A 46,247-nucleotide genomic window follows, 5' to 3' on the forward strand; every position below is an offset into this window, starting at 1 on the left:
CCCACGGTGCCGGCCAGCAGCACCGGGGTGCGCTGGGCCCGGCCCAGGAGGGGGCGGGCCCGCAGCAGCGAGAGCAGGGCCAGCACCAGGCACAGCAGCACCGCTGGCAGGCGGCCGTCCAGGGCCAGCACGATCTGGGCGCCGAGCACCAGGAGCGAGACGGTCCACAGCAGGCCGGTCAGGAACTGGTCGGCGCGCTCGCTCTGCTGGAGCACCTGCCGACCGTCCACCGACTCACTGTCGGTCTTCAGGTCCTCGGGACCGGTCGGGATCGACGGCACCGGCAGCCGGGCCAGCCGGTAGGCCATCATCGGCAGTGCCGGCACCACGCCGAACGCGACCGCCGCGACCACCGCGGCGGAGGCCGCCGCGTCCAGACCGAACACCAGGCAGAGCACCGCGCCCAGGCCGGTCGCGGCCGCGACCCCGATCGCCGCGAAGAAGAGCGGGTATCGGTCGCCGACCGCCAGCACGGCCACCGCGCCGGCCACCACCGCGGCGGTCGCCGCGAGCAGGACATGCGGACTGGCCAGCTCGGTCAGCGATCGATCGCCGGCGAGCAGCAACAGGCCGCCGGTGGCCGCGTGCACCAGACCGACCAGGGCCAGCACCGCGCCGATGCCGCTGTCACCGGCGGCCCTGGAGAGCACCGCGGCGCCCACCAGCAGCGCCACCGCGACCAGCAGCGCGGCCAACGCGCCGGGTAGATGCGGCGGGCCGGCGAAGAGCGCGGCAAGCGCGCCGGCACCGAGCGCCGCTGCCGCGAAGACCACCGCGAAGGATCGGGTCGCCCCGGTCTGCCAGGCGCCGGGGCGCTGGTTGGTGGCGGTGGCGACCGCGTCCACCACGTCGTCGAAGACGATCTCCGGGGCCGCGTCGGACCGAGGATTGAAGTAGAGCACCTCGCCGTCGCGGACGCTGAGCTGCGCGGCGGTACGACCACCGTCGAGGGGTGCACCGCCCAACCGGGACAGTGCCCAGCCGCCGTGGCGCGCGCCCTCGTCGGCCATGTCCTCGCCGGCGTAGCGCAGCAGGGTGGGGAGCAGGTCGGCCATCGGCACGTCCGACGGCAGCGCCAGGTCCATTCGGGTACGCGGGGCCACGATGGTGATCCGGCTCAGCCCACCGGTCGCCGTCTTCGTCGCCACAGTGGCCTCCAGGTGTGCGTCTGTGATCGGCTGGCTGTGATGCTGCGGTCCGGGTCCACCGCGCACACGGCAGATTACCTACGATGACGGGCACGTACGATGCCCACCCGCGGGCGGTGTGCCGCGGCCGCACGTCATCAGGGCCGCTTCTGGGGAGGAGACAGCCGTGAGCACGGTGGTGTTCCGCCGGCTCCCGCGTCAGCCGGGGCCGGCCTTACCGCGCGGCGAGGTGCTGCTGGAATCGCCTCCCGAGCTGCCCGAGCCGACACCGCGTGGGATGGGGCAGCTGCTCATGATCCTGCCGATGTTCTGCGGGGTCGGAGCCATGGCGTTCCTCTACGCCGGCAAGGGCGGCGGCATGATGACGTACGTCGCCGGTGGGTTGTTCGGTGTCTCGATGCTCGGGATGGCGATCGGCTCGCTGGCCAACAACGGTGGCAAGGACAAGGCCGAGCTGAACGCCGATCGCCGCGACTACATGCGCTACCTGGCGCAGATGCGCAAGCGCACCCGGCGCGCCGCGGAGCAGCAGCGCGCCGCGATGGCGTGGCGGCACCCGGAGCCCGACGCGCTCTGGTCGATCGCCGCCTCCCGACGACTCTGGGAACGGCGGATCACCGAGGACGACTTCGGCGAGACCCGGATCGCCCTCGGCCCGCAGCGGCTCGCCGTGGAGATCGTTCCACCGGAGACGAAGCCGGTGGAGGACCTGGAGCCGATGAGCGCCATCGCGCTGCGCCGCTTCGTCCGTGCACACTCCACGGTGCCGGAGCTGCCGACGGCGCTGTCGGTGCGCGCGTTCAGCCGGGTGGTGCTGCGCGGGGACCGCGAGCCCGTGCTGGACCTGACCCGGGCGGCACTCGGCCAGCTGGCGACCTTCCACGCCCCGGACGACCTGGTGATCGCGGTGGTCGCCGCACCGGACCGGCAGTCGTCCTGGGGCTGGGTGAAGTGGCTGCCACACGCCCACCACAGCGGTCGTACCGACGCGGCCGGCGCGCGTCGGCTGGTCTTCGCCAGCCTGGCCGAGGCCGAGGCGGCGCTCAACGCCGAGCTGGCCGGGCGGCCCCGGTTCGCGCCGGAGGCAAAGCCGCTGACCACGGCCCCGCACCTGGTCGTGGTGATCGACGGCGGCGAGATCTCACCGACCTGCCAACTGGTGGGGCCGGGGTTGCTCGGTGCCACCGTGATCGACCTGTCCGGGACGGTGCCGCGCGACGCCGGCCGCTGGCTGCTCTGCCTCGACGTGGGCGACGGCAACGAGCTGGATCTGGTCCGCGGCAGCTCGTCGTCGACGCTGGGGCGGCCCGACCGGCTCAGCGCCGAGGCCGCCGAGGGGTTGGCCCGACAGATCGCCCCGTTCCGGCTCTCCCAGCAGCAGACCGGCGGCGACGAGCCGCTGGCCCGCAGCACCGAGCTTCCGGACCTGCTCGGTGTCGGTGACGCGGCGGCGGTGGACGTGCAGAACACCTGGCGTCCGCGCGGTCACCGCGACCGGCTGCGCATCCCGCTCGGCGTCGGTCCGGACGGCAACGTGGTCGAGCTCGACTTCAAGGAGTCGGCGCACGAGGGCATGGGCCCGCACGGTCTGGTGATCGGCGCGACCGGGTCCGGCAAGAGCGAGCTGCTGCGTACGGTGGTGGCCGCGTTGGCGGTGACCCACTCGTCCGAGGAGCTCAACTTCGTCCTGGTGGACTTCAAGGGCGGCGCGACCTTCGCCTCGCTGGAGGCGCTGCCGCACACCAGCGCGGTGATCACCAACCTGGCCGACGAGCTGCCGCTCGTCGACCGGATGCGCGACGCGCTCGCCGGCGAGATGGTGCGCCGGCAGGAGCTGCTGCGGGCGGCGGGCAACTACGTCTCCCGCTTCGAGTACGAGAAGGCGCGTTCGGCCGGTGAGCCGCTGGCGCCGATGCCCAGCCTGTTGATCATCTGTGACGAGTTCAGCGAGCTGCTCGCCGCCAAACCGGACTTCATCGACCTGTTCGTCATGATCGGCCGGCTGGGTCGGTCCCTCGGCGTGCACCTGCTGCTGGCCAGCCAGCGCCTGGAGGAGGGCAAGCTGCGGGGCCTCGACACGCACCTGTCGTACCGGATCGGTCTGCGCACGTTCTCCGCGGTGGAGAGCCGGATCGTGCTCGGTGTGCCGGACGCGTACGAGCTGCCGAACGCGCCGGGTCACGGCTATCTGAAGACGGACACCAGCACCATGCTGCGGTTCCGGGCCGCGTACGTGTCGGGGGCGTACCGGGCACCGGGGCAGCAGGCTTCCGCCTCGCAGGCGCTGGTGCAGCGGCGGATCGTGCCGTACGGCCTCGACTTCGTTCCGGTGCAGGTCCCGCAGGTGCCGGTGGACACCGCTCCGGAGCCGGAGCAGCCGGCCGACGGCAAGGCCGTGGCGATGCTCGACGTGCTCATCGACCAGCTCAAGGGTCGAGGCCGTCCGGCCCACCAGGTCTGGCTGCCGCCGCTTGCCGACCCGCCGGGCCTGGGGGAGTTGCTCGGCCCGCTGGCCGTCGACCCGACCTACGGGCTGTGCACCGCGTCCTGGCCCGGGCGTGGCCGGCTGACCGTGCCGGTCGGCGTGGTGGACCGCCCGTACGAGCAGCGCCGCGACCCGATGATGGTCGAGCTGGCCGGCGCCGGCGGCAACGTGGTAATCGTTGGTCGGTCGCTGAGTGGCAAGAGCACGATGCTGCGGACGCTGCTCGCCTCGCTGGCGCTCACGCACACGCCGCGGGAGGTGCAGTTCTTCTGCCTGGACTTCGGCGGGGGCGCGCTGCGCAGCATGGAGCGGTTGCCGCACCTGGCCGGGGTGGCCGGCCGACGCGACGTCGAGGCGGTCCGCCGGACGGTCGCCGAGGTGGTCGCGGTGCTTGACGACCGGGAGAGTCGCTTCGCCCAGCACGGCATCGACTCGGTGGCGAGTTACCGCCGTCGCCGGGCCGCCGGCGAGTTCGCGGACGACCCGTTCGGCGACGTGTTCCTGGTGGTGGACGGGTGGAACACGCTGCGCCAGGAGTACGAGGAGTTGGAGCAGACGATCACCACGTTGGCCAACCGGGGCCTCGGCTTCGGCGTACACGTGGTGCTCACCGCCGTGCGGTGGGCGGAGATCCGGATCAACATGCGGGACCTGCTCGGCACCAAGTTGGAGCTGCGCCTCGGCGACGCGTCGGAGTCCGAGATCGACCGCCGGGCGGCGAACAACGTGCCGGACAAGTCGCCGGGTCGGGGTTTGACCCGGGACAAGCTGCACTTCCTCACCGCCATCTCGCGGATCGACGGTCGGCGCGACATCGAGGATCTGAGCGAGGCCTCGCTGTCCCTGGCCGGGCACGTGGCGGCGAACTGGCCTGGTCGCCCGGCACCGAAGGTGCGCTTGTTGCCGCGCCGTTTGCCGGTGGCCGAGCTGGCCCGGATCATCGACAGGTCGGCACCCGGTCTGCCGATCGGTGTCAACGAGTCGGCACTCGCGCCGGTCTACCTGGATCTGGCCAACGAGCCGCACCTGACGGTCTTCGGTGACGCGGAGTGCGGCAAGACCAACCTGCTGCGCCTGATCGCCCGGGGGATCACCGAGCGGTACACGCCGGCGCAGGCCCGGCTGGTGATCGCCGACTACCGGCGTGGCCTGCTGGGGGCGGTGGAGGGTGACCACCTGCTCGACTACGCCCCGTCGAACCAGGCGTTCGCCCAGGGGCTGGGGTCGATCCGTACCGCGCTGTCCAACCGGCTGCCCGGCCCGGACGTGACCACCGCCCAGCTGCGTGATCGGAGCTGGTGGAAGGGTCCGGACCTGTACATCCTGGTGGACGACTACGACCTGGTGGCCTCCGGCGGCAGCAACCCGCTCAGCGCCCTCCAGGAGTTGTTGCCGCAGGCCCGCGACATCGGTCTGCACCTGGTCATCACGCGCCGCGTCGGTGGCGTGTCCAGGGCGCTGTACGAGCCGGTGTTGCAACGGCTGCGCGAGTTGGACTCGCCGGGCCTGCTGATGTCCGGTAACCGGGAGGAGGGCACGGTCTTCGGCACGTTGCGACCGAGCCCGCAGCCGCCCGGTCGGGGCACCCTGGTCCGCCGGCGCGACGGCCAGCAGTTGATTCAGACCGCTTGGTCCGAGCCGGCCTGAGCGCGGTCGGCCGTTCGGTAGGGGGTGGTGGGGCCGTCTCGGCCCGATTCACCACCATCCATCGAACGTCACCGGTCAGGGCTGCGGGGCCTGGACAGGTTCCGCTACGGTCTTCACAGGAGTGTCCGTCGGTGGGGTGTTGCTGCCTTGCCGCGGGGGAGGGGTGCGGCGAAGCCGCCACCACATTAGACGGAAGGGTGTGAAGCATGGCGTTCGAGGTCGAAGCTGCGACTCTGCATACCGCCGCGAGTGACGTGCGGTCCACGCGCAGCGAGGTCGACGGCGAGCTGAAGAAGCTGTGGAACGTGGTCGACGACCTGGCCATCGCGTGGAAGGGTCAGGCGTCCACGGGTTTCCAGTCGCTGATGACGCGTTGGAGCGAAGACACGAGCAAGCTGCTGACGGCGATGGACAACATCGCTGACCTGCTTGACAAGTCGGGTACGACGCACGAGGTCAACGACCAGGATCAGCAGCAGATGCTGGACAAGTTCCACGCTGCTCTCAACCCGTGATCTGCAGCCGGCAGAGGAGGAAATCGTGACGATCAAAGTTGACTATGCGGTCCTCGAGAGCAGCAACCAGCAGATGCAGGCCATCTCGAAGACACTCGAGGAGAAGCTCGACACGCTGCGGTCGATGCTGACCAAGCTGCACTGGGACGGCGAGGACCGGGTCGCCTACGAGCAGCACCAGGCGAAGTGGGATGCGGCGGTCCAGGACATCAACCGGATCCTGAACGAGATCGGCGGTGCCGTCGGCATCGCCCGCGAAAACTACCTCACCACGGAGATGAGCAACTCCAAGGTGTGGAGCTGAGGCTTTCGCCCGTGCGGCTCCGGTCCGGTTCGTCCGGCCCGGAGCCGCTCTGCGTTGGCGCAGGCGAAGGCACCGCGCAGGGCGTGAGCACCGCGTAGGGCGGTGCGGCGGCGCTCAGCCGGCAGTCGGTGCGTCCGTGCGTCGACCCGGGCGCCAGGCGCGTCGGCGACCCAGGGCCATGATCGGTCGCGCTACCAGCAGCAGCACGGCGAGCAGCCCTCCGATCACCGCCGCCCAGATCGCGGCGGGGCGCTGCCAGCTCAGCGGGTCGTCGGCGACGGCGGGTGCCGGGAGGGCGCTGGCGGGTGCGTTGGCCCGGGTGCCGAGCAGGCTCGACACGGCCCGGTACGGGTTGACCATCCCGTGGCCGATGTCGGCGTTCTGACCCTCGGGTGGGTTGTCCGCGGTGCGCTTGAGCCGATCCGCGACCTGCTGCGGACTGAGGTTGGGGTAGGCGGCCCGGACCAGCGCGGCCACGCCCGACACGTACGCTGCCGCGTAGCTGGTGCCGCCCTCCGGCACGGTGCGGTAGCCGGTGTTTCCGGGCGCCGGCCCGACGATGTTCATGCCCGGTGCGGCGATGTCGACGTAGTCGCCGCTGATCGAGGTGCCGACGTGGCTCCCCTGCTCGTCCACCCCACCGACCGCGATCACCCCCGGGTACGCGGCCGGGTAACCCGGCAGGCTCTGCGAGTCTTCCTTCCGGTTGCCGGCGGCGGCGACGAGCACCACCCCGTTGGCGAGTGCGCGCTCGACGGCTGCGGTCAGCTCGGGGCGGGGGATCGTGGTCAGGGACAGGTTGATCACGTCGGCGCCCTGGTCGACGGCCCAGTCGATGGCCGCGGCGACCTGCCCGGGGAGCTGCGGGTTGTTGACCTCGCCGAGCTGCGGCAGGACCCGGATCGGCAGGATGCGGGCGGCCGGGGCGATGCCGCTGAAGGGGACGACGGTGCCTTCCCGGCCCGCGATGATGCCGGCGATCAGGGTGCCGTGCCCGGCCTCGTCGCACTGGCCCTTGCGGGCCGTCAGGCCGTTGAAGTCGCGGCCGTCGAGCACCTGCCCCTTGAGGAGCGGGTGGGCGGCGGAGACTCCGGAGTCGATCACGGCCACCGTGACCCCGGCGCCCCGCGACAGCGGCCACGCCGAGGAGGGCTCGAGCCGGCGTAGCGCCCACGGTGTCTGGGTCAGGCTGTCGGGGCCCGTCGGGCCGCAGAGGGGTGGTGCGGCGGTCGCGGGTGCGGGTGCCACCAGGCCGGCGCCGAGCAGGGTCGCCAGCGCTCCACTGAGGACACCGCGAAGGGCACGTCGGGACGGGGTCGCGCTCAACGGCGGGCATTCGCGCACAAGCAAAGGTTACCGCCGGGACGGTCGGTCAGCCGCCCCCGGTGACGGGGGGTCAGGCCCGTGGGTCCGTCTTCGCGGTGGGGGTGTCGGCGAAGAGCGCGAGCAGGTCGCCGACCTGCCGGTCGGCTTCGGCGGGGTGCCGGAACCGGCCGGCCGGGTTCAGGGTGTATTCGTTCCGTCGCCCGACCCGGGTGCGGTGCAGGTAGCCGCCGGCCTCCAGGTCGGCCACGATGGCCTGCGCGGCCCGTTCGGTCACGCCGACCTCGGCCGCGACGTCGCGCAGCCGGGCGGTCGGGTCGCGGGCGATGGCCAGCAGGACGTGCCCGTGGTTGGTGAGGAACGTCCAGTTCCGCCCGTTGGTGTCGCCCGTCACCGTGTTCGCCATCGTGTCGACCGCCTTCCGGATGTCCGCCTGCCCTCGCGGAAGTGTGGTCCGCCCCGCCCCGGCACGGTCGGCCAGGGGGCGGCCGGAGTCAACGTATGAAATCTAAATCACGCATACCTTGACGCATCTTACGGTGCGTGTGACGGTGGAGCACGAGCCAGCGCCCGCCGCCCGGCCGACGGAAAGCCGGTTTGAGCAGGTCAAATGCGTGGAGACGAGGTGCGGGATGAGTCAAACTGGAAGCTCCGGCGGTCAGCCGGGTTCGCAGCGGACCACCGACCGGGAGTCCGCGCCAGGCGAGCCGACGCGGGCGTACGCCGAGTTGGTCGCCGGCAACCGGCGCTTCGTCGACGGCGCCCCCCGCCACCCCAACCAGGATGCCGGTCACCGGGCAGCCGTGGCCGACGGGCAACACCCGTTCGCGGTGATCGTCGGCTGCTCCGACTCCCGGTTGGCCGCCGAGATCATCTTTGACCGTGGGCTTGGCGACCTGTTCGTGGTGCGCACCGCCGGGCACACCGCCGGCCCCGAGGTGCTCGGCAGCGTCGAGTACGCGGTGACCGTGCTCGGCACTCCGCTGGTGGTCGTGCTGGGCCACGACTCGTGCGGCGCGGTGCAGGCCGCCCGGGAGTCCGCGGCGACCGGTACCGCACCGAGTGGCCACCTGCGCGCGGTGGTCGACGCCGTGCTGCCCAGCCTGCGCCGGGCCGAGGCCCAGGGCGTGACCGACATCGACGGGATCGTCGACGTCCACATCGCACAGACCGTCGAGACGCTCATCGAGCAGTCCCCGGTGCTTGCCGACCAGGTGGCGCGAGGGCGGTGCGCAGTGGTGGGAATGTCCTACCGGCTGGCCGCCGGAGCGGTGCGACCGGTGGCCGCCGTGCCGGCCGGCTTCGCGAGCGTGGACGCCCCGGGCGGATCGCCGGAGTCGACCGACCCGGCCGCTGCTGCCGCCGTCTGACGCGTCGAGGGCCGCTCCGCATCGTGCGGAACGGCCCTCGGACGGGGTTCGTGCGGATCAGAGCAGCGACATGTGTACGTGGTCGGTGTGGTTCGACGGCCCGCTGTACGAACTCCAACCGGTGGCCGGGAACCAGATCTGTCGGTTCCAGATCACGTAGTAGATGCCGAGCCGGTCGGCGTTACGGATGAGGAACGCGGCGACGTTGTTGCCGTACGTCCGGGTGTCGTTGTTGTGCCACGGGGAGAATCCGCTCTTCTGGAGCGACCAGTCGCAGGCGCGGCCCTTCGGGTGCTCCCATGGCCCGCCGGGCCGGTAGCAGCCGACGAACCGCTTGAAGCCGGCGGCCCTGACCTCCTTGTACGCGTGCAACGTGCGCGGCGTGATGCAGCCGGAGGTGGTCGGGTCCTTCTCGCTGCACGACTGTGGCTTCCAGTCGCCGTCGGCGGTGCGACCCGGGCCGATCTTCGCGATCTTGGAGGTGGCGTCCACCAGACCGCCGGTGAAGCCCTTCCCGCCGACGAGGGCGAGCGCCTTGTCGGCCTCGCTCTTTCGCTTCGCCATCAGGGCGGTCTGCTTCTGCTGCTCGCGGACCTCGGTGTCGAGGGCCAGCTTGGCCTGCTCGGCGCGGGCCTTCACCTCGTTGACCTCGGAGAGCTTCTTCTCGTTGACCATGTTCATCTCGTCGAGCATCCCGGCGCGCCGGACGAACGAGTCGGGCGCTTCGCTCTCCAGCAGCATCGCGACCGCGCCGATCCGGCCGGTCCGGTACGCCTGAGCGGCGATCTGCCCGACCTGCGGGGCCAGCGCGTCCAGGTCGGCCCTGGCCCGGTTGACCTCGGCGGCCAACTCACCCTGCCGCTTCTTGGACTTGTCCAGCTTGGACTTGGCGGCGGAGTAGTCGCGGTTGGCCTGCTCGATGACGTCGTTGAGCAGCTTGGGCTCGCTGTCCTCCTCGTGCCCGGACGGCGTGGGGTTCGCCGGGGCGGCGTGCGCCGGGAACGGCCCGGCGAACACGGTGAGTGCGGCGATCACGGCCACCACGGGTGTCATCCAGCGGCGTAGGGGTGCCGTCACAATGTTCCCTTCCGTCGACCGCCGACCGGGTTAGCTGACGGGTTCGGGGCGGAAGTGGCCCCTACCGCTGGCGCGGATTCACCCCAGGTGCCTGGGTCCCCGGCTCGCCGGTTGGCGATTGGGCGGTGGCACCGCAGGCGCCGCTTCGCGCCTTCATCGGTAACCGGCAGCGAGGTTACCCGAGAGTCGACCGGGTGAGCTACGCCTGGATGCCGACCAAAAGCGTCATTTCGCCATAGCGTTGAGTGACCAGTGACGCGGTTCTCAGGGTGGATGCCCGATCTGGTCACGCTGAGGAGTGTCACCATGCCGTATCCGTGCTCCTGTTCGACTCCGGCCACCTGTCGGTGGCCTGGGATGGGGGTGCGGTCCGCAGTTGGTCCGGCTCCTCGGAGCCGGCCGTTCGCGGTGAGCTGAGTGCGGCAAGTGCCTCGGTGCGGTCCCGCTGGGGTCGCGAGGCGGCAGCGTCGGTGGACGGCGTGGCGTCGGTGGACGGCGTGGCGTCGGCGCGTCCGGCGGCGGTCACCACTGCGGCCAGCCCGGTGGTCAGCGGCACGGCGGCGATCAGACCGAGGGTGGCGACCGCGCTGCGGACGATCTCCTGTGCCAGGAACTCACTGGTGAGGATCTGCCCGATCGGCCGCGAGTCGGCGGTGAGCAGGAGCAGCAGGGGCAGCGACGCGCCCGCGTACGCCAGCACGATGGTGTTGACGGTGGAGGCGATGTGGGCTCGACCGACCCGGGTGGCCGCCCGGTAGAGCTGCAGTCGGGACAGCCCGGGATTCGCGTTCGCCAGCTCGGTGACGGTGGCGGCCTGGGTGACCGTCACGTCGTCGAGCACACCGAGCGACCCGATGATGATCCCGGCGAGCAGCAGACCGTGCAGGTCCACGTCGCCCTGGAACATCGACAGGGTGGTGGCGTCCTCGCTGCCGAAGCCGGTGAGGTGGGTCGCGGCCGTGGCGATGGTGGCGAGGACGCCGGTCAGCACCAGACTGCCCAGCGTGCCGAGCACCGCGACCGACGTCTGTGCGGAGACCCCGTGCGTCAGGTAGAGCACCACGAACATGATCAGGGCCGCGCCGACCACCGCCACCAGCAGTGGTGATCTGCCGGCGCCGATGCCCGGCAGCACGAAGGTGAGCAGGATGGCGAAGCTGGCGGCCAGCCCGGCGAGCGCGGCGAGACCTCGCCACCGACCGAACGCGACGATCGCGGCCGCGAAGACCACCGCCAGCCACACCATCGGGGTACCGCGTTGGTGCTCGGCGATGTTCCAGTTGCTCGTGGTGGGGTCGACCGGGTCGGCCAGCTCGACCAGGATGACCTCGTCGCCGACCTCGACCCGGGGTGCTCCCGGCCCGTCGGGCACCGGCGTCCGCACCTGTTGCCCGGCGGCCGGCCCGTCGTCCACCCGGACGTCGACCGTGCCGCACCGCCCCTCGCCGACCCGCGGGGTGCCCTCGGGCACCGACGGCGCCGGCGGGCACGGCTCGCTCACCACCCGGGTGACCGTGCCGGGGTAGCGCGGCACGTCCGCGTCACCACCGCTCCGCGGTGACTCACCGCGCGGCCAGAGCAGCGCCGCGGCGAGCACGGTGGCGACGAAGAGAGGCACCACGGTCACGACGAGGATCCGTCGCACCCTCGGTGGGGCGGACGGAGCGGAGTGTGTGTGGTTGGCGGCCAAGGTGGGACTCCCAACGATCCGGTGCGGGGTACGGGTCAGCGGGCCGGGCGGTTCACCGTTTCGGTGGAAACGCGGCGGACGGCGGGGCGGATCGCTGCCTGACGACCGCGTGATCACGGACGGTCAGAGCTTGGCCGGGTCGGCCGGGGGCGACGCCACGGCGGAGCGGCGCTGGTGCCCGGCTGCGCAGCGGCATACGGAGGGCCATCGGGGGAGATGCTAGCCAGCCCGGCTGGGGGCCGCAGGTCGTGGAGTGTCGGGTGGCCGATCCGGCCGCGTGGCGGTCGCCGGACCGGCATGTTGGAGCCATGCCCGCTCCGTCACCGCCGGACCCCGGCCACCCGCAACCCACCGGACCCGTGCCACACGACAGGCACGCCGGGCACGACGAGCACGGGCACGACAAGCACGCCGGGCACGATCCGGCGATGTTCCGCCGCCGGTTCTGGGTGTGCCTGGTGTTGACCGTGCCGGTGGTGCTGACCAGTCACCTCGTGGCGGACCGGCTGAACCTGCCCGGGGGCGGCGTCGCCGGTCGGTCCTGGGTGGGCCCGGTGCTCGGCTCGGTGGTGTTCTGGTGGGGCGGTTGGCCGTTCCTGGTCGGTGCGGTCCGGGAGGTGCGGGACCGGGCACCCGGGATGATGCTGCTGGTCGCGATGGCGATCACCGTCGCCTACACCGCGTCCCTGGCGACCAGCGTCGGCGCCTTCGACCTGGACTTCTGGTGGGAGTTGGCCGCGCTCGTCACCATCATGCTGCTCGGGCACTGGCAGGAGATGAAGGCCATCGGGCAGGCCCGGGGGGCCTTGTCGGCGCTTGCCGCGCTGCTGCCGGACGAGGCCGAGCGGGTGACGGCGAACGGGCGGGTCGAGGCGGTGCCGGTGACCGGTCTGCGGGTCGGTGACGTGGTGCTGGTCCGGCCGGGAGGTCGGGTGCCGGCCGACGGTCGGGTCGTCGACGGCGACGCCGAACTGGACGAGTCGATGATCACCGGCGAGTCGCGACCGGTGGCCCGGACGGCGGGCGACCGGGTGGTGGCCGGCACCGTCGCCACCGACTCGGCGATCCGGGTACGCATCGAGGCGCTGGGTGAGCAGACCGCCCTCGCCGGCATCCAGCGGATGGTCGCGCAGGCCCAGGGTTCCGGTGGACGGGCCCAACTGTTGGCCGACCGGTTCGCTGCCGCGCTCTTCTACCTGGCCACCGGCACCGCCGTGCTGACCGTGCTGGTCTGGACCGCGCTCGGTCGGCCGGACGAGGCGGTGGTCCGTGCGGTCACCGTCCTGGTGGTCGCCTGTCCGCACGCGCTGGGTCTCGCCATTCCGCTTGTCGTCGCGCTCTCCACCGCTCTCGCCGCGCGCTCCGGGATCCTGGTCAAGGACCGGTTGGCCCTGGAGCGGATGCGGACCGTCGGCGCGGTGCTCTTCGACAAGACCGGCACGCTGACCCGGGGCGAGCACGGGGTGACCGATGTGGTGACGGAGCCCGGCGTCGAGCGGGGCGAGGTGCTGCGGATCGCGGCGGGCGTCGAGTCGGAGAGCGAGCACCCGTTGGCCCGGGCGATCGTGGCGGCGGCCGGGCCCGCCGGCCCGACTCGGGCCGTCGGCTTCCGGTCGCTGCCGGGTCGGGGAGTGCGGGCGTCCATCGACGGAACGGAGTACGCGGTGGGCGGGCCGGCGCTGCTGCGGGAGTTGGGCCTTCCGCTCCCGGCGCAGGTGCGGGAAGCGACCGGGCGATGGTCGACGCGAGGTGCCGCGGTGCTGTATCTGGTGCGGCTGCCGGAGACCGTGCTCGGCGCGTTCGCGTTGACCGACGAGGTGCGACCGGAGGCCCGGCGTGCCGTTGACGAGCTGCGTGCCGAGGGGGTCCGCACCATCGCCATGATCACTGGTGACGCGCGGCCGGTGGCCGAGGCGGTCGCGGCTGACCTCGGCTTCCGACCCGGTGTCGACGAGGTCTTCGCCGAGGTGCTGCCGGCGGAGAAGGACGACCGGGTGGCCGAACTCCAGCGGCGGGGGTTGGTGGTGGCGATGGTCGGCGACGGGGTGAACGACGCGCCGGCGCTGGCCCGGGCGGATGTGGGCATCGCGATCGGCGCGGGCACCGACGTGGCGATCGAGTCGGCGGCGGTGGTGCTGGCGTCCTCGGACCCGCGCGGGGTGGGGGCCGTGGTCCGGCTGTCCCGGGCGTCGTACCGGAAGATGCGACAGAACCTGGCCTGGGCGGCCGGCTACAACGTGGTGGCACTGCCGCTGGCCGCCGGAGTGCTGGCCTGGGCGGGTGTGGCGTTGAGCCCGGCTCTGGCCGCGGTGCTGATGTCGGCGTCCACGATCGTGGTGGCGCTCAACGCGCAGTTGCTGCGTACGGTCCGTCTCGACCCGGCGTCGGAGTGAGGCCGGTCAGCCGCGCTTCATGAGTCGTCCGACCGCCGCCATCATCTCGGTGGCCATCTCGTCGGCCCGACCCTCGGCGGCGCCCTCGTGCATGCAGTGCCGGGCGTGCCCGTCGAGCAGCCCGAGGGCCACCTTGTCCAGGGCGGCCTGGATCGCGGAGATCTGGGTGAGCACGTCGATGCAGTAGCGGTCGTCGTCGACCATCTTCTCGATGCCCCGGACCTGCCCCTCGACGCGGCGGAGCCGCGCGAGCAGTTGGTCCTTGCTTGCGGTGTATCCGCGGATCGGGGTGGGTGCGGTCATGCCGGCAAGGATAGCGTACCCCCAGGGGGTATGGTACGGTCGCTACCGGATGGGATACCCCCACCCGGTACCCGTAAGGGAGTCGTTCGATGGTCAACACGACGTACCAGGTGCAGGGCATGACCTGTGGGCACTGCGTCAGCGCGGTGAGCGCCGAGGTCGGCGCCATCGAGGGCGTGCGTGACGTCCAGGTCGACCTCGCGGCCGGCCGGGTCACCGTCAGCAGCGAGCAGCCGCTGGACACCGCGGTCGTCCGGGCCGCCGTCGACGAGGCCGGCTACGACCTCGTCGACGCGTGATCGGAGGGCCGGCGTGCGCACGGTGACGAGACTGGCCGGGTTCGCCGTCGGCCTGGTGGCGGTCTTCGGCGCGACCTACGGGATCGGCCGGGTCGTCGACCCCGCCCCGGTCGCCGAGAGCCGGCACGACGACGCCGCCGCCACTCCGACGACCGGCGGGCGGAGCGCAACAGCCGACCGGCTCCCCGGCGGCCTGCTCGTCTCCGAGCGCGGCTACACCCTCGAACCGCTCGACGCCCCGGCCGGCGAGTTCGCCTTCCAGGTCGCCGGCCCGGACGGCCGCCCGGTCACCAGCTACGAGGTGGCTCACGACAAGCAGATGCACCTGATCGTCGCCCGACGGGACCTCTCCGGCTTCCGCCACGTGCACCCCGAGCTGGCCCCGGACGGCACCTGGCGGGTCGACAGCCCGCTCGCCGGCCCCGGGCAGTGGCGGGCGTTCGCCGACTTCACCCCGACCGGGGGCGAGCCGCTGACCCTCGGCGTGGACGTGACCGTCCCCGGCGAGCTGACCGAGCGGCAGTTGCCCGCACCGACGACAAGCGCCACCGTCGACGGCTACACGGTCACCCTGACCGGTGCGCCGCAGCCCGGCCGTACGTCGTCGCTGACCCTTACCGTCAGCCGGGACGGGCAGCCGGTCACCGACCTGGAGCCCTACCTGGGCGCGTACGGGCACCTGGTGGCGCTGCGTCGGGGTGATCTGGCGTACCTGCACGTGCACCCGGACGGGACGCCGGGCGATGGGCGTACCCGGCCCGGCCCGGCCGTCACGTTCCTCGCCGACGTCCCCTCGGCCGGCACTTACCGGCTCTACCTCGACTTCAAGCACGGCGGGCGGGTGCACACCGCCGAATTCACAGTGGTCGCCGGCGCTGCCATGGCCGGGGACGTCGCCACCCCGAGCGGACCCGCACCGACAGGTGGGGCCGACCACGGCACCCCCGGGCACGGACACGACTGACGGGACCAGACGATGACCACCACCAGCAGACCACTGCCCGAGGCACCGAACCGGATCGAACTGGCGATCGGTGGGATGACCTGCGCCGCGTGCGCCGCCCGGATCGAGAAGAAGCTCAACCGGATGGACGGGGTGAGCGCCACCGTCAACTACGCCACCGAGAAGGCGACCGTCCGGTACGCCGACGGCGTCACGCCGGACGACCTGATCGTCACCGTGCAGAAGACCGGTTACACGGCGGCGCTGTCGGCCCCGCCCAGCGCGGAGCCTCCGGTGGATCCGTTGCGGGGCCCGCGTACCCGGCTCTGGGTCTCGGTGGCCCTGAGCGTGCCGGTGGTCCTGCTGGCCATGGTCCCGGCCTGGCAGTTCGACTACTGGCAGTGGCTGTCGCTGACCCTGGCCGCCCCGGTGGTGGTCTGGGGCGGGCTGCCGTTCCACCGGGCCGCCTGGACCAACCTGCGGCACGGCGCGGCAACCATGGACACGCTTGTGTCGCTCGGCACCCTTGCCGCCTTCGGCTGGTCGCTCTGGGCGCTCTTCCTCGGTGACGCGGGGATGCCCGGGATGACGCACCCGTTCCGCTTCGACATCACCCGGACCGACGGCGCCGGGAACATCTACCTGGAGGCGGCGGCCGGGGTCACCGTGTTCATCCTGGCCGGACGCTACTTCGAGGCCCGGTCCAAGCGCACCGCCGGTGCCGCCCTGCGCGCCCTGCTCGACCTGGGCGCCAAGGACGTGGTGGTGCTGCGCGACGGCGTGGAGACCCCGATCCCGGTGGACCGGCTCGCCGTCGGTGACCGGTTCGTGGTCCGCCCCGGGGAGAAGGTCGCCACCGACGGGGTGGTGGACGAGGGCACCTCGGCCGTCGACGCCAGCATGCTCACCGGTGAGTCGGTGCCGGTCGAGGTCGGCCCCGGTGCCGGCGTGGTCGGTGCCACGATCAACGCGGGTGGGCGGCTGATCGTCACCGCGACCCGGGTCGGCGCGGACACCCAGCTCGCCCGGATGGCCGATCTGGTCGAGCAGGCGCAGAGCGGCAAGGCGGCCGCGCAGCGGCTTGCCGACCGGCTCTCCGGTGTCTTCGTGCCGATCGTCATCGCCCTCGCCGTCGGCACGCTCGGCTGGTGGCTCGGCACCGGAGCCGGCCCGACCGCCGCGTTCACCGCCGCCGTGGCCGTGCTGATCATCGCCTGCCCGTGCGCGCTCGGTCTGGCCACGCCGACCGCGCTGCTCGTGGGCACCGGTCGGGGCGCCCAGCTCGGCGTGCTGATCAAGGGGCCGGAGGCGCTGGAGTCGACCCGTCGGGTGGACACCGTCGTGCTCGACAAGACCGGCACCGTGACGACCGGCCGGATGACCCTGGTGGACGTCGTGCCGGCGAGCGGTGTGGACCGGGCCGAACTGCTCCGGCTCGCCGGTGCGGTGGAGGCCGCCTCCGAGCACCCGATCGCGCGTGCCGTCGCCGCCGGGGCGACCGAGGCGGGCACGCTGCCCCCGGTGACCGCCTTCGGCAACCTGGAAGGGCTGGGGGTGACCGGCACGGTCGACGGTCGGGCCGTGCTCGTCGGTCGGGCCCGGCTGCTGCGCGAGCGCGACATCGACGTACCGCCGGAGGTCGAGTGGGCCGTGCGCGACGCGGAGGCTGCCGGCCGTACGGCGATCGTCGCCGGCTGGGACGGGCGGGCCCGTGGCGTGCTCGCGGTCGCCGACGCGGTGCGCCCGAGCAGTCGGGCGGCGGTGGCCCGGCTGCGCGGGCTGGGGCTGACGCCGGTCCTGTTGACCGGTGACAACGCCGCGGTGGCTCGCGCGGTCGCCGCCGAGGTGGGCGTCGACGAGGTGATCGCCGAGGTGCTGCCGGCCGGAAAGGTCGACGTGATCAAGCGGCTCCAGGCCGAGGGGCGGTCGGTGGCGATGGTCGGTGACGGGGTCAACGACGCCCCGGCGCTGGCCCAGGCCGATCTGGGGCTGGCCATGGGCACCGGCACCGACGTGGCGATCGAGGCGGCCGACCTCACCCTCGTCCGGGGCGACCTGGACGCCGCGGTGGACGCCATCCGGTTGTCCCGACGCACGCTCGGCATCATCCGGGGCAACCTGTTCTGGGCGTTCGGTTACAACGTGGCGGCCCTGCCGTTGGCCGCCGCCGGGCTGCTCAACCCGATGATCGCCGGTGCCACGATGGCGCTGTCCTCGGTCTTCGTGGTGGCCAACAGCCTGCGCCTGCGGCGCTTCCGGTCGGCCGCCGCCGATCTGTGACGACGGTAATGGTTGGTGCGGTGACGGCGGGGGTACCTCTGTTGTCGTAGCGACGCTTGCAATGGAGGTTGGCAATGGGATTCGACGACAAGATCAACAACGCCACCGAGGACGCGGCCGGCAAGCTGAAGGAAGGCGCCGGTCGGGCCACCGACAACGAGCAGCTGGAGGCGGAGGGTCGCGCCGACCAGTCCACCGCCAAGCTCAAGCAGGCGGGCGAGAAGATCAAGGACGCCTTCAAGAGCTGACGTACGACGTACCCCGCACGCCGGGCCGGTGATCATCACCGGCCCGGCGTGCTGTGTGTCCGGCCTCTTTCGCCGACCCTGAGATCCCCCTGATTCCGCTTCTCGTCCGCACCGCAGTTCGCCGACACCTGCTAACTTTCCTTGGCATGTGCAAGGGCTGGTTATGAGCGCCGCCTCACCGCCGACCGGCGACGACCTGGTCCGGGTGCTGGCCACCCTGGCCAACCCGCACCGGCTGCGGGTCGTCGCCGCGCTGGCCCGCGAGCGTGCGTACGTCAGCGGGCTGGCCCGGCAACTGGGCATCAGTCGAGCGCTGTTGCAGGTCCACCTACGGAAGCTGGCGGCGGCCGGGCTGGTCACCGCCCGCCTGGAGTTGTCGGAGGACGGGAAGGCCATGAACTACTACGAGGTGGAGCCGTTCGTGCTCACACTCACCCCCGCGGTCATCGCGGCGGCTGTCGAGACGCTGACCGTGCCCGACTCGGGCGAGCAGCCGGGAGCGCAGGAATGAGCGAGCACGACTGGACCGAGGTGGTCGGCGCGATCGGCGTCTTCGCCCTGCTGATCAGCGTGTTCACGGTGAGCGTCGTGCAGCTTGCCAAGACCCGGCGCGCCCGGTACGAGGCGACCCGCGCCGACGACTACCGCCGGCTCGCCGAGACGGCCGCTCAGGCCCAGGCGGAGAACGCCCGACTGCTCACGGCGATGGATGGCCGGCTGGGCGGGATGGAGACCCGGATGACCACGCTGGAACGCGTCCTGCGCGAGGTCGACTGACCCGGGCGGACGGAAGAGACCCCGGGCCGCCGAGCGGCTACTCGACGGCCCGGGTGGAAGCAGCATCACCTCGCCCAGTTGGCGAGTTTCACCTGCAACGCTCCTTCGAGGAGAGGACAGCACCTCATGCTGCGCGTACGCAAATCCGCAGTCGGCTGGGCGGTGGCCCTGGCCCTGACGGCCGCCGGCCTGACCCCGGCGAGCCCGGCCGCCGCCCGAGCGCAGCCCACTGCGCCGATCGACTGGCGGCCCTGCGCCACGGACACCAGCGCCGAGTGCGGCACCCTGTCGCTGCCGGTGGACTGGAACCGACCCGGGGGTGAACGCTTCGACCTGTCGTTGGCCCGCCGGGTCGCGGACCCGGCCACCCGGAAAGGCGCGCTGGTCTTCGGCCCCGGCGGGCCGGGCGACAGCGGCGTCGACCGGGTGGTGAACGGCAGCTCCCGATTCAGCGCCGACCTTCGTGCGCGATTCGACATCGTCAGCTTCGACCCGCGCGGCACCGGCGGCAGCCACCCGGTGGTCTGTGCCCGGGACCTGCTCGCCCGGCAACCGCAACTGATCGCCGACCAGGCGCAGTTCGACGCCACACTTGCCAACAACGCGCTGTTGCGTACCGACTGCCGGGCCCGCACCGGGGCGCTCTACGACCACGTCGACACCACCAGCGCCGCCCGCGATCTGGACGCGGTCCGCGCCGCGCTCGGCGAACGGCAGTTGACCTTCCACGGCAGCTCGTACGGCACCCTGCTCGGGCAGCGGTACGCCGAGCTGTACCCCGACCGGGTCCGGGCCATGGTGCTGGAGGCCACGATGGACCACAGCCTCGGCACCCGCGCCTTCCTGGACACCCAGGCCGCCACAGCGGAGGGCGCGTTCGACGAGTTCGCCGCCTGGTGTGAACGGTCCACGGCCTGTGCCCTGCACGGCCGGGACCTCCGGTCGGTCTGGGCCGGGGTGCAGGTGCGGGCCGAGCGCGGCCTGCTGACCGACCCGAAGCGGCCCGGGGTGGTGCTGACCCCATTCGAATTGAGCCGGCTCACCCACAAGGAGTTCTACGACACCTGGCGGTGGCCGGGCCTGGCCGAGTGGCTGGGCAGGATGGATGCCGCCACCGCCATGCGAAGCGCCGGCCCAACGACCGGCGGCGCCGTGGCTCCGTACCCCTTCGCGGTTTTCTGTCAGGACTGGAGCCTGCCGGTCCGCGACTACCGCGAGTACGTCGGACACCTGCGCCGGGCGGCCCGGCTCGCGCCGGACCTGCGCTACCCGCCGGCGCTGTTCGCCCTGGTCACCTGCCTGGGTGCCCCGACGCCGGTGGCCAACCCGCAGCATCGGCTACGGGTCCACACCGAGGTGCCGCTGCTGCTCGCCGCCACGGTGCACGACCCGGCCACCGGCTACGACTGGGCGCACAACGTGGCGCGACAGTTGGGCCGGCACGGCGCGCTGCTCACCTATGACGGGTGGGGACACGGCAGCTACACCAGCAGCCCGTGCGTGCAACGAATCGTCGACTCGTACCTGATCGACCGGGTGGTGCCCGCCCGGGGTGCGAGCTGTCCGGCCGTCGAACCCGAGGTGTGATCGCGCCACCGGCCCCGGGTGGTCCGCGCCGCCCAGGGCCGGTTCAGCGGCGTCGGGTGGCGCGGACGACCACGTCGTACAGCGGGGCCTCCCGGCCCGGCACCGTGCGACGGTGCTCCTCGGCGGTGACGATCTCCCAGGTGCTGCCGCCCAGGGCGGCGGTGATGTCCGCGAGGGTGACCGATGCCTCGTCCGGTGGGTGGTGCCCCGGCCCGTGCCCGTGCCCGTGCCCGTGCGCGGGGGCTGCCGCGGTGTGCAGGTGCCCGACGATCAGCAGGGTCCCGCCGGGTGCCACCCATCCGGCGATGCGGTCGTAGAAGGCCAACTGCGGCATCGCGGGGTGCGCGTAGTGCGTCGTGACCAGGTCGAACCGTGCCTCCGGAACCCAGGCCGTCAGGTCCGCCTCCACCCACCGCACGCGCTCGGACACCCCGCTCTCCGTTGCGCGTTCGGCGGCTCGGGCCAGGGCGACGGGTGCGATGTCGACAGCGGTGACCTGCCAGCCGTGGGCGGCGAGCCAGATCGCCTCGGCGCCGGCGCCGCACCCGGCGTCCAGCGCCGAGCCCGGCACCAGATCGCCGGTCTCGCTGGCCAGGTACGGGTGTGCGGGACTCGTGCTCATCGCGCCGGGACGGTCGTGCTGTGCCTGGTGCCAGTGCCGCTCCCAGTAGCCCTTGTCGAACTCGTGCTGCTCGGTCATCTGTGCCTGCTCCTTCGCGCGTCGCCCACGACTGTGACCGGCGACCGGCCGATGCGCAAAGATTGTTGCCAAAACGGCAAGGCGATGTCCCTCAGCCCTGCCCGGTCAGCCGAGCCGCCCGCACCTCCAGGTAGCGCTGCTCGGGCCGGCTCGTGGTGCCCCGTGCGGCGGCCAGGTACGCCTCCCGCGCCGCACCGCGCTCCCCGGCCAGCTCCAACAGGTGGGCCCGGACGGCTGCCAGCCGGTGGTGCCCGGCCGTGCGTTCGTCGGCGTCCAACGCTGTGAGCAGGTCGAGCCCGGCCCGGGGCCCGTCGACCATGGCCACCGCCACCGCCTGGTTCAGGGTGACCATCGGGTTCGGCGCGATCCGGGCCAGCAGTCGGTAGAGCGCGACGATCTGCGGCCAGTCCGTCTCGCCCGCCGTCGGCGCCTCCGCGTGCACCGCGGCGATCGCCGCCTGGAGCTGGTACGGGCCGGGCGGCGACCAGGTCAACGCCTCGGTGATCAGCGCGACCCCCTCGGCGATGGCGGCGGCGTCCCAGCGCGAGCGGTCCTGCTCGGCCAGCGGCACCAACTCGCCGTCCGGCCCCACCCGGGCCGCCCGGTGCGCGTCGGTCAGCAGCATCAACGCCAGCAGCCCGGCCACCTCACCGTCGTCCGGCAGCAGCCCGCGCAGGATGCGCGCCAGCCGGATCGCCTCACCTGTCAACTCGGCCCGGCGCAGGTCCGGACCACTTGACGCGGTGTAACCCTCGTTGAAGATCAGGTAGAGCACCCGCAGCACCGTGCCCAGCCGCTCGTCCCGCTCGGCCGGCCCCGGCATGGTGAACCGGGCCCCGGCGGCCTCGATCCGCTGCTTGGCCCGCCGGATCCGTTGACTCATCGTCGCCTCGGGCAGCAGGTGCGCCCGGGCGATCTGGGCCGTGCTGAGGCCGCCGACCGCCCGCAGGGTCAGCGCCACCTGCGCCGACCCGGGCAGCGCCGGGTGGCAGCAGAGTAACAGCAGGGTGAGGGTGTCGTCGTCGGACGGAACGGCGGGCTCCGCATCCGCCGCCGGTGCCACCCCGGCGTACGCCGGCTCGCGCCGCGCCACCGCCACCTCGCGGTCCCGGCGCGCGCTCTCGCTGCGCCACTCGTCGGTGAGCCGGCGGGTGGCCACAGTGAGCAACCAGGCGCGCGGATTGTCCGGTACGCCCTGACCCGGCCACTGCGTCGCGGCGGCGAGCAGCGCCTCCTGGACCGCGTCCTCGCACCTGTCGAACTGTCCGTGCCGGCGGACCAGCAGGCCGAGGACCTGCGGCGCGACCGTGCGCAGCAGATCCTCGACCGTCCGGTCCCCGGTCACATCTCCGTCCCGGCCTCGTCCATGATCGGGCGGACCTCCATCGCCCCGCCGTACCGGACGTCCGGCCAGCGGGCGGCGATCTCGGCGGCCCGCTGCGGGCTGTCGCAGTCGACGGCCAGGTAACCGGCGAACTGCTCCTTGCTCTCCATGAACGGGCCGTCGAGGACCTCGGGGGCGCCGTCCACGAGCCGGACCGTCAACGTCTGCGACGGATTCGCCAACGCCTGACCGCCGATCAACTCGCCGGTCTCGGCCAGCTCCTTCATGATCTCGTCGACCTCGCCGAAGAGGGCGGTGCGGTCCTGCTCGGTCAGCTCCTCGGTGAAGCCGGGCCGGTTCCAGATCAGCAGCATGTACTTCACGGCGATACTCCTCAGGCTCTCTGGTCGCACCCCGACCGGGGCGCGACTCACCGAAGGGTCGGAGCCGTTCCCCCGATCCCTACCGCGTACCGAAGAAAAACCCAGAAACCTGCGCGGGAGGTGGTCCCACGCCGGATGGTTCAGCGCTGATCGGGTCGGCCGCGCACCTGCCGGGGCTTCCGACCTCCGCCGACGTCGAGCGACGCCCGGTCGGCGGCCGAGGCACCGGACGACCAGCCCTCGGCGTCGCGCACGCTGAGCCGGTGCCGGGTGACGCCGGGGAAGAGCGTGTCCAACCGCTCCCGGACCGCCTCGCCCCGCGCCGCGAGCACCGGCAACAGCCGCTCCGCCCCGGTCGTCTCGGCCGCCGCCTGGTCCGCCGCGTCGGTGGCCGCGTCGGTGGCCGCCCGCAGCCGCTCGCCGATCCGCAGCGCGAACGCGTTGAGGAAGGACTCGTCCCAGACCTTCGTCCGCCGCCCCGAGCCCGGCCGCCGCTCGGCACGCCCCCGCAGCATCGCCGCCGTCGCCTGCACCAGCAGCGACGTGTAGAGCAACTCGACCGCCACCAGATCGGCCGGCCAGCCCAGCACGGTGGCGAAGCCCAGATCGTCGGACCAGACCGCCTCGCACCTGTTCGCCGCCGCCACCTCCTGCACCAGCAGCGCCTTCGCGCCCGCGTACGGGCTGTCGGTGCCCAGGCGCACCCCGCCGGGCAGGTCCCCGCGCTCCGCCCCGGCGGCCAGCAGCGCCTCGTCGATGCTGTGCCTGGCGATCAACTCCTGGGCCTTCCCGGTCAGCGCCTCCGCCTCCGCCGGGAAGGTGGTCGACTCGGCCTTGGCCAGCAGCGCGCGTACCCGGTCCAACATCGGTGACCCGCTGCGCGCCGTGCCCGCCGTGCGGGGCAGTGCCGCGCCGGCCACGCCCGGCGGCGGGCGCAGCACCGCGATCGGCGGCAGGCTCTCCAGCAGCGCGAGGGTGTCCACTGCCGCGCGGAGGGCGTCGACCCGGTCCAGGCCGTCCCGGGTGGCCCAGCCGGTCAGCACGTCTCCGTCGGCACCGCCCCCGGTCACCCCCAGCTCGCGGAGTTGGTCGTCCCACCAGGCGGGGACCGGCTCGGCCTGGCCGCGCCGCTGGACGGCCATCGCGTCGCGGACCAGCCGGGCCGCGCTCACGCCGAGGCGACGAGCGGTGATCCGCTCCACGTCGACCGGCTGCCAACCGCGCGGCCACAGCCGTACCAGAGCGCGGACCAGGCGACGCAGCAACGCCGCGTCCACCGCAGTGGTGCCGTCCGCGGCGCCGGTGCCGACCATCAGGTGGTCAAGCTGCCGTTCGGCCTGTCGTACGTCAGTGCCGCGCACCGCCGCGAGCGCGTTTGCGACGAGTTCGTCCGCGTCCGACACGGGCACCTCCTACTCGGGATCTGGCTGTCGCTGCCTCCAGGCTGCATGATCATGCCCCCCAAGCCCCGACAGAACCCAAACCCCACCCCAAACCCAACCCCCACCCCAACCCCCAACCCCCAACCCCCGAGGTGGTGATCAAGAGGTTTGCGTCACCAGAGGACGGATCCTTGACGCAAAGCTCTTGATCACCGCGGCGAGGGCGAGGTGCGGTGCGGCCAGCCGGGCAGGATCTGCTGGATTGGTAGGAGGTCCTTCTCCGGGTTCGGTGCCGGGGCTGGGCGGGCGGTCGGGGTGCGGGCGAAGCGGGGTGCGGGGGCCGGCTGGACCTCGCCGCCGACCTCGACGAAGGTGCCCCGGGCGGCGTTGTGCGGGTGCTCGTGCGCCTCACCTGGGGCGAGCACCGGCGCGACGCAGGCGTCCAGGTCGGCGAAGACCGCCGTCCACTCGTCCCGGGTGCGCTCGGCGAACCGCTCGGTGAACCGGCGGCGCAGCTCGTCCCAGCCGCTCGGGTCGTACTGGGCGGGCAGGTCCGGGTCGTCGGCAAGGTCCAGGCCAGCAAGGAGTACGGCGTAGAAGGCCGGTTCCATCGCACCGACGGCCATGAATCCACCGTCGGAGGTGGCGTAGGTGTCGTAGAAGGGCGCGCCGCCGTCGAACACGTTGCGCCCACGCGGGGCGGCCCACATGCCGGAGCCGAGCAGCCCGTGCAGGAACGAGGTGAGCAGGGCCGAGCCGTCCACCATCGCCGCGTCGATCACCTGGCCGAGGCCGGAGCGTTCCCGCTCCAGCAGCGCGGCGAGCACACCGACAGCGAGCAGCATGCCGCCGCCACCGAAGTCGGCGAGCAGGTTCATCGGCGCGTACGGGCGCTCGCCGGCCCGTCCCAACGGCTCCAACGCCCCGGCCACCGCGATGTAGTCGATGTCGTGCCCGGCTCGGGCCGCCAGCGGGCCTTCCTGACCCCAGCCGGTCATCCGCGCGTAGACCAGCCGGGGGTTGCGGGCCTGGCACACCTCCGGCCCGAAGCCGAGTCGCTCGGCCACCCCCGGCCGGTACGCCTCGACGAGCACGTCCGCCCGCTCGACGAGGCGCAGCAGGTCCGCCACCCCGGCCGGGGACTTCAGGTCCAGTGCGGTGACCCGCCGTCCGCGCTGCAACGGCCCGCTCGTCGGCGCGGCCAGCCGGCCCGCACCCGGAGCGCCCGGCCGGTCGACCCGCACCACGTCCGCTCCGAGGTCGGCGAGCACCATGCAGCCGAACGGCGCCGGGGCGAGGCTGGCCAGCTCGACGACCCGCACCCCGGCGAGCGGCCCGCCCCGTGCCGGTGGACCAGACGCACCGCGCGCCGGTGTGTCCGACCCCGCGCGTGTCGCCGCGTCTGATGCGTCCGAACTTCCGGGTGACGCCATCAGAGGACGCCGGCGGGCTCGGCGGGGCGGGCGGCGAGCTGGTCCACCAGGTCCGTCGGGGGTGTGAACCGGTCGCCGTAGCGGTCGGCCAGTTCGGCGGCGCGGGCCGCGAAGCCGGTCGGGCCGCCCGCGTACTGCCGGACGTAGCGGATCACCCCGCCGGTCCACGCGGGGAAGCCGATGCCGAAGATCGAGCCGATGTTGGCGTCGGTCTCGGTACGCAGCACCCCCTCGTCGAGGCAGCGCAGCGCGTCAAGCGCCTCGGCGAAGAGCATCCGCTCCTGTAGGTCGGTGAACGGAACCGCCCGACCCGCGTCCGTGGTCAGGTCGGCGAGGCCGGGCCACAGCCGGCCCCGGGTGCCGTCGTCGTAGGAGTAGAAGCCGCGACCGGCTGCGCGCCCCGGCCGGTCGTACGCGTCGACCAGTTCGTCCACCAGCCGGTGCGCCGGCAGGGGTCGGAACTCCTCGCTGGCCGCCTCGAACTGGCGGCGGATCCGCTGGATCAGCGTGAGGCTGACCTCGTCGGCAAGCGCCAGCGGCCCGGTCGGGTAGCCGGCCTGAAGGGCTGCCTGCTCCACCGATGCGGCGGGGACACCCTCGGCGACCATGCCGACCGCCTCGTCGATGAACCGGCCGATAACCCGGCTGGTGAAGAAGCCTCGACCGTCGTTGACCACGATCGGGGTCTTGCCGATGCGTCGGCCCAGGTCGAACGCCCGGGCCAGTGCCACGTCCCCGGTCCGCTCGCCCACCACGATCTCCAGCAGCGGCATCCGGTCCACCGGAGAGAAGAAGTGCATGCCGATGAAGTCCGTCGGCCGGTCCACGCCGGCGGCCAGCCCGGTGATCGGCAGGGTGGACGTGTTGGAGGCGAGCAACGCGTCGGGCGTCAGTACGGGCAGCACCTCGGCGAAGACCTGCTGTTTCAGCGCCGGGTCCTCGAAGACCGCCTCGATGACCGCGTCGCAGCCGGCCAGCGCGTCCGCCCGGTCGGTGGTGGTGATCCGGTCCAGCACGGCGCGGGCGTCCGCCTCGGTCGTGCGACCCTTGCGTACCGCGCGGGACAGCAACCGCTCGGCGTGCTCGCGGGCCCGGCCGGCGGCCTCCGGCGTGACGTCCTTGACCACGACGTCGAGGCCGGCGCTGGCGCAGGCGTACGCGATGCCCGCGCCCATCATGCCGGCCCCGAGCACCGCCACCCGGCGAACCGGTGGGGCGTCCACGGACGGCCGGGCCGCGCCCCCGTTGACGGCCTTCAGGTCGAAGAAGAAGGCACCGATCATGTTCTTGGCGACCTGTCCGGTGAGCAGCCCGATCAGGTGTCGGGTCTCCACCGTCAGGGCGGTCTCCAGGTCGACCTGTGCGCCCTCGACGGCGGCGGCCAGGATCGCCTCGGGCGCGGGCAGCCGGGCGCCCTTGAGCTGCTTGCGCAGCGTCGCCGGGAAGGCGGGCAGTTGTGCGGCAAGCGACCGGCTGGCCGGGGTGCCGCCCGGCATCCGGTAGTCCGGCCGGTCCCACGGCTGGGCCGGGTGCGGGTTGGCGGCGATCCAGGCCCGGGCGTGCTCCAGCAACTCGGCCGGCGTGGCGACCACCTCGTCGACGAGCCCGGCGGCCAGGGCGTCGGTCGGACGCATCCGCCGGCCGGTGAGCAGCACCGTGGTCAGCGCGCCGGCCAGGCCGAGCATCCGGACCGTCCGGGTGACCCCGCCCGCGCCGGGCAGCAGCCCCAGGGTCACCTCGGGCAGCCCGAGCCGGCTGTCGGGCACGTCGAGCGCGATCCGGTGGTGGCAGGCGAGCGCGATCTCCAGTCCACCGCCGAGCGCGGAGCCGTTGACCGCCGCGACCACCGGCCGGCCCAGCGTCTCCAGGCGGCGCAGGTCCCGCTTGATGGTGCCGAGCAGGTCGGCCAGCGCGGGCGCGTCGGCGCGGGTGGCCCGGATCATCTCGGGCAGGTCGCCACCGGCGAAGAACGTCGGCTTCGCGCTCGTCACGATGACCCCGACGAGATCGGGCTCGGCCTCCAGCCGATCGAGCACCGCGCTCATCGAGGCGGCGTACGCCCGGTTCATGGTGTTCGCGGACTGGGTGGGGTCGTCCAGGGTGAGCGTGACGATGCCGTCGGCGCCGCGGTCGTACCGGATGGTGTCGGTCATTGTCGTCCTCCGGGGTCAGCAGCGCTCGAGAACGGTGGCGACGCCCATGCCGCCGCCGATGCAGAGGGTCACCACGGCGCGGTGCAGGTCGCGGCGCTCCAACTCGTCCAACGCGGTGCCGAGCAACATGGCTCCGGTCGCGCCGAGCGGGTGGCCGAGAGCGATCGCGCCGCCGTTGACGTTCACCCGTTCCGGGTCGAGGCCCAGGTCACGGACGTACTTGAGCACCACGGCGGCGAACGCCTCGTTGATCTCGAACAGGTCGATGTCGTCGACCGTCAGCCCGGCGACGGCGAGCGCCTTGCGGGTGGCCGGGATCGGGCCGGTCAACATCAGCGTGGGGTCCGCGCCGCTGACCGCCGCGCCGACGATCCGGGCGCGCGGGGTGAGGCCGAGGTCCCGACCGATCTCACCCGAGCCGATCAGCACCAGCGCGGCACCGTCCACGATGCCGGACGAGTTGCCCGCGTGGTGGACGTGGTCGATCGCCTCCAACCAGTGGAACTTCTGCAACGCGACCGCGTCGAAGCCGGCCGCCTCGCCGAGGGTGGCGAAGGACGGGGTGAGCCGGGCCAGGGCCTCCCGGGTGGTCTCCGGGCGCGGGTGCTCGTCGACGGTGAGGATGTCCAGCCCGTTGCCGTCGCGGACCGGCACCACCGAGCGGGTGAAGTAGCCGCCGGCCCACGCCTTGGCGGCCCGCTCCTGCGACCGCAGCGCGTAACCGTCCACGTCGTCGCGGGTGAAGCCCTCCAGAGTGGCGATCAGGTCGGCGCTGACGCCCTGCGGCACGAACGACGTGGCAAGCGCGGTCTGCGGGTCGGTGGCCCAGGCCGCGCCGTCGGAACCCATCGGCACCCGGGACATCGACTCGACCCCGCCGGCGAGCAGCAGATGCTCCCAGCCGGAGCGGATCCGCGCGGCGGCCGAGTTGACCGCCTCCAGCCCGGAGGCGCAGAACCTGTTGAGCTGCACCCCGCCCACCTGATCGGGCAGTCCGGCAAGCAGCGCGGCGGCCCGTGCCAGGTCGCCGCCCTGCTCGCCGACCGGGGTCACGATGCCGAGGAGCAGGTCCTCCAACCGGCCCACGTCCAGGCCGGGGTTGCGCGCCCGCAACGCGTCGATCAGGCCGACCACCAACGAGATCGGTTTGACTCCGTGCAGCGCGCCGGTGTCCCGGCCGCGTCCGCGCGGGGTGCGCACCGCGTCATAGACGTACGCCTCAGAGGGCACGGGCGATCAACTCCTTCATGATCTCGTTGGTGCCGCCGTAGATCTTCTGGACCCGGGCGTCGGCGTACATCCGGGCGATCGGGTACTCCGTCGTGTAGCCGTAACCGCCGAAGATCTGCAGGCACCTGTCGACGACCTCGCACTGCCCGTCGGTGAGCCAGGACTTCGCCATCGCCGCGGTGGCCACGTCCAGCTCGCCACGGCTGTGCCGGACGATGCAGTCGTCCAGGAAGACCCGGCTGACCCGGGCGCGGGTGGCGCACTCCGCGAGCACCATCCGGGTGTTCTGGTGACCCATCAGGGTCTTGCCGAAGGCGGTGCGCTCCTTGGCGTACGCCACGGTCAGCGCGACCGCCCGCTCCATGGCCGCGACCGCGCCGACACCGATGACAAGCCGTTCCTGCGGGAGCTGCTGCATGAGCTGGATGAAGCCCAGCCCCTCGGCACCGCCCAGCAGGTTCGCCGCCGGTACCCGGAGTTCGTCGAAGAACAACTCGGCGGTGTCGTTGGCGTGCAGGCCGATCTTGGACAGCAGGCGCCCTCGACGGAACCCCACCGGGTCGCCGCCCACCTCGCAGACCAGCAACGAGACCCCGGCGGCCCGCTGCTCCGGGTCGGTCTTCGCGGCCACGATGACCAGGTCGGCCAGGCCGCCGTTGGTAATGAACGTCTTCGCCCCGGTGACCAGGTAGTCGTCGCCGTCCCGGACCGCCCTGGTCCGCATCGCCTGAAGATCTGAGCCGCCGTCCGGCTCGGTCATCGCAATCGCGCCGACCAGTTCGCCGCTGCACAGGCCGGGCAGCCAACGGCGCTTCTGCTCCTCGCTGCCGTACGCCGCCAGGTAGCCGGTGACGATGCCACTGTGCACGGCCAGCCCGAGGCTGCTCTCCCCGGTGTACGCCTGCTCGTGCAGCAGCACCGCCTCGTGGGTGAACCCGCCGCCCCCGCCGCCGTACTCCTCCGGGACGGACAGGCCGAGCAACCCCAGCTCACCGGCCCGCCGGTAGTGCTCGCGGTCCGGGTGGCCCTGCGTCAGCAGGCGCTCGGCGTGCGGCAACACCTCCTTGGTGAAGAAGGTGCGGGCCAGGTCGGCGAGGTCGTCGTGTTCCGGCTCGCGCCAGGCTGAGGGGGGACCGTCGGGCGTCGACATGTGCACCACCCTCGCGCCCTGTTGGCACCGTGTCAATAAGCGCTGCTGCCGCGCCTCGATCGCCAAGGCTCCGGTGAGGAGCGGTGGCCGACCGGCTGGCTGTCGATAGGGTCGGGCAGATGAGTGTCGAGACGGCTCCGCGCCGCCGCCGTTTGGAGCCGGACGCCCGGCGGGGGCAGATCCTCGCCTGCGCGGTCCGGTTGTTCGGCGAGCGGCCGTACGCGGACGTGTCGACCACCGACGTCGCCCGCGAGGCGGGTGTGGCTCGCGGCCTGGTCAACCATTACTTCGGTGCGAAGAAGGACCTCTACCTGGAGGTCGTCCGGGTCATGGTGACCATCCCCGAGGTTGCCCTGGAGCGGCTGCCCAAGGGTGATCTCCGGACCCGGGTCGACGCCAGCGTCACCTGGTTCCTCGACGTGGTGTCCCGGCACAGCACCTCGTGGTTGGCGGCGGTCACCGCGCGGGGGATGGGCGGTGACGCCGACGTGGAGCGGGTGCTCGCCGAGGCCGAGGAGGTCGCTGCGGACCGGATGCTCGTCGCCGTCGGGCTGACCGGTGAGGCGCAGCACCGCGAGGACCTACGCGGAATGGTCCGGGCGTACGGCGGGCTGGCCACGTCGACCGCCCGGGAATGGCTTCAGCGCGGCGCGCTGACCCGCGACCAGGTGCACCTCCTGCTGACCACCACCCTGCTGACCATCGTCGAGCAGGTCATCCCGCAGGTCCTCGCCGACCGCGAACCGACGCGACCAGAGCGCTGAACGCGCGACCAGAGCGCTGAAGCCGCTCAGCGCTGATCGCCGTCCGCCGAAGGGCGCCGGCCGCTCAGGCGGCGCGTCGGTCGCCGGCCTGGCCGGTACGAGCCGCCGGCGCGGCCTGGCTGGTACGGGCCGCCGGCGCGGCCTGGTCGGCATGCGCTGCCGGGGCGGCGAACCGGTCGGCCGCCTGCGCCGGATAGGAATCGGGGCCTACCACCCGCAACGGCCGGTCCACCTCGTCCGCCCCGAACCGCCAGCGGGACGGTGTCGGCTGCCGCTGTGGTGCCGGCCCACCGGGGCGCAGACCGGGCCGGGACAGCAGCACGGTGATCAGGTAGCCGACCACCAGGAAGCCGTGACTGATCAGCCGTTCCCCGCCCACCGACCCGGTGGCCAGGTCGTTCACCGACAGCAGCAGCAGCGTGCCGACGAACGCGCTGAGCATCGGCAGCAGCCCGGCGGGCGGGCTGCGGCGCACCGCCACGAACAGGAAGCCCGCGCCCACCGCCACGTTCCACGCCGCCGACTCGTGCCACAGGTGCTGGCCGGTGGGGTGCAGGTGATCGGCGGTCGCGCCCCGGCCCACCTGGGCCAGACCGAGCACCAGCTGCACCGCGCCGAGCAGCCCGAGCGCCGACCGCAGGCCGACGACGAGCGGGCCGCGCCCGAACACCGCACGCAGGCGGGCGACCGAACCACCACTTCCGAACGCCGGGCGCAACCCGGACGCCAGCCGACCTCGCCCGGTCACCCGCCACCACGGCGGTCGGGCCGGCGCCGCCGCGGTGGCGGCAAGGATCGCCGCCGTCCGGTCGGGCACCTCAACGACCAGTCGGGTACGAACCCGACGGGTCACCGCCGCCGCCGCCGTGAACCAGGCCCGGCACTCGGCACACCCGTCGAGGTGCCCCTGCACCGCCGTCAGTTCGGCGGCGGTCTCCTCCCCGTCCAGCTGCGCGGACAGGACCTCCCGCCACTGCTCACACCCCATGTATCGGTAGTCGCTCCGTGAGCCGCTCCGGTTCCCGGAGACCGTGACTGGTTGTGGAATACTCGCCGGATCATGACGCGTTACGGCCTGCTGATCCTGCCCGCCACCAACCGGGTGTACGCCCGCGCCGCCGTCGACCTCACCCGGGCCGAGCTGGAGATCTTCGGCCGCTCGGCGATCGAGGGCCGGATCGGCGAGCTGGACACCGAGGTCGTCGGAGGGGCGTCCTACGTCACCTTCGGTGGCGACGGTTTGACCGAGCGGGACCTGGCCGTCCTGGGCAACCTCTCCGCCGGGTACGCGCTCTTCGAGATCGTCGGTGAGCTGCTGCGGCCGATCGAGTGGCGCCGGCTGGACCGCTACGACGACGACCTGCTCACCATCCAGAAGTACCCGGGCAAGACCAACGAGCAGTTCACCAAGCTGCTGCTCAACGTCACCCTGCTCGCCTCGGACTGGGCCACCGAGATGACCAGCCGCCGGTTCCGGGTTCTCGACCCGCTCTGCGGTCGGGGCACCACGCTCAACCAGGCACTGATGTACGGCTTCGACGCCGCCGGGATCGAACGTGACCAGAAGGACGTCGAGGCGTACCGGGCGTTCATCACCACCTGGCTGAAGCAGAAGCGGGTCAAGCACCGGGTGCTGGAGTCGGGGCCGGTGCGGCGGGAACGCAAGGTGGTCGGACGACGGGTGCGGATCGAGCTGGCGGCGACACGCGAGGAGCACAAGGCCGGCCAGACGCAGTTGCTGGACGTGGTCAACGCCGACACCGCCCGCTCGGCCGAGTTCTTCCGCCCGGAGACCGTGGACCTGATCGTCGCCGATGCCCCGTACGGCGTGCAGCACGGCAGTCGTACCGCTGGGCAGGGGTTGACCCGCGACCCGCTGGCGTTGCTCGCGGACGCCGCGCCGGTCTGGGCCCGGTTGTTGCGCCCCGGCGGTGCGCTCGGGATCTCCTGGAACACCCACGTGGCCAGCCGCGATGACGCGGCGGCGACGCTTGCCGACGCCGGCCTGACCGTCGTCGACTCCGAGCCCTACCGGGCGCTGCGGCACCGGGTGGACCAGTCGATCATGCGGGACGTGCTGGTGGCCCGCCGCCCGGCCTGACCCGGCCTCGCCCCTCCGCCCCTCCGCCCCTCCGCCCCTCCGCCACGCCGTGCGCCAGGCCATCGGGGTCGCGCACGGTCTCGCGCCTCCTTTGCTCTGCACCCGCGGAGGCGACACTCACGGTCCGTAGCTGGCGCTTCCGCGGGTGCAGAGCAAAGGGGTGGACAACTTGTCTCGACCCCCCCGGACCGCCGCGGGTCTGTGCCGCATTTCACCTGTTCAGGGTGCCTCCGTGAAAACCACGTCAAGAAAAGGTTCGCCCCCGTCATGGTCGCGTTATGACCCCTGCCGTCCGGCGGGTGGTGGGGCTTTGATTGCCCGGCGCGACCGGAAGGCGGTCGCGACGAACCTTTCCGGCTGAGGAGTCAGCGTGTCTGACGTGGTGTTCGTGGTCCTGACGGTGGCGCTGTTCGCAGTGCTCGCCCTGGTGGTCCGGGCGGTGGAGAAGCTGTGAACGCGGTAAACGCCGTCGGTCTGGTGCTCGCGATCGTCCTGGGCGCGTTCCTGGTGTTCGCCCTGCTGTTCCCGGAGCGCTTCTGATGACCATGACAACAGCGGGCGTCATCTTCATCGTGACGCTTGTGGCGGCCCTCGTCGCCGTCTACAAGCCGTTCGGCGACTACATGTTCCGGGCGGTCTCCGGTACGAAACAGTCGCGGGTCGAGCGGGGGATCTTCCGACTGGTCGGGGTCAACCCGGCCGCCGAGCAGACCTGGGGCGTGTACGCCCGCAGCGTGCTGGCGTTCTCCGCGGTCTCGATCCTGTTCCTGTACCTGTTCCAGCGGGTGCAGAACCACCTGTGGCTGTCGCTGGGGTTCGACCCGGTGGTGCCGCACGGCGCGTGGAACACGGCCGTGTCGTTCGTGACCAACACCAACTGGCAGTCGTACTCGGGTGAGTCGACGATGGGTCACCTGGTGCAGATGGCCGGCCTGGCCGTGCAGAACTTCGTGTCGGCGGCGGTCGGCATCGCGGTGGCGGTCGCGCTGGTGCGCGGCTTCGCCCGCAGCCGTACCGGGCAGCTCGGCAACTTCTGGGTCGACCTGATCCGGATCGTGCTGCGGATCCTGCTGCCGATCGCGGTGCTCGGCGCGATCGCGCTGATGATCGGTGGGGCCGTGCAGAACCTCTCCGGCGGCACCGACGTGAGCACGCTGACCGGCGGCACCCAGACCATCACCGGTGGTCCGGTCGCCAGCCAGGAAGTGATCAAGGAGTTGGGCACCAACGGTGGCGGCTTCTACAACGTCAACAGCGCGCACCCGTTCGAGAACCCCACCACCTGGACGAACTGGCTGGAGATCTTCCTGATCTTCCTGATCCCGTTCAGCCTGCCCCGGGTGTTCGGCCGGATGGTCGGGCAGAACCGGCAGGGCTACGCCATCGCCGCGGTGATGGGCATCCTGGCGTTCCTCAGCGTCGCCATCACCAACATCTTCGAGCTGGCCGGCCACGGCACGGTGCCGCAGGCGATCGGTGCGGCGATGGAGGGCAAGGAGGTGCGGTTCGACGTGTCGAACTCGGCCACCTTCGCCGCCGCCACCACGCTCACCTCGACAGGTGCGGTGAACTCGTTCCACGACTCGTTCACCTCGCTCGGCGGCATGATGACCATGGTCAACATGATGCTCGGCGAGGTCGCGCCGGGCGGCACCGGTTCGGGGCTCTACGGCCTGCTCATCCTCGCGGTGATCACGGTCTTCGTGGCCGGCCTGATGGTGGGCCGCACCCCGGAGTACCTGGGCAAGAAGATCGGGTCACGCGAGATCAAGTTCGCTTCGCTCTACTTCCTGATCACGCCGATCCTGGTGCTCGTCGGTACGGCGGCGGCGTTCGCCACCGGCAACAACGCCACGGCGCTCAACGTCGGCCCGCACGGCCTCTCCGAGGTGCTGTACGCGTTCACCTCGGCCAGCAACAACAACGGCTCCGCCTTCGGCGGCATCACCGTCAACACCACCTGGTGGGACACCGCGCTCGGGTTGTGCATGCTGCTGGGCCGCTTCCTGCCGCTCATCTTCGTGCTCGCGTTGGCCGGCTCGCTGGCCCGCCAGGCACCCACCCCCGCGTCCGAGGGCACCCTGCCGACCCACCGACCGCTCTTCATCGGCATGGTCGTCGGCGTCACCGTGGTCCTCGTCGCGCTGACCTTCCTGCCCGCGCTCGCGCTCGGCCCGCTGGCAGAGGGGCTCTGACCATCATGAGGAACGAGGACATGTCCGTCACGTCCGCCCCGACAGAGCAACTCCCCGGCACCCCGGCCACCCAGGGCAACCGGATCGGCGGGGGCCTGCTCGATCCCAAGCAGTTGGTCCGGTCCCTGCCGGACGCGGTACGCAAGCTCAACCCCGCCACGATGTGGCGCAACCCGGTGATGTTGATCGTGGAGGTCGGCGCGGCCTTCACCACCGTCCTGGCGGTGACCGACCCGTCGGTGTTCGCCTGGGCGATCACCATCTGGCTCTGGCTGACGGTGGTCTTCGCCAACCTGGCCGAGGCGGTCGCCGAAGGTCGGGGCAAGGCCCAGGCCGCGACCCTGCGCCAGGCCAAGAAGGACACCATCGCCACCAGGCTGATCGACTGGAAGCCGGGCGCGCGGGCCAACACCTACCGCGACGAGGCGGTGCCCGCGCCGGAGCTGCGGCAGGGCGACATCGTGCTGATCGAGGCGGGCGGCATCGTCCCCGGCGACGGTGACATCGTCGAGGGCATCGCAAGCGTCGACGAGTCGGCGATCACCGGCGAGTCGGCCCCGGTCATCCGGGAGTCCGGTGGAGACCGCAGCGCGGTCACCGGCGGCACGAAGGTGCTCTCCGACCAGATCATCGTGAAGATCACCCAGAAGCCTGGGGAGAGCTTCATCGATCGGATGATCGCCCTGGTCGAGGGGGCCAACCGGCAGAAGACGCCGAACGAGATCGCGCTGAACATCCTGCTCGCCGCGCTCACCGTCATCTTCCTGCTGGCGGTGGTCACCCTCCAGCCGCTCGCCATCTTCTCCAAGGCGTACCAGGCGGCGGCACCGGACAGCGGCGCGATCACCGGCTCCGGTGTGACCGGCGTCGTGCTGGTCTCGCTGCTGGTCTGCCTGATCCCCACCACCATCGGGGCGTTGCTCTCCGCCATCGGCATCGCCGGCATGGACCGCCTCGTCCAGCGCAACGTGCTGGCCATGAGCGGCCGGGCCGTCGAGGCGGCCGGCGACGTCAACACCCTGCTGCTGGACAAGACCGGCACCATCACCCTGGGCAACCGGCAGGCCGCCGAGTTCGTACCGGTCGAGGGGGTCGACGCCGCGACCGTGGCCGACGCCGCCCAGTTGTCCAGCCTGGCCGACGAGACCCCGGAGGGGCGCTCGGTGGTCGTCCTGGCGAAGAACGAGTTCGGGCTGCGCGAGCGCGAGCCCGGCGTCATGCCGCACGCCACCTTCGTACCCTTCACCGCGCAGACCCGGATGAGCGGCGTCGACCTCACCCCGGACGCCAGCGTCGACGGCGGCGCGGTGGGCACGGCCCGTCGGGTCCGCAAGGGCGCCGCCGCCGCGGTCATGAAGTGGGTACGCGAGAACGGCGGTCACCCGACCGAGCAGGTCGGCGAGATCGTGGACGCGATCAGCGGCACCGGCGGCACCCCGCTCGTCGTGGCCGAGCACGTCGACGGTCAGCCCGCCCGCGCGCTCGGCGTCATCCACCTCAAGGACGTGGTCAAGTCCGGCATGCGCGAGCGGTTCGACGAGATGCGCCGGATGGGCATCCGGACCGTGATGATCACCGGTGACAACCCGCGTACCGCGAAGGCCATCGCCGACGAGGCCGGGGTGGACGACTTCCTGGCCGAGGCGACGCCGGAGGACAAGCTCGCGCTGATCAAGCGGGAGCAGGAGGGTGGTCGGCTGGTCGCGATGACAGGTGACGGCACCAACGACGCGCCGGCGCTCGCCCAGGCCGACGTCGGGGTGGCCATGAACACCGGCACGTCGGCAGCGAAGGAGGCCGGCAACATGGTCGACCTCGACTCCGACCCGACCAAGCTGATCGAGATCGTGGAGATCGGCAAGCAGTTGCTGATCACCCGTGGCGCGCTCACCACGTTCAGCATCTCCAACGACATCGCGAAGTACTTCGCGATCATCCCGGCCATGTTCGCCGGCCTCTACCCGAGCCTGGACGCGCTGAACATCATGCGCCTGGCCAGCCCGGAGTCGGCGATCCTCTCCGCGGTCATCTTCAACGCCCTGGTGATCATCGCGCTGATCCCGCTCGCCCTGCGCGGCGTGCGGTACCGGCCGGCCGCCGCGTCGAAGCTGCTCAGCCGCAACCTCCTGGTGTACGGGCTGGGCGGCATCATCGTGCCGTTCATCGGGATCAAGCTCATCGACCTGCTCATCCAGTTCTTCCCGGGGATTTCGTGATGCGTCTACCCACCTGGATCGCCCAACACCTCGCCGCGCTGCGCGCCGTACTCGTCCTCACGGTGCTGCTCGGCCTGGTCTACCCGCTGGCCCTGGTAGCGCTCGGTCAGCTACCCGGCCTCAACCACAAGGCCGACGGCTCGCTGATCACCGTGGGCGGCAACACCGTCGGCAGTTCGCTGATCGGCCAGTCGTTCACCGACGCGGACGGCAACCCGGTCGCCCGGTACTTCCAGTCCCGCCCGTCGGCTGCCGGCGACGGTTACGACCCGACCTCCACCTCGGCAAGCAACCTGGGCCCGGAGAGCGTCGTCGACACCATCGCCACCGACCCGGAGGAGTCCAGCGAGAGCCTGCTCACCCAGGTCTGCGGGCGCAGCAAGGCGGTCGGTGAGCTGAACGGGGTCGACGGTCGACGCCCGTACTGCACCGCCGACGGGGTGGGCGCCGTGCTCGCGGTGTTCCGCGCGGATGGCCTGACCGGCCCGGTCACCCGGGTGGTCAGCGTCAACCAGGCCGCCCCGGCGACGCCGTTCGTCGGCTCGTACCAGGGCGTCACCGTCGAGTTGGCACAGCCCGGCGAGGACTACGTGGCGGCCGGTGGGGTGGTCACCCCGATCCGGGGCGACGCGCCCGCCGATCCGGCGGTGCCCGCCGACGCGGTCACCGCGAGCGCCAGCGGCCTCGACCCGCAGATCAGCCCGGCGTACGCCGAACTGCAGGTGAACCGGGTCGCGCGCGAGCGCGGCGCGGACCCGGCGGCGGTCCGCAAACTGGTCGAGGAGCACACCGACGGGAGGGCACTCGGCTTCATGGGTGAGCCCGGCGTCAACGTGCTCGAACTCAACCTCGCCCTCGACAAGCAGTTCGCCGCGCGCTGAGCACCCTCGGGGGCGGGGCCGTGCCGACCGGGCGCGGCCCCGCCCACCGATCTGAGCAGGGAGGATGGACCCGTGCCACGCGGAGAACTGCGCATCTATCTCGGGGCCGCCCCCGGCGTCGGCAAGACGTACGCCATGTTGGAGGAGGCCCAGCGGCGGGCCGCCCGCGGCACCGACGTGGTGATCGGCTTCGTGGAGACGCACGGCCGTCAGCACACCGCGGCGATGCTCGGCGACCTGGAGCAGGTGCCCCGCCGCAGCATGGACTACCGGGGTGCCGAGTTCACCGAGATGGACCTGGACGCGGTGCTGGCCCGCCGCCCCGAGATCGCGATCGTGGACGAGCTGGCGCACACGAACGTGCCCGGTTCCCGGCACGACAAGCGCTGGCAGGACGTCCAGGAGCTGCTCGACGCGGGGATCGACGTGCTGTCCACGGTCAACGTGCAGCACCTGGAGTCGGTGAACGACGTCGTCGCGCAGATCACCGGCACCACCCAGCGGGAGACCGTGCCGGACGAGATCGTCCGCGCCGCCGAGCAGGTCGAGCTCGTCGACATGACCCCGGAGGCGCTGCGCCGCCGGATGGCGCACGGCAACATCTACCGACCCGACAAGATCGACGCCGCGCTCGGCAACTACTTCCGGGTCGGCAACCTCACCGCGCTGCGTGAGCTGGCACTGCTCTGGCTGGCCGACAAGGTCGACGAGCAGCTCGACCGGTACCGCAGCCAGCAGGGCATCGCCGCCACCTGGGAGGCCCGGGAACGGGTGGTGGTGGCGCTGACCGGCGGCCCGGAGGGCGAGACGCTGATCCGCCGCGCCGCCCGGGTGGCGGCCCGCAGCAAGGGCGCCGACCTGCTCGCCGTGCACGTGGCCCGCAGCGACGGCCTGGCCGGGGCAGACCCGGCCCAGTTGGCCCGCCAACGTGTGCTCGTGGAGAGCCTGGGCGGCACCTACCACCAGGTGCTCGGCACCGACGTGCCGGCCGCGCTGCTCGACTTCGCCCAGGGCGTGAACGCCACCCAGTTGGTGCTCGGCGCCAGCCGGCGGGGTCGCCTCGCGCAGATCTTCGCGAGGGGTGTCGGGGTGACCACCACCGCGCTCTCCGGCTCGATCGACGTGCACCTGGTCACCCACAAGCAGGCCGGCAAGGGCCGCCGGGCGGCGGCGGTGCCGGCGGCGCTGTCCCGGCGTCGCCGGCTGCTCGGCTTCGGGCTGGCGGTGCTGGGCATGCCGCTGCTCACCGTGCTGCTGAAGACCCTGCCCGACCTGACGTTGACGAACGACATCCTGCTCTTCCTCGCCGGGGTGGTCGGAGTCGCGCTCGTCGGTGGGGTGTGGCCGGCCCTGGTCGCCGCGCTCGGCGGCTCGCTGCTGCTCAACTGGTTCTTCACCCCGCCCTTTCGCACCCTCACCATCGCCGAGGCCGACAACCTGCTCGCCCTGGCCGTCTTCGTCGGGGTGGCCCTGGCCGTGAGCTGGATCGTCGACGTGGCCGCCCGGCGTACCCGGGAGGCCGCGCGGGCCGCCGCCGACGCGCAGACCCTCGCCGCCGTCGCCGGTGGCGTGCTGCGCGGCGAACGTCCCCTGCCCGCCCTGCTGGACCAGCTCCGGGAGACCTTCGGGCTGCGCGCGGTGAGCGTGCTGGAGCTGGCCGAGGAGGCCAGCGGACGCCCCGACCGGGCCCGCGAGGAGCACGCCTGGCACGTCGTGGCCAGCGTCGGTGAGGGCCCGCCCTGCACCCCGGAAGGCGGGGAGACGGCGGTACCTGTCGACGAGCGGATCACCGTCGTGCTCTGCGGTCGACGGCTGGAGGCCGCCGACCGGCGGATCGTCGAGGCGTTCGCCGCCCAGGCCGCCGTCGCGCTACGCCAGGAACGACTCGCCGAGGAGGCGGCCACCGCCCGACCGCTCGCCGCCGCCGACCGGATGCGTACCGCGCTGCTCGCGGCGGTCAGCCACGACCTGCGTACGCCCCTGGCGTCCGCGAAGGCGGCGGTGACCAGCCTGCGCAGCCATGACATCGAGTTCGACGAGTCCGACCGCGAGGAGCTGCTGGAGACCGCCGAGGAGTCGCTGGACCGACTCGCCCGGCTGGTCGGCAACCTGCTCGACATGAGCCGGCTCCAGGCGGGTGTCCTCGGCATCTCGGCCACCGCGATCGGCCTGGAGGACGCCGTACCCCTGGCGCTCGACGAACTTGGCCCGGCGGCCGCGACCGTCGGCACGGACATCCCGGCCGACCTGCCGGCCGCCACCGCCGACCCGGGCCTGCTGGAACGGGTGCTCGTCAACATCGTCGCCAACGCGCTGCGCTACAGCCCGCCCGGTCAGCCGCCCACGATCACCGCCAGCGCCCACGCCGGCCAGGTCGAGTTGCGGGTGATCGACCGGGGGCCGGGCATCCCGGAGGAGCAGTGGGAGCACGTCTTCCTGCCGTTCCAACGCCTCGGTGACCGGGACAACCAGACCGGCGTCGGTCTCGGTCTTGCCCTGTCCCGGGGATTGGCCGAGGCGATGGGTGGCAGCATCACCCCGGAGACCACCCCCGGCGGTGGGCTCACCATGGTGCTGCGGCTGCCGGCCGCGCAGACCACCTCGGAGGGGCCGCAGGAATGACGCGCATCCTGGTCGTCGACGACGAGCCGCAGATCCTGCGTGCCCTGCGCATCAACCTGCGTGCCCGCAGGTACGACGTGGACGTCGCCGGCACCGGGGCCGCCGCGTTGAAGGCCGCCGCCAGTCACCCGCCCGACCTGGTGGTGCTCGACCTCGGCCTGCCCGACATCGACGGCGTGGAGGTGATCAGGGGTCTGCGCGGGTGGACCACCGTGCCGATCATCGTGCTCTCCGGCCGGGCCGGCAGCGAGGACAAGGTCGCGGCGCTCGACGCGGGGGCGGACGACTACGTCACCAAGCCGTTCGGGGTCGAGGAGCTGTTGGCCCGCATCCGCGCGGTGACCCGCCGCCTCGGCGCACCGAGCGAAGCGGTGCCGGCGCTGCGGATCGGGCAGCACACCGTCGACCTGGCCGACCACAGTGTGCGCAGGGACGACGGCACCGAGGTCAAGCTGACCCCCACCCAGTGGAGCGTGCTGGAGAAGCTGCTGCGGCACCCCGGCAAGCTGGTCAGCCAACGCCAGCTCCTGCAGGACGTGTGGGGACCGGAATACCAGAACGAGACCAACTACCTGCGGCAGTACCTGGCTCAGCTGCGACGCAAGTTGGAGGACGACCCGGCCCGCCCTCGCCATCTCATCACCGAGCCGGGAATGGGTTACCGTTACCGGCCATAAGCCGTTGACACCCGTCAATCTCCACCGGTGACCCCCCGGGAGCCCTGCCGTGTCCCTGCACCTGTCCCGTCGTCGGCTGCTGACCGTCGGCGGCGCCGGCCTCGTCCTGGCCAGCCTCGACGGCCCGTTCCTGGCCGACCCCGCCCGAGCCGCCGTCACCACCGCCGACCTGGTCGTCTACGGCGCCACCTCCGGCGGGTTGGCCGCCGCGATCACCATGCGCCGACTCGGCCGCACCGCGGTGGTGGTGGAGCCCACCAGCCACGTCGGCGGCTTGAGCACCGCCGGGCTGGGCGCCACCGACACCGGCGTCCAGGCGTCGATCGGCGGGCTGGCCGCCGAGTTCTACCGCCGGGTGTACGTGCAGTACCACGGCGGAACCCTCACTCCGACGTCGCCGCTGCGGATGACCTTCGAACCGCACGTCGCCGCCGCCGTCTTCGCCGAGATGCTCGCCGAGGCGGACGTGCCGGTGGTCGTCGACGCCCGGCTGAGCGGCATCGGCCGCACCGGCGACCGGATCACCGAGCTGCGCACCGAGGACGGGTCGATCTACCGGGGCGGCATGTTCGTCGACGCCACCTACGAGGGCGACCTGCTGGCCATGGCCGGGGTCGGGTTCACCGTCGGGCGGGAGTCCAACGACACCTACGGCGAGACGATCAACGGGGTGCAGTCGCGCAACACCCACCAGTTCGCGCACCCCGTCGACCCGTACGTGACGGCCGGATCGCCGGCAAGCGGCCTGCTCCCGGGCATCTCGGCCACCCCGCTCGCCCCGCAGGGCAGCGGCGACGACCGGATCCAGGCGTACTGCTTCCGGATGTGCCTGACCCAGGCCACCAACCGGATGCCGTTCGGCAAGCCGTCCGGCTACGACCCGATCCGGTACGAGCTGCTGCTGCGGCACATCCAGGCCGGCTACGCCGGACCGTACTTCACCACCCACTCGATCGGTGGCGGCAAGACCGACTCCAACAACAACGGTGCCGTGTCGACAGACGACATCGGCTTCAACTACGCGTACCCGACGGCGAGCTGGGCGGCACGGGAGAGCATCATCGCCGAGCACCGCACCTACCAGCAGGGGCTGATGTGGTTCCTGGCGAACGACAGCCGACTGCCGGCGTCGGTGCGCGACTCGACGGCCCGGTGGGGGCTGCCGGTGGACGAGTTCACCGGCACCGGCGGCTGGCCACCGCTGCTCTACATCCGCGAGGCCCGACGGATGGTCTCCGCGTACGTGATGACCGAGGCCGACTGCCGGGGCCGGGTACGCGCCACGGACTCGGTGGGCCTGGCCAGCTACACGATGGACTCGCACAACTGTCAGCGCGTGGTGGTCGACGGGAAGGTCCGCAACGAGGGTGACGTGCAGATCGGCGTGCCGGCGCCGTACCCGGTGAGCTACCGCTCGATCGTTCCGCACCAGGCGCAGTGCGCCAACCTGCTGGTGCCGGTCTGCCTCTCGGCGAGCCACATCGCGTACGGCTCGATCCGGATGGAACCCGTGTTCATGATTCTCGGGCAGGCGGCAGCCACCGCGGCGACCCTGGCACTCGCCGGTAACCTTCCCGTGCAGGCCGTTCCGGTGCCCACCCTCCAGGCCCGGCTGCGCCAGGACGGCGCGGTGCTGGAGTGGGGTTCCACGAGCGAGGTGATCCTGGACAATGCGTCGTCCACCGGGATCACCCGGGCCGGGACGTGGTTGCGCAGCACCAGCACCGGCGGTTACTACGGCCCGGACTACGAGCACGACGACAACGCCGGCAAGGGGGTCAACCGCCTGCGGTTCCGCCCGACGCTTCCCGCCTCCGGGTCGTGGACGGTACAACTGCGCTGGACCGGGCACCCCAACCGGGCGACGAACGTGCCGGTGGACATCGAGTACACCGGCGGGCTGACCACCAGGACCGTCGACCAGCGGCAGGCCGGCGGCCAGTGGGTGGCGCTCGGCACCTACCCGTTCACGGCGGGCACGGGCGGCAGCGTGTTGATCCGTACCGAGGACACCGACGGCTACGTGGTCGCCGACGCGGTCCGCTTCGTCCGCGCCTGACTGACGGTCTGCGGTCGTGCGTCGGCCCGCGGTCGTGCGTCGGCCCGCGGTCGGGCGGCGGTCTGCGGTCGGGCGGCGGTCTGCGGGTCCAGCGGCGGTGCCACCAGCAGCGGGTCGACCTGGATCACGTCGATGCCCAGCGGGCGCAGCATGCCCCGCAGCGCGGACTCGCACAGCTCCTCCCAGCGCTGGTCCGCGCCCATCGCGGCGACGAGCAGCTCCGGTCGGGTGAAGGCGATGCCCACCCGTCGCCCCTGCGGCGAACGGCCGGTCCGCACCGTCCGCACCAGCCGTCCCGGCAGGTCACGCACCGGAACGGCGAAGATTATCGGGGCCTCGTCCATGGTCGGGTTGGTCCTTTCCACACGTGTCGGAAGAGTGGTCGTCATCAGTGGCGCCGCAACGGCGACGGTCATCTGCTGAATCGTTCGAGGTCGTGGGCGAAGCGGCGGATCGTCGCGGCCCGCGCCCAGGATGGCGCGGGCACCGCGATGACCGGCACGTCCGCGTGTGTCACGCAGTACCTGGTGACGTGGCCACGGGACCTACCGAACCGGCCGCGTTCCGGGCTGCCGACGACAAGCAGGTCCGACTCCCGGCACGCGTGGTCGACGAGCACCTGCCCGGCGTACCCCTGGGTCGCCACCAGCCGCACGGTCACGTCCCGGGGGACCCCACCGAGCGCCGCGTCGAAGACGCTGCGCAGGTAGACGAGGGCCGCCCGGTCGCACTCGTCCTGCCACCGCCAGGTCAGGGTGCCGGGCCGCCACGTCGGGGCGAAGACCCACGCGCGGACGGCGTCCAGCCGCGCGCCGTCGCGGCGGGCCAGCTGCATCGCCCGGCGCAGCGCCTGCATCCCGGCGAACGAGCGGTCGACTCCCACCACGACCCGGTGGGCACCGGCGGGGCGGCTCATGCGGCGGACCCCATCCGGGCGTCGGTTGCGGCGAGCGTGCCGGCCGCCGTGGTCAGGTCGAGTGCGCGCAGGATGTAGTTGGCCTCCGCCACCTCCACCCTGGCGCGCAGGCGCAGATCGGCCACGGCGCGGTGCAGCACGGTGATGCTGCCGGCCGAGAGGCGGACCACGGCGTCGACGTCGGCGGCGATCCACCACGCCGCGACGGCGCACGGCTCGTGCCGCAGGTACTCCACCAGGTGGCTGCCGGGCGCGGACGGGCCGAGCCGAACGCTCACCAGCGCCTCGTGCCGCCGCTCCGGTTCGTCCGCTCTGGTCGCGGGCCCGCCGGGGTCGCTGGCTGTGTCGGTGCCGGGTGGCAGGTTCCCGCGTTCCCAGCGTGTCATCCGCCAAGGACTCATGGACCCATCGTCACCATGACGCGGCGGCGGAGCACCTGTCGATACGCCGTTTCGACGGCTCACCGTCGTTTCTTGACGCCACGTTCACGCGGCTGCCGGCCGGGAGCACCGACACGGCGAGTAACGTTCCCAACGGACCAAGATCGGCGTACGAGGAGGCACAGTGCTGACGACGACGGTGGACATCCCGACCAGCGACGGAGTGGCGGACGCGAGCCTGACCCGACCGGACGGCGACGGTCCGTTCCCGGCGGTGCTGCTCTTCATGGACGCTTTCGGGCCGCGCCCGCGCCTGGTCGAGATGGCCGAGCGGATCGCCGAGCGCGGCTATCTGGTGCTGACGCCGCACCTGTTCTACCGGGCCGGCCGGGCACCGCTGTTCGACCTGTCCCGACTCGCCGAGGCGGACCAGCGTGGCGCCCTCTTCGAAAAGATCATGCCGCTGGTCGGCGCGCTGACCCCCGAGGTGATCAGTCGGGACACCGGCGCGTACCTGGACTTCCTGGCCGCCCGCGACGACGTCCAGCCGGGCCCGGTCGCCATCACCGGATACTGCATGGGCGGCACGAACGCGCTGCGGGCCATCGAGGCGTACCCGGACCGCATCGCGGCGATCGCCAGCTTCCACGGCGGGCGGATCGTCACCGACGCGCCGGACAGCCCACACCTGGGCGTCGGCTCGATCACCGGCGAGGTGTACTTCGGGCACGCCGACGCCGACCAGTCGATGACGCCCGAGCAGATCACCACGCTGGAGAAGGCGCTCGACGCCGCCGGAGTGCGGTACCGCTCCGAGGTGTACGCGGGAGCGCACCACGGCTACACCATGGCCGACACCCCGGCGTACGACGAGCAGGCCACCGAGCGGCACTGGACCGCCCTGTTCGACCTCCTGAACCGTGCCCTGCCAGTCAGCTGACAGGTCTCCGTTCCGGCAATCTTGGACAGAGCCCGCCGAGGGGCGGGCCCATTCCACCGCCCAGCGGCCCGCCGATGACCCCGCAACCAGCGCTGCCTCGTCGATCATGGAGTCGTGGTGGGTAATAAAACGCCACAAGTTCGCCAAATCCGGCACCACAACTCCATGATCGACGGGACCTGGGCCGCCCTGCTCCGCGATCTTGCACTTGCTGTCCCGACATAAGGGGCAATTCCGCTCCTATCGACAACCACAATTGCAAGACGCTTCTATGTCTGTGGTGATCGGTTCGGTCGGTTGCCGATAGGGTTCGGCGTCAATGATCATTTGGGTGACTCGTTGCCGATCCGGC

At 72.2% G+C, this 46,247-nt stretch carries 40 protein-coding genes and 1 riboswitch (1 of these 41 only partly in view); of the genes, 22 read left to right on the forward strand and 18 right to left on the reverse strand.

Annotation, left to right across the window (positions count from 1 at the left end; translation table 11 throughout):
- Window positions 1–1,148, reverse strand: the 5' portion of a protein-coding gene (gene eccD, locus AB0C15_RS25460) for a type VII secretion integral membrane protein EccD (protein WP_357355901.1). The gene continues 250 nt to the left of window position 1, outside the view; only the first 1,148 of its 1,398 coding nucleotides appear in the window; the start codon lies at window positions 1,146–1,148; its stop codon lies beyond the left edge, outside the window.
- A gap of 166 nt (window positions 1,149–1,314) precedes the next feature.
- Here eccD and eccCa point away from each other — a divergent pair, with 166 nt between their 5' ends.
- From eccCa to AB0C15_RS25475, 3 genes are all read left to right on the forward strand, one after another.
- A complete protein-coding gene (eccCa, locus tag AB0C15_RS25465) occupies window positions 1,315–5,280 on the forward strand; it encodes a type VII secretion protein EccCa (protein ID WP_357355903.1) in 3,966 nt (1,321 codons plus the stop codon).
- 206 nt (window positions 5,281–5,486) lie between these two features.
- Window positions 5,487–5,795: a WXG100 family type VII secretion target gene (locus tag AB0C15_RS25470; protein WP_357355905.1), complete on the forward strand. Its 309-nt coding sequence runs from the start codon at window positions 5,487–5,489 to the stop codon at window positions 5,793–5,795.
- Window positions 5,796–5,820: 25 nt separating this feature from the next.
- Window positions 5,821–6,099, forward strand: coding sequence for a WXG100 family type VII secretion target (locus AB0C15_RS25475; protein ID WP_357355907.1), 279 nt, complete (start codon window positions 5,821–5,823; stop codon window positions 6,097–6,099).
- A gap of 114 nt (window positions 6,100–6,213) precedes the next feature.
- Here the strand turns inward: AB0C15_RS25475 and mycP are convergent, their stop codons facing one another.
- Both mycP and AB0C15_RS25485 read right to left on the reverse strand, forming a co-directional pair.
- Window positions 6,214–7,443: a type VII secretion-associated serine protease mycosin gene (gene mycP / locus AB0C15_RS25480; protein WP_357355909.1), complete on the reverse strand. Its 1,230-nt coding sequence runs from the start codon at window positions 7,441–7,443 to the stop codon at window positions 6,214–6,216.
- A 52-nt stretch (window positions 7,444–7,495) separates the two neighbouring features.
- Entirely contained in the window at window positions 7,496–7,828 is a 333-nt protein-coding gene (locus tag AB0C15_RS25485; protein WP_357355911.1) for a MarR family winged helix-turn-helix transcriptional regulator, read from the reverse strand.
- Window positions 7,829–8,054: 226 nt separating this feature from the next.
- Here AB0C15_RS25485 and AB0C15_RS25490 point away from each other — a divergent pair, with 226 nt between their 5' ends.
- Window positions 8,055–8,792, forward strand: coding sequence for a carbonic anhydrase (locus AB0C15_RS25490; protein WP_357355913.1), 738 nt, complete (start codon window positions 8,055–8,057; stop codon window positions 8,790–8,792).
- 57 nt (window positions 8,793–8,849) lie between these two features.
- Here the strand turns inward: AB0C15_RS25490 and AB0C15_RS25495 are convergent, their stop codons facing one another.
- Window positions 8,850–9,869 (reverse strand): hypothetical protein, encoded by a 1,020-nt coding sequence (locus tag AB0C15_RS25495; protein WP_357355915.1) that lies wholly within the window; start codon window positions 9,867–9,869, stop codon window positions 8,850–8,852.
- A 4-nt stretch (window positions 9,870–9,873) separates the two neighbouring features.
- Window positions 9,874–10,004: riboswitch (cyclic di-AMP (ydaO/yuaA leader) on the reverse strand.
- A 166-nt stretch (window positions 10,005–10,170) separates the two neighbouring features.
- Window positions 10,171–11,559, reverse strand: coding sequence for a YibE/F family protein (locus AB0C15_RS25500; RefSeq protein WP_357355917.1), 1,389 nt, complete (start codon window positions 11,557–11,559; stop codon window positions 10,171–10,173).
- Window positions 11,560–11,867: 308 nt separating this feature from the next.
- Here AB0C15_RS25500 and AB0C15_RS25505 point away from each other — a divergent pair, with 308 nt between their 5' ends.
- Window positions 11,868–13,952 carry a copper-translocating P-type ATPase gene (locus tag AB0C15_RS25505; RefSeq protein WP_357355919.1) on the forward strand — a complete coding sequence of 695 codons (2,085 nt, stop codon included), beginning with the start codon at window positions 11,868–11,870 and terminating at the stop codon, window positions 13,950–13,952.
- Between the two features lie 6 nt (window positions 13,953–13,958).
- Here AB0C15_RS25505 and AB0C15_RS25510 read toward each other — a convergent pair whose 3' ends face one another.
- Window positions 13,959–14,255, reverse strand: a complete 297-nt coding sequence (locus AB0C15_RS25510) for a metal-sensitive transcriptional regulator (protein WP_030329541.1) — start codon at window positions 14,253–14,255, stop codon at window positions 13,959–13,961.
- Window positions 14,256–14,344: 89 nt separating this feature from the next.
- Here AB0C15_RS25510 and AB0C15_RS25515 point away from each other — a divergent pair, with 89 nt between their 5' ends.
- The 7 genes from AB0C15_RS25515 (at window position 14,345) to AB0C15_RS25545 (ending at window position 20,389) form a co-directional block, all read left to right on the forward strand.
- Entirely contained in the window at window positions 14,345–14,554 is a 210-nt protein-coding gene (locus AB0C15_RS25515) for a copper ion binding protein (RefSeq protein ID WP_357355921.1), read from the forward strand.
- Between the two features lie 13 nt (window positions 14,555–14,567).
- Window positions 14,568–15,518 carry a hypothetical protein gene (locus AB0C15_RS25520; protein WP_357355923.1) on the forward strand — a complete coding sequence of 317 codons (951 nt, stop codon included), beginning with the start codon at window positions 14,568–14,570 and terminating at the stop codon, window positions 15,516–15,518.
- Between the two features lie 12 nt (window positions 15,519–15,530).
- The gene (locus AB0C15_RS25525; protein WP_357355925.1) at window positions 15,531–17,777 is read left to right on the forward strand and encodes a heavy metal translocating P-type ATPase; all 2,247 of its coding nucleotides are present in this window, start codon (window positions 15,531–15,533) and stop codon (window positions 17,775–17,777) included.
- 74 nt (window positions 17,778–17,851) lie between these two features.
- Window positions 17,852–18,025 carry a CsbD family protein gene (locus AB0C15_RS25530; RefSeq protein WP_088986618.1) on the forward strand — a complete coding sequence of 58 codons (174 nt, stop codon included), beginning with the start codon at window positions 17,852–17,854 and terminating at the stop codon, window positions 18,023–18,025.
- 163 nt (window positions 18,026–18,188) lie between these two features.
- Complete coding sequence (locus AB0C15_RS25535) at window positions 18,189–18,536, forward strand: helix-turn-helix domain-containing protein (protein ID WP_357355928.1); 348 nt, start codon at window positions 18,189–18,191, stop codon at window positions 18,534–18,536.
- Window positions 18,533–18,802: a hypothetical protein gene (locus AB0C15_RS25540; protein ID WP_357355930.1), complete on the forward strand. Its 270-nt coding sequence runs from the start codon at window positions 18,533–18,535 to the stop codon at window positions 18,800–18,802. The genes AB0C15_RS25535 and AB0C15_RS25540 overlap by 4 nt, the downstream gene beginning before the upstream one ends.
- A gap of 126 nt (window positions 18,803–18,928) precedes the next feature.
- Window positions 18,929–20,389, forward strand: coding sequence for an alpha/beta hydrolase (locus tag AB0C15_RS25545; protein WP_357355931.1), 1,461 nt, complete (start codon window positions 18,929–18,931; stop codon window positions 20,387–20,389).
- 43 nt (window positions 20,390–20,432) lie between these two features.
- Here AB0C15_RS25545 and AB0C15_RS25550 read toward each other — a convergent pair whose 3' ends face one another.
- The 8 genes from AB0C15_RS25550 to AB0C15_RS25585 form a co-directional block, all read right to left on the reverse strand.
- Complete coding sequence (locus tag AB0C15_RS25550) at window positions 20,433–21,089, reverse strand: class I SAM-dependent methyltransferase (protein ID WP_357355933.1); 657 nt, start codon at window positions 21,087–21,089, stop codon at window positions 20,433–20,435.
- A gap of 91 nt (window positions 21,090–21,180) precedes the next feature.
- Entirely contained in the window at window positions 21,181–22,434 is a 1,254-nt protein-coding gene (locus tag AB0C15_RS25555; protein WP_357355935.1) for a DUF6596 domain-containing protein, read from the reverse strand.
- Window positions 22,431–22,787 (reverse strand): YciI family protein, encoded by a 357-nt coding sequence (locus tag AB0C15_RS25560; protein ID WP_357355976.1) that lies wholly within the window; start codon window positions 22,785–22,787, stop codon window positions 22,431–22,433. Before AB0C15_RS25560 ends, AB0C15_RS25555 begins: the two co-directional genes overlap by 4 nt.
- Window positions 22,788–22,936: 149 nt before the next feature.
- Window positions 22,937–24,199 carry a DUF2786 domain-containing protein gene (locus tag AB0C15_RS25565; protein WP_357355937.1) on the reverse strand — a complete coding sequence of 421 codons (1,263 nt, stop codon included), beginning with the start codon at window positions 24,197–24,199 and terminating at the stop codon, window positions 22,937–22,939.
- 188 nt (window positions 24,200–24,387) lie between these two features.
- The gene (locus AB0C15_RS25570) at window positions 24,388–25,500 is read right to left on the reverse strand and encodes a CaiB/BaiF CoA-transferase family protein (protein WP_357355939.1); all 1,113 of its coding nucleotides are present in this window, start codon (window positions 25,498–25,500) and stop codon (window positions 24,388–24,390) included.
- Between the two features lie 110 nt (window positions 25,501–25,610).
- The gene (locus tag AB0C15_RS25575) at window positions 25,611–27,764 is read right to left on the reverse strand and encodes a 3-hydroxyacyl-CoA dehydrogenase NAD-binding domain-containing protein (protein ID WP_357355941.1); all 2,154 of its coding nucleotides are present in this window, start codon (window positions 27,762–27,764) and stop codon (window positions 25,611–25,613) included.
- 15 nt (window positions 27,765–27,779) lie between these two features.
- Entirely contained in the window at window positions 27,780–28,994 is a 1,215-nt protein-coding gene (locus AB0C15_RS25580; protein ID WP_357355943.1) for an acetyl-CoA C-acetyltransferase, read from the reverse strand.
- Window positions 28,984–30,144, reverse strand: a complete 1,161-nt coding sequence (locus tag AB0C15_RS25585) for an acyl-CoA dehydrogenase family protein (protein WP_357355945.1) — start codon at window positions 30,142–30,144, stop codon at window positions 28,984–28,986. Before AB0C15_RS25585 ends, AB0C15_RS25580 begins: the two co-directional genes overlap by 11 nt.
- Window positions 30,145–30,263: 119 nt before the next feature.
- On the opposite strand from AB0C15_RS25585, the gene AB0C15_RS25590 reads away from it, so the two are divergent.
- Entirely contained in the window at window positions 30,264–30,908 is a 645-nt protein-coding gene (locus tag AB0C15_RS25590) for a TetR/AcrR family transcriptional regulator (protein WP_357355947.1), read from the forward strand.
- A 64-nt stretch (window positions 30,909–30,972) separates the two neighbouring features.
- On the opposite strand, the gene AB0C15_RS25595 is transcribed toward AB0C15_RS25590, so the two are convergent.
- Window positions 30,973–31,896, reverse strand: coding sequence for a zf-HC2 domain-containing protein (locus tag AB0C15_RS25595; RefSeq protein ID WP_357355949.1), 924 nt, complete (start codon window positions 31,894–31,896; stop codon window positions 30,973–30,975).
- A gap of 72 nt (window positions 31,897–31,968) precedes the next feature.
- Here AB0C15_RS25595 and AB0C15_RS25600 point away from each other — a divergent pair, with 72 nt between their 5' ends.
- The 8 genes from AB0C15_RS25600 (at window position 31,969) to AB0C15_RS25635 (ending at window position 43,659) form a co-directional block, all read left to right on the forward strand.
- Window positions 31,969–33,009 carry an SAM-dependent methyltransferase gene (locus AB0C15_RS25600; protein WP_357355951.1) on the forward strand — a complete coding sequence of 347 codons (1,041 nt, stop codon included), beginning with the start codon at window positions 31,969–31,971 and terminating at the stop codon, window positions 33,007–33,009.
- Between the two features lie 450 nt (window positions 33,010–33,459).
- The gene (gene kdpF / locus AB0C15_RS25605; protein ID WP_036390805.1) at window positions 33,460–33,549 is read left to right on the forward strand and encodes a K(+)-transporting ATPase subunit F; all 90 of its coding nucleotides are present in this window, start codon (window positions 33,460–33,462) and stop codon (window positions 33,547–33,549) included.
- Window positions 33,549–35,204, forward strand: a complete 1,656-nt coding sequence (kdpA, locus tag AB0C15_RS25610) for a potassium-transporting ATPase subunit KdpA (protein ID WP_357355953.1) — start codon at window positions 33,549–33,551, stop codon at window positions 35,202–35,204. Before kdpF ends, kdpA begins: the two co-directional genes overlap by 1 nt.
- A gap of 20 nt (window positions 35,205–35,224) precedes the next feature.
- A complete protein-coding gene (gene kdpB, locus AB0C15_RS25615; protein WP_357355955.1) occupies window positions 35,225–37,420 on the forward strand; it encodes a potassium-transporting ATPase subunit KdpB in 2,196 nt (731 codons plus the stop codon).
- Window positions 37,420–38,301: a potassium-transporting ATPase subunit C gene (locus AB0C15_RS25620; protein ID WP_357355957.1), complete on the forward strand. Its 882-nt coding sequence runs from the start codon at window positions 37,420–37,422 to the stop codon at window positions 38,299–38,301. The genes kdpB and AB0C15_RS25620 overlap by 1 nt, the downstream gene beginning before the upstream one ends.
- Window positions 38,302–38,373: 72 nt before the next feature.
- Window positions 38,374–40,923, forward strand: coding sequence for a DUF4118 domain-containing protein (locus AB0C15_RS25625; protein ID WP_357355959.1), 2,550 nt, complete (start codon window positions 38,374–38,376; stop codon window positions 40,921–40,923).
- Window positions 40,920–41,600 (forward strand): response regulator, encoded by a 681-nt coding sequence (locus AB0C15_RS25630; protein ID WP_210859434.1) that lies wholly within the window; start codon window positions 40,920–40,922, stop codon window positions 41,598–41,600. The genes AB0C15_RS25625 and AB0C15_RS25630 overlap by 4 nt, the downstream gene beginning before the upstream one ends.
- A gap of 49 nt (window positions 41,601–41,649) precedes the next feature.
- A complete protein-coding gene (locus AB0C15_RS25635) occupies window positions 41,650–43,659 on the forward strand; it encodes an FAD-dependent oxidoreductase (RefSeq protein WP_357355961.1) in 2,010 nt (669 codons plus the stop codon).
- Here AB0C15_RS25635 and AB0C15_RS25640 read toward each other — a convergent pair.
- Genes AB0C15_RS25640 through AB0C15_RS25650 form a run of 3 tightly spaced genes read right to left on the reverse strand, consistent with a single transcriptional unit; the run spans window position 43,620 to window position 44,976 of the window.
- Window positions 43,620–44,075, reverse strand: a complete 456-nt coding sequence (locus tag AB0C15_RS25640; RefSeq protein ID WP_357355962.1) for an SAV_915 family protein — start codon at window positions 44,073–44,075, stop codon at window positions 43,620–43,622. The genes AB0C15_RS25635 and AB0C15_RS25640 overlap by 40 nt on opposite strands.
- A complete protein-coding gene (locus AB0C15_RS25645; RefSeq protein ID WP_357355964.1) occupies window positions 44,072–44,575 on the reverse strand; it encodes a universal stress protein in 504 nt (167 codons plus the stop codon). The genes AB0C15_RS25640 and AB0C15_RS25645 overlap by 4 nt, the downstream gene beginning before the upstream one ends.
- Window positions 44,572–44,976 carry a hypothetical protein gene (locus AB0C15_RS25650; RefSeq protein ID WP_357355966.1) on the reverse strand — a complete coding sequence of 135 codons (405 nt, stop codon included), beginning with the start codon at window positions 44,974–44,976 and terminating at the stop codon, window positions 44,572–44,574. The genes AB0C15_RS25645 and AB0C15_RS25650 overlap by 4 nt, the downstream gene beginning before the upstream one ends.
- Window positions 44,977–45,139: 163 nt before the next feature.
- Between AB0C15_RS25650 and AB0C15_RS25655 the strand changes: the two genes are divergently transcribed.
- Window positions 45,140–45,895 (forward strand): dienelactone hydrolase family protein, encoded by a 756-nt coding sequence (locus tag AB0C15_RS25655; RefSeq protein WP_357355968.1) that lies wholly within the window; start codon window positions 45,140–45,142, stop codon window positions 45,893–45,895.
- Window positions 45,896–46,247: the final 352 nt, after the last annotated feature.

Source organism: Micromonospora sp. NPDC048835 (assembly GCF_040649995.1).
Classification (GTDB): Bacteria; Actinomycetota; Actinomycetes; order Mycobacteriales; family Micromonosporaceae; genus Micromonospora.

What these genes read in the sequence shown, in the direction of transcription:
- AB0C15_RS25550 (WP_357355933.1), bottom strand. Translation starts at nt 21,089, where the DNA reads ATGACCGAGCAGCACGAGTTCGACAAGGGCTACTGGGAGCGGCACTGG.
- AB0C15_RS25490 (WP_357355913.1), top strand. Translation starts at nt 8,055, where the DNA reads ATGAGTCAAACTGGAAGCTCCGGCGGTCAGCCGGGTTCGCAGCGGACC.
- AB0C15_RS25470 (WP_357355905.1), top strand. Translation starts at nt 5,487, where the DNA reads ATGGCGTTCGAGGTCGAAGCTGCGACTCTGCATACCGCCGCGAGTGAC.
- AB0C15_RS25535 (WP_357355928.1), top strand. Translation starts at nt 18,189, where the DNA reads ATGAGCGCCGCCTCACCGCCGACCGGCGACGACCTGGTCCGGGTGCTG.
- AB0C15_RS25640 (WP_357355962.1), bottom strand. Translation starts at nt 44,075, where the DNA reads ATGACCGTCGCCGTTGCGGCGCCACTGATGACGACCACTCTTCCGACA.
- AB0C15_RS25600 (WP_357355951.1), top strand. Translation starts at nt 31,969, where the DNA reads ATGACGCGTTACGGCCTGCTGATCCTGCCCGCCACCAACCGGGTGTAC.
- kdpB (WP_357355955.1), top strand. Translation starts at nt 35,225, where the DNA reads ATGTCCGTCACGTCCGCCCCGACAGAGCAACTCCCCGGCACCCCGGCC.
- AB0C15_RS25645 (WP_357355964.1), bottom strand. Translation starts at nt 44,575, where the DNA reads ATGAGCCGCCCCGCCGGTGCCCACCGGGTCGTGGTGGGAGTCGACCGC.
- AB0C15_RS25510 (WP_030329541.1), bottom strand. Translation starts at nt 14,255, where the DNA reads ATGACCGCACCCACCCCGATCCGCGGATACACCGCAAGCAAGGACCAA.
- AB0C15_RS25530 (WP_088986618.1), top strand. Translation starts at nt 17,852, where the DNA reads ATGGGATTCGACGACAAGATCAACAACGCCACCGAGGACGCGGCCGGC.
- AB0C15_RS25575 (WP_357355941.1), bottom strand. Translation starts at nt 27,764, where the DNA reads ATGACCGACACCATCCGGTACGACCGCGGCGCCGACGGCATCGTCACG.
- AB0C15_RS25515 (WP_357355921.1), top strand. Translation starts at nt 14,345, where the DNA reads ATGGTCAACACGACGTACCAGGTGCAGGGCATGACCTGTGGGCACTGC.
- AB0C15_RS25545 (WP_357355931.1), top strand. Translation starts at nt 18,929, where the DNA reads ATGCTGCGCGTACGCAAATCCGCAGTCGGCTGGGCGGTGGCCCTGGCC.
- AB0C15_RS25595 (WP_357355949.1), bottom strand. Translation starts at nt 31,896, where the DNA reads ATGGGGTGTGAGCAGTGGCGGGAGGTCCTGTCCGCGCAGCTGGACGGG.
- AB0C15_RS25525 (WP_357355925.1), top strand. Translation starts at nt 15,531, where the DNA reads ATGACCACCACCAGCAGACCACTGCCCGAGGCACCGAACCGGATCGAA.
- AB0C15_RS25620 (WP_357355957.1), top strand. Translation starts at nt 37,420, where the DNA reads ATGCGTCTACCCACCTGGATCGCCCAACACCTCGCCGCGCTGCGCGCC.
- kdpA (WP_357355953.1), top strand. Translation starts at nt 33,549, where the DNA reads ATGACCATGACAACAGCGGGCGTCATCTTCATCGTGACGCTTGTGGCG.
- AB0C15_RS25630 (WP_210859434.1), top strand. Translation starts at nt 40,920, where the DNA reads ATGACGCGCATCCTGGTCGTCGACGACGAGCCGCAGATCCTGCGTGCC.
- AB0C15_RS25485 (WP_357355911.1), bottom strand. Translation starts at nt 7,828, where the DNA reads ATGGCGAACACGGTGACGGGCGACACCAACGGGCGGAACTGGACGTTC.
- AB0C15_RS25505 (WP_357355919.1), top strand. Translation starts at nt 11,868, where the DNA reads ATGCCCGCTCCGTCACCGCCGGACCCCGGCCACCCGCAACCCACCGGA.
- AB0C15_RS25540 (WP_357355930.1), top strand. Translation starts at nt 18,533, where the DNA reads ATGAGCGAGCACGACTGGACCGAGGTGGTCGGCGCGATCGGCGTCTTC.
- AB0C15_RS25585 (WP_357355945.1), bottom strand. Translation starts at nt 30,144, where the DNA reads ATGTCGACGCCCGACGGTCCCCCCTCAGCCTGGCGCGAGCCGGAACAC.
- AB0C15_RS25650 (WP_357355966.1), bottom strand. Translation starts at nt 44,976, where the DNA reads ATGAGTCCTTGGCGGATGACACGCTGGGAACGCGGGAACCTGCCACCC.
- AB0C15_RS25560 (WP_357355976.1), bottom strand. Translation starts at nt 22,787, where the DNA reads ATGCTGCTGATCTGGAACCGGCCCGGCTTCACCGAGGAGCTGACCGAG.
- AB0C15_RS25590 (WP_357355947.1), top strand. Translation starts at nt 30,264, where the DNA reads ATGAGTGTCGAGACGGCTCCGCGCCGCCGCCGTTTGGAGCCGGACGCC.